Here is a 55,890-nt window from a genome sequence, read left to right as displayed (position 1 = left end):
CTCCAGATAGCGCAGGCGATGATCGAAAGGCGGCGCGACGGCGGCAGGCAGGGCGAGGAAATCGTGCTTCTCGAAGAAAGCCGTGAGGCGATTGTAGATCGCGCCGCGCAGCTGCTGCGCCCTGGCGATCTCCTCGCCGGTCAGTTTCAGGCCTTTTTCCGCGTTCCAGATCACTTCCGGCTTGATCAGGTCGGTCTTGCCGGCGATGCGCGGCCAGACCGAGGCGGCGAAATTGGCGGCGCGCAGCACCTGGAAGCATTCCTCGGCACCGTTGAAATTGGGCGCATCGTCGCCGATATGGGCGCCGAGCTGCACCAGCCTCTTCACCGCGGCGGCGCAGATTTCCACCACTTCCGCATCCACCGGACACAGACCGAGATCGGGCGAGAAGGCGAGGCGGCAGCCGCCGGCGAAACGCGACGGCAGCCGGCCGACCGCCAGGGCATGGTCGACGACATCGACATAAGCCTTTTCCGGCCTGGGCAGGCTGAGCGGATCGCGGGCATCGCTGCCGACCTGGGCGTCGAGCAGCAAGGCGCAATCGCCGACATTGCGGGCCATCGGCCCATGCACCGACATGGTGTCGAACGGCATGGCGCGCGGCCCGAAGGGAACCCGGCCGGGCGAGGGCCTGAGGCCGACGATGCCGGTGAAACTGGCGGGGGTGCGCAGGGAGCCGCCGAGGTCGGAGCCATCGGCGAGCCAGACTTCGCCGGTCGCCACCGCCACCGCCGAGCCGCCGGACGAGCCGGCCGGCGTAAGCGCGGTATTCCAGGGATTCGTGGTGGTGCCGAAGACCGCGTTGAAGGTCTGGGCACCGGCGCCGAATTCCGGCGTATTCGCCTTGGCGATCACGATGGCGCCATTGGCTTCCAGCCGCTCGACGGAATAGTCGGAGCGCGTCGAGATATGCGTCTCGTAAGCGCGGCTGCCCCAGGTGGTGCGCACGCCCTCGACCTCGCTTAGGTCCTTGATGGCGATCGGCAGGCCGTAGAGATAGCCGGGCGGCGCCGGATCGGGCGGCGTGAGAGCGCCACCAGCGGCACGGGCGCGGTCGAGGCAGAGCGTCGGCAGGGCATTCACCTGCGGCTCGACGGCGGCGATGCGCTTGGCGGCGGCGTCAATCAGATCTGCCGGGCTCACCTCGCGGCTTTTCAGCGCCGCCACCGCCTGCCGCGCCGTCATCCGGATCACATCGTCCATATTTGCCTTCCTCCTGGCGAACCGCTACAGAAGTGGAGATTACCGGCAATCAACCGCATCGGGGAAGCTTCCATATGGCCGATAAACCGTTCCAGCTGCTTGCGCTTGGCAATGCCATCGTCGACGTGCTCGCCCGGGTCGACAACGATTTCCTGGACGAAAACGGCATGACCAAGGGCAGCATGGCGCTGATCGATGGCGGCCGCGCCGAGCAGCTTTACGGCAGCATGGGCGAAACGGTGGAATGCTCCGGCGGCTCGGCCGCCAATACCGCGGCGGGCTTCGCGGCGCTGGGCGGCAAGGTGCAGTTCATCGGCAGAGTCCGCAACGACCCGCTGGGCGAGGTTTTCATCCGCGACATTCGCGGCCTGGGCGTGCATTACGACACCCCGCCGGCCACCGACGGGCCGTCGACCGCGCGCTGCCTCATCATGGTCACGCCGGACGCGCAGCGCACCATGAACACCTATCTCGGCGCCTCGATCGACCTGTCGCCCGACGATGTCGAGCCCGCCGCCGTCGCGCAGGCCGAGATCACCTATCTGGAAGGCTATCTGTGGGATCAGCCGCAGGCCAAGGATGCGATGCGCAAGGCGATGCGGCTCGCCCATGACGCCGGCGGCAAGGTGGCGATGACCTTATCGGACAGCTTCTGCGTCGATCGCCACCGCGCCGAATTCCGCCACCTGGTCGAGCATCACATCGATATCCTGTTCGCCAACGAGGCGGAGATCAAATCGCTGTTCGAGACGCAGGATTTCGACGAAGCGCTGCAGCATGTGCATCACCATGTCGACATCGCCGTCCTGACCCGTTCCGAGAAAGGCTCGGTGATCCTCGCCGACGGCGCGGTGCATATCATCGACGCCATAGCCGATGTGAACGTGATCGATACCACCGGCGCCGGCGACCTCTATGCGGCCGGCTTTCTTTATGGCTTCGCGCATGGCTTCGACCCGCATGCCTGCGGCCGGCTCGGCAGCCATTGCGCCGCGGAAGTGATCAGCCATATCGGCCCGCGGCCGCAGAAGCCGCTGAAACCCTTTATCGATTTGGCGCTGCAGGGATAGGCGGATGGCATTCCGGCGCGCGCGGCGCCGGATGACCACAGTCTGTCCGATTCAATTTGATTATGCCTCACACCACGGCGACGGCGGCGTTGAGCACATGGCGCTCGTCCAGCCGGAGCGAGACGCCGTGGGCCGAGACGATGGCGTGATCGAGCGAGGGCAAGGGCGCGCGGCTGTGCACCAGATTGACCCGCATCGGCAATTCCTCATGGGCAAAGAGATTGAGCACGGTGCAGGGGCCGCTCAAAAGGGCGCAATGCGCGATGCTGCCGCCGGGAAACTGCTCCAGCTTGCAGGTCTCGCCCAGCGTAAGCTTGCCGCGCTCGGCAAAGGATAGGGTGAGGCCGGCGCCGTCCAGCAGGACGATCCAGCGCGTCATTCCGGGAAAGGCGGAAAGGGGGCCGTCCTGGCGGATTTCGGCGCGGCTGACCCGCCAGAGCAGATCCTTGGGATTGACCGGCGCGCCCGGCCGCAGCGGCGGATCGGCGGCGATCTCGTAGGTGACGCCGCCGCCATTCTGCCAGGGCTGCGGCTGCAGATCCGAAAGCCGGATCAGCCGGCTGCCGCCTTTCTGCCCGCCCCCTGCCGCTGCGTCGCCTGCTGGCCTTCGCTTCATCCCACCTTGGTCAGAGCCCATTTGAAAACCAGATCTTCCCCGCCCGCCGAACCGGCCATGACGATCTGCTGCGTGCGGCGCGCCTCTGCGCCCAGTCCGCCGCCCTGCTGGGCCTCGCCCTGGCCGAAATAGATACTGTCCTCCAGCCTTAGCACGCCGCCGCCGCTACGGAAACGCCAGCCTTGGCCGCTGGCGGTCTTCAGGATGATGGTATCGCCGCTGCCCAGCAGGGAGGCCTGCATGCCGGGATGCAGATGCAGCCGCAGCACCGCCTCGACCGGCACGGCATTGGCCGCCCCCGCGGTCACGGTTTCCTCCCCGCGCAGATCCTCGCCGGAGGCGGCGAGGAACAGCCGGCGGCGATACAGGCGCCCGCCATAGGCTGCCGCCCAGCCGTCATGTTCCAGCTCGAACCAGATATTGCCGTCCTGTTCATGGCGCACGGCGCTGATCCGTGCCGCCGGCTCGGGCTCGACGCGGCCCAGCACCAGGGTCGAATGCGCCGCCACGCCGCTCAGCGCATTCGCCCAATCGGCGGTACGGCCGCTGCCGACCCGGCGCGGCGCGCCGCAATTGACGATCAGGCGATCCTTGCCCTGACTGAATTCGAAGGCGAGCAGACCGCGATGCGGCTGCGCGCCGATGATGGCCGGCGGCGGGTTGCCGGTATCGAGCAGCAGCAGGCTGCGCCGGGCGACGGCGCGCTCGAACCGGCTCAGGCTGGCCGAACTGAGCGGCTTGCCCTTCGCCTCCGAGGCGTCCAGCACGCGCTCGATCTCGGCCGCACGCCCCTCGTCGCTGCCGTGGAACAGCGCCAGGCCGCCATCGCCGTGGCGGAAGAAGCGCAGCATCGGCGCCATGCGGTCGAGATAAGGCTGCAGCAGGCCGGCCCGCTCGGGATCGATCGCTCGCAAAAAGCGCCATAGCGGCACCAGGTCGCGCAGCAGCGCCAGCACATGCGCGGGATTGCGGCTGACATGGCCGCCATCGGCCAGCACCTGCGCATCCAGCGCCACGCAAAGATCGCGGATCGCAGCCTGCTTGTGCTGCGCGCTGTCCTGCCTGGCATCGGGCGGCAGGCATTCGGCGGCATAGGCCAGGCCAAGCAGGGCGGAAAAGCGCGGCAATCCCGGCGGGGCCAGCCGGGCGGCGCGGCCCAGATGCGCGGCATGGCGCGCGATGGCGAGCAGGAAATCATGCGCGAAACGCTCGTCGGCATCCTGCAGCAGAAAATGCGCATAGCTGAGCCAGTTCACCAGCCGCCGTCCGGCCAGGTCGGCGCGCCAGGGCAGGCCCTGGATGCGGCGATGGCGCTCCAGCCAGGAAACCAGCAGCGAACAGCTCATGCGGCGCGCCATCTCGCCGCCCTGGGCGGCGAAGTCGGCCAGCCAGCCGAAGCCATGCAGTTCGGCCGCCCAGGCGGCGAAGCTGGCTTCGTCGACCTTGAGCTGCTCGGCGCTGACGCTCCAGGGCGCCGTATGCGGCGAGCGCACTTCCAGGCCGGCGAAAATGAAACGGCCCTGGAAGAGGCGGTCGGCCTTGGCGGGCTGGCCGGGCCAGGATTCCTCCGGCAACACCGGCAATTCGACCGGCGCCTTGCCGGGCAGCAGCCAGTCATAGGCGCGCCGGCTGTAGAGGGCGGCGGCGAGGCGCCGCAGCAGCTTCAGCCAGATGCTATCCTGCAATGGCGCGGCGACCACGCCAACGGTCACGCAGCTTTGGGCGCGGCGCGGACCCGCGCGATGTTGCGCGCATAGGCGGCCGGCCCGCCCTGGAAGCTGGCGGTGCCGGCGACCAGCACGTCGGCGCCGGCATCGACGGCAAGCTGCGCCGTCTCGGCATTGATGCCGCCATCGATCTCCAGGTCGATGGCGCGGCCCGAGGCATCGATGGCGCGGCGCAGGATGCGCATCTTCTCGAGCTGGCTGGCGATGAATTTCTGACCGCCGAAGCCAGGATTGACGCTCATCACCAGTACCAGATCGACCATGTCCAGCACGCTCAGCGCCACCTCCACCGGCGTACCCGGATTGAGCGAAATGCCGGGCTTCTTACCCAGGCTGCGGATGAGCTGCAGCGTGCGATGCACATGCGGGCCGGCTTCCGGGTGCACGGTGATGATATCGGCGCCGCTTTCCGCGAATTGCGGAACAAAAGCATCGACCGGAGAGATCATGAGATGCACGTCGAAGGGCTTCTTGGTATGCGGCCGCAGGGCGGCGACGACAGCCGGGCCGATGGTCAGGTTCGGAACGAAATGGCCATCCATCACGTCGATATGGATGTAGTCGGCGCCGGCACTGTCGATGGCGGCGACTTCCTCGCCCAGCTTGGCGAAATCGGCGGACAGGATGGACGGAGCGATTCGGATAGGCTGCTGCGGCATGGGCTGAGGCTTAGCAGTTTCTCGCCCCTGCGCCAAGCGAAGCCACTGCCTTCCTTTGGCCACGAATCCCTTGCATGTCGCCTTGGCCGGCTGCCCTGGCGCCTCGACGGAGCAGAAATCCGGGTCTAGAACAAAAACATGTCCGTTTCGCCAAATCCCAGGATGGTCGCCGCCGGCCTGTTCGGCATGGTGCTGGAACGCGGCCGCGCCCTGGACGACGCCCTGGCCGATCCGAAAAGCGGCTTCGCCGGGCTGGCCGAACGCGACCGCGCCTTCGTGCGCCGGCTGGTCGCCACCGGGCTGCGCCGGCGTGGCCAGATCGACGCCGCCTTGCGCAATTTCCTCAGCCAGTGGCCCAAGGGACTGCCCGGCGAGGCGCTGCGCATGGGCGCGGCGGAACTGCTGTTCCTGAGCGCGCCTCCCCATGCCGCCGTGCACGGTGCCGTCGACATTCTGCCGGCGGCCCAGAGCAAGGCGCGCGGACTGGTCAACGCGGTGCTGCGCCGGATCGCCAACGAGGGCGGCGCGCTGCTTGCCGGTCAGGATGCTGCCCGGCTGAACACGCCGGACTGGCTGTGGCGAAGCTGGACGGCGGCTTACGGCGAGGCCGGCGCGCGCGCCATTGCGCAGGCGCATCTGCAGGAGGCGCCGCTCGACATCAGCGTGCAGAGCAACCGGCCGGGCCGCGATCTGCATGACTGGGCGGCGACGCTGGATGCCGAGGTGCTGCCGAGCGGATCGCTGCGCCGCATGAAACCCGGTCCGGTGGAAATGCTGCCCGGCTATGACGAGGGCGGCTGGTGGGTGCAGGATGCCGCAGCCGCGCTGCCGGTCGCGGTGCTGGCGCGGCTGCCCGGCGGCGCGCTGCAGGGCCGCACGGTCGCCGATCTGTGCGCCGCCCCGGGCGGCAAGACGGCGCAGCTCGCTTCGCTCGGTGCGGCGGTGACCGCCATCGACCGCTCGGAATCGCGGCTGCAGAGACTGAAGGCCAATCTCGACCGCCTGCGGCTGATGGCCTCGGTGGTCTGCGCCGATGTCGAAGCCTGGTTGCCGGCGGAGACCTTCGATGCCGTGCTGCTCGATGCGCCCTGCTCGGCCACCGGCACGATCCGCCGCCATCCCGACCTGCCGCATCTGAAAAGCGAAGCCGATATCGCCAAGCTCAGCCAGTTGCAGCGGCGCCTGATCGCGCATGCCTGGACGATCCTCGAGCCCGGCGGCTATCTGATCTACTGCGTCTGCTCGCTGCAGCCGGAGGAAGGCGAAGCGCAGCTCGAGACGCTGCGCGCCCTGCCCCGGGCCCGGCTGCAGCCGCTGTCGGCGGCCGATTTCGGCCTGCCGGATCAGGCGACGACGCAGGACGGCTGCCTGCGCACGCTGCCCAGCTTCTGGCCCGAGCGCGGCGGCATGGACGGCTTCTTCATCGCCGCGGTGCGGAAGGAGACCTAGGAAGCGGAATGCCGGCCAATCAGTCCAGCAGGCTCTGCATCACCTTGTAGAGTTCGGCCTTGGCTTCGAAGCCAACGCCGGGCACCTGCGGCAATCCCACATAGGAATCTTCCACCCGGATACCATCGGCGAAACCGCCGAAGGGCTTGAACACGTCGGGATAGCTTTCATTGCCGCCCAGATGCAGGCCGGCGGCGATGTTGAGCGACATCTGGTGGCCGCCATGCGGAACGACGCGCCGGCTCGACCAGCCATGCTCCTGCAGCATCGCGAGGGTGCGCAGGTATTCGACCAGGCCGTAGCTGAGCGCGCAGTCGAATTGCAGCCAGTCGCGGTCCGGCCGCATGCCGCCATAGCGGACGAGATTGCGGGCATCCTGCATCGAGAAGAGATTCTCGCCGGTCGCCATCGGCTTTTCGTAATGCTGCGACAATTCCGCCTGCAGCGCATAGTCGAGCGGATCGCCGACCTCCTCGTACCAGAAGAGATTGTAGGGCTTGATCGCGTTGCCGAAGGCGATGGCGGTCTCGATGTCGAAACGGCCGTTGACGTCGACGCACAGATTCTGCCCGTCGCCGACGATCTTCAGCACCGCCTCGATGCGCTTCAGATCCTCGGCCAGGGGCGCGCCGCCGACCTTCATCTTCACGACGCGATAGCCGCGGTCGCGATAGCTCTTCATCTCGTCCTGCAGCGCGGAGAGATCCTTGCCGGGGTAATAATAGCCGCCGGCGGCATAGACCCAGACCCTGCCGTCGGCGACGCCGTTGCGGTAGCGGTCGGCCAGCAGGCGCCAGAGCGGCTTGCCCTCGATCTTCGCCACGGCATCCCACACCGCCATGTCCAGCGTGCCGACCGCGACCGAACGCTCGCCATGGCCGCCGGGCTTTTCGTTGGTCATCACCGTCGCCCAGATCTTGAACGGATCGAGATTGGCGTGCTCGGCATCGATCAGGCTGTCGGGCTTGGCCTCCATCAGGCGCGGCAGGAAGCGCTCGCGCAGCAGCGCGCCCTGGCCGTAGCGGCCGTTGGAATTGAAGCCGTAGCCGACGACGGGCTTGCCGTCCCGCACCTGGTCGGTGATCACGGCGACCACCGAGCAGGTCATCTTGGAGAAGTCGATATAGGCGTTGGCGATGGGGGAAGCGATCGAGACGGTCTTTTCACGGACTTCGACAATACGCATGGCATCCTCGGCAGAAAGGCGAGACGGGAAATCGCGCGCTCGGCCGCAGCATAAACATGGACAGCGCGGCTCGGCCAATGCCAGATTCGGATGGTCTTATTCCGATCCCGTATCGCAGCAACCATGGAATTGAACTGGCTCGAGGACTTTCTGGCACTGGCGGAGAGCGGCAACTTCTCCCGGGCCGCCGAACGCCGGCATATGACGCAGCCGGCCTTCAGCCGCCGCATCCGCGCCCTCGAAGACTGGATCGGCGCCGCCCTGTTCGACCGCGGCAGCCAGCCGGTGGCATTGACCGAAGCCGGCCGGCGCTTTCAGCCCGAGGCGCGCGAGACGCTGCGGCGCCTGAACCAGGCGCGCGACGAGGCGCGCCAGGCCGGCCGCGAGGCCGATGCCCGCCTCGCCTTCGCCGCCACCCATGCCCTGTCGCTGACCTTCTTTCCCGACTGGCTGCGCAAGCTGGAAAAGCGCCAGCGCTTCGGCGCCATCCGCCTGCTGTCGGACAGCATGCGCGCCTGCGAGGATGCGCTGCTGCAGGGGCAGGCCGAATTCCTGCTCTGCCACGGCCATGCCATTGTGGCGAACCGCCTGCCGGCGGAGCGCTTCCATTATCAGGTGCTGGCGGAAGACCGGCTGGTGCCGGTCAGCGCTCCGGCCGCCGATGGCCGGCCGCGCTTTGCCATCGACAGCGGCGCCGAGGCGCTGCCGCAGCTGACCTATAGCGACGAATCCGGCATGGGCCGCATCGTCGCCGGCGTTCTGGCGGCCCGCGAGGCCGGCACGCCGAAGCTGCGCGCCGTCTTCATCTCGCCGCTTGCCACCATGCTGCAGGCGATGGCGCGCGACGGCAGAGGCCTGGCTTGGCTGCCGATGAGCCTGCTGGACGAGGATCTTGCCCATGGCGCCCTGGTGGCGGCCGGCGACGCGGACTGGAGCATCCCGGTCGAAATCCGTCTCTATCGGCCGCGCGAACGGCTTTCGGCGGCGGCGGAAGGCTTCTGGTCCCTGCTGGAAACGGCGAATTAGACGCCGCGCCGGCGCCACGCGGCGCTGGCTCAGGCCTCGCGCAGATCGAGCGTCACCGAGGCGATCTGTTTGGCGAGGTAATGCGCAAGCTTGGCACGGCTCTGCGCATTGCGCAGGATGCGCTCGTCCTGCGGATTGCTCAAAAAGCCGGTCTCGATCAGCACGGAGGGCACGGCGGGCGAGCGCAGCACGGCGAAATTGGCCGAGCGCATCGGATTCTCGAGCAGCCGCACCTCATGACCCATGCCTTTGACGATGCGGCGTTGCGCCAGCAGCGACGCATTGCGGCTATGGCGCCGGGCCAGGTCGATCAGGATCGCGGTGGTCTGCTTGTCGGTATGCGAGGTATCGAAGCCGAATATGGTATCGACGCTGTTCTCGCGGTCGGCCAGCTGCCGCGCCAAGGTATCGGAAGCCCGCTCCGAGCGCGAATAGGCCGACAGGCCGCGCGCGGCATGATTGGGCGCCGCATCGGCATGGATCGAGATGAACAGATCGGCCTCATGCTCATGGGCGAAAGCGACGCGGCCGGGCAGGGTGACATAGACATCGCGATCGCGCGTCAGCAGCACCTTGATGTCCTTGCGCGGCGCCAGTTGCTGCTGGATGTGCTTGCAGATCGAAAGCGTGACGTCCTTTTCCTCGGTGCCGGTGACGCCGATGGCGCCGGGATCGCGGCCGCCATGGCCGGGGTCGAGAACCAGCACGGCCGGACGGCGGGCGATTTTCGCAGCGGGCGGTTGCGGCTTGCTCTCGGGCAGCGGCGCGCGCGCGCGGCGCGCCGCCGCGGCGGGCGTTCCGGCAGCCGCCGTCCCCAGCAGGCCGAGCAAAGAGGTGATGACGAGCCGCCGCGTATACATGTGTCCTACCAACCGATCGAATCCCCACGCGAATCGGTATGTGCGGGACCAACCATAGTTGCCCGCCGGACTCCGCCGCAAGCCTGTAATGCGAACGTTGTCCGCCACTTAAGCTGCAGCGGAATGGTGAAGACTTCGTTAATCCGAATTCGGCGGCAGGCCCGGGCCGGGTCAGCCTTCGACCGTATACTTGGCGCGGACGTCGTATTTGTTGGTCTTCACCCAGCCCTCGATGAATTTCTCGAGCGCCGAGTTCGGCTTGTCCGGCAGGACGATCTTCAGCTTTACATATTGATTGCCGCGCTGGCCCTGGGCGCCGCCCTTGATCTGCAAGCCGCGGCCCTTGAGGCGCAAAGTCGTACCCGAGCTCGCGCCTTTCGGCACCGTGACGGCCACCATGCCGTCGATGGTGGGCACCGGAATCTTGGCGCCCAGCACGGCCTCGTCGAGGGTGATCGGCAGTTCGAGATGGATGTCGTCGCCCTCGCGGGTGAAGAAGGGATGCGGCTCGACCGTGACCTCGATCAGCGCATCGCCGGCCTCGCCGCCATTGCGGCCCGGCTCGCCCTGATGCCGCAGGCGGATCTGCTGGCCATCGGCCAGCCCGGCCGGGATGGTGACGTCGATCTGCTTGCCCTCGGGCAGGGTCAGGCGCCGCTTGGTGCCGCGGGCGGCATCGAGAAAGCCGATCTTCAGGTTGAAATGACGGTCGGCCCCGCGCAGCGGCATCGTGGTGCGCCGCCCGCCGGCATTGAAGCCGCCGGGGCCGCGCGGCCGGCGCATCTGGCCGAAGATTTCATCGAAGATGTCTTCCGCGCCCTCGGCGCCGAAGCCGAAATCGAAGCCGGCTCCCGGACCTTGCCGGCCGCCGGCACCCGGCCGCCCGCCCGGGCCGCCGCGATAGAAGCCCTGCGCCCGCGGCTGGCCGGCGGCATCGATCTCGCCGCGGTCGAATTTGCCGCGCTTGTCGGCATCGCCGAGGATGTCGTAGGCGGCGGAAATCTCCTTGAACCGTTCGGCCGCCTTGGGATTGCCCGGATTGCGGTCGGGGTGGAACTCCTTGGCCAGCTTGCGATAGGCCTTGCGAAGGTCGTCCTGGCTGGCCCCGCGTGCCACCCCAAGCACCTCATAGGGGTCACGCATGGTGGAATCTCCGCGTCATGGCTGCCGCCGCTCCGCATCCTCGGCCGGCGGCGCGTTGCCGCCGAACAGATCGGGCAGCGAAACGCCGCCGCCCGAACTGATCGCCGAATAGATGCTGCCAAGCAGACTGCGTCGTTCCTTCGCGGCCGCCGGCTGCGGTTCGGCGGGCGGCTGCGCCGGCAACTCTTTCGTTGCGGCCGCAACGCCCGATTCGACAGGCGCCGGCGCGGTCTCGACGGATACCGGCTGCGGCGGCGGGGATTGCGCGGGCATCGGCTGCGCCGCTGCTGGCTGCGCCGCCGTTGCCTGGGACGCTGTCGATTGCGCCGCTGTCGGTTGCGCCGGCGAGGCTTCGCCGGTGCTGTTTTCGGGCTTGTCCTCCGGCGGCCGGTCCGACGGCGCCATCTTGTTGTTCATCACCAGCAGCGACAGCCGTTCCAGCGCATCCGGCTGGCCCGCCTTGGCGGCATTGTTGTACCAGCCCAGCGCAATCGCCTCGTTCTTCTCCACTCCAAGCCCGAGCTCGTACATCAGGCCCAGGTTATACTGTGCGACCGCATGGCCCTGGCGCGCCGCCGCCTCGAACCATTTCAGCGCCTCGGCATAATCGACCGGCACGCCTTCGCCCTGCAGATAGATGTCGGCGAGATTCGCCTGCGCCCGCGCAAAGCCCATTTCCGCGGCGCGGCGATACCAGGTGATCGCCTGGCCGATATCCTTCGGCACGCCACGGCCCCAGCGATAGAGATGGCCGATATTGCGCATCGCCGCGACGTCGCCATGCTCGGCGAGCGGCAGCCAGGCCTGGTAGGCCGTCTGATAGTCGCCCGCCTCGAAGGCCTTCACGCCGCGGCTGAACGGATCCGTCGGGGCCGCGTCGCGGGCTTCGGTCCTGGCGTTTTCGATCCTGGCATCCTGAGCCCACGCGGGCGGTGCCCCGGCCGGCGCGGCGAGCAACATCCCGACGGCCGCGGCAGCCATCGCTATGGCTGCCGGGGGGCGGGTTGCGCGGCGGGGCTGCATCGGACGGTCAGCTATTGACGATCTTCCAACTGCCATCCGGCTGGCGGCAGGCGGTGCCATAGGCCTTCTCGGTCTTTCCGTCGATCGTCACGGTCTGCTGGAACTCGCGGCAATAATCGCCATTGCTGGCGGTGCCCTCGCGGGTCGGCGTCACCGTGCCGGAATGGCCGGTATCGGGATTGCGCCAGGAAATCGTCTGCCCGACCGGGGCGGTGGTCGCCTGCTGGCTGGCGCGCTCCATCGCCGCCCGGTCGGCCTTGTCCAGCGACTGCCCGATCTGGTTGCCCAGATAGGCGCCCGCCAGGGCGCCGGCGGCGACGCCGACCAGCTGGCCGGTCCCCTTGCCGAAGGCCGAGCCGATGACCGCACCGCCGATACCGCCCAGCACCGTGCCGATATTCTCCTTGTTCATCTCCGGCCCCTGGCCGTTTTCACAGCCGGCCAGACCGAAGGCGGCAACGACCATGGCAGCAAGCACCGCACGGGGTGCAGCGATCGAACCGAATGTCATACTGAGATTACCTCTTTAGCCTTGCCCTATACCGTTACTGCCGAGCGCGCGGCAGCAGGAGCGGCGCGATTCGCGCCGGCAATCCCGCGCATAAAGTATATTGGCCAGACTCCATGCGCCGCAAGGTGGCGCGACAAACTGAAATCGGCGGACAAGCCCCACTCCCTCGCCGCGAGGGTTCGCCGGCGCGATTCGCCGCCGCAGCGCGCGCGGCTAGCTTGCGCCGGCGCTAGGATTTCTCGGAAAAGCCGATGGTACTCAGGATCGAGGCCGGCTGGGACGCCAGCCTGGCGCCGTCGAACATATCGAGGCTGTTCGAGCGCATGATCGAGCGGAGCGTGCGGATGTAATCCTCGCCGCGCACCGAGTAGCGGCGCAGATGGCTGGCCAGGCTGTAGCTGTCGAGATCGGCGCCGGCATCGCGCATCTTCGCGCGCGCCTCGCGGAACTCGCGATAGCTGGAGCGCGTATTGAGATTGCGCATATAGGCGGCGACCGAGTTCTCCAGGCTGCTGAAGCGCTGGACCTCGTAGGTTTCGCCGTCCGGCCGGTTCTCCGGCACGATGCCCGAGCCGGTATTCCAGGTCCATTGGCCGTAAACCGCGTTGCCGAGCTGCGCGAAACGCGAGGTGCCCCAGCCGGACTCCTCCACGGCCTGCGCCAGCGCCAGTCCCGGCGGAATCACATCGACGCGGTTGAGCAGTTCGTCGATATCGACCTCGTCGAGGCCATAGCGGTTCGCGAGCTGCTGCAGCCAGGCCTGATCGCGCTGGCTCAGGCTGCCGCCGAATTGCAGGCGCTCATGCAGGCCTTCCAGCCGCTGGCGGTCGGCCGTGATGCGCTCGTTTTCCCGCAGGATATGCGGCAGCATGACGTTGATGAAGGCGCGCTTGCGCTTTTCGGTGATGCTGACATCGGCGATGTCGAGCGGCAGCGAAGTCAGGAAGATGCGCGGCACTTCAAGCTGGCCGCTGCTGCTGGCCTCGCTGAGATCGAAGCCCTGCTGGTCGAAGCGGCGCAGCATGGCATCGACCGTGCGCGCGGGATTGGCGCGCAAGGCCGTGCGGCGCGGCGACAGATGCCGGCCCTCGGCGACGCGACGGGCGGCTTCCTCCGGCGAGACGACCGGCACGGCGGCGGTATTGGCGCTCTCGGTCGGCTCGGGAACGGCGGTGCGCTCGGCCAATTGGCGTGCCGGCTCGACCACGGCGCGCCAGTCCATCTGCGCGATCTGGCGCAGGCGGTCCCAGGCGTCATGCACGCTGGCGCTGAGCGAGGCGTTTGCGTCTGCCGGCTCGATGGCGACCTGCGGGGCGCGGGTCAGCTGACGGCTGGACAGGAGGCCGACGCCGATACCGGAGGCCAGGCCGACGGCAAGCAACGTGCCGAAGCCGACCAGAACCAGCCGTACATCAGAGCCTATAGCAAGCAAACGCCGGTCGCGACTTGCCGACATGGGTCAAACCTCCACAGTTCTCAACGCCGTAACGACGCGCAATCCCGACAACAACATCGTCGAGACCACGAGGGCGTTGCCCTTGTGCGATCCCCCACCAGGAAACGCGTGAAACCAGCCGGCTCTAGACCCGAGCCGGCCGGGGTACTACTGAACGGCCCGGACTTCGGACACCTCCGGCACGTAATGCTTCAGCATGTTTTCGATGCCATAGCGCAACGTGGCGGTGGAACTCGGGCACCCGGCGCAAGACCCCTGCATGTGCAGGAAGACGACACCCCGCTCGAAGCCGCGGAAGATGATGTCGCCGCCATCCTGTGCCACTGCGGGACGGACCCGCGTGTCTATCAATTCCTTGATCTGCAGCACGATCTCGCGATCGGCCGGATCGTATTGCTCGTCTTCCGCCGCAGCCTGCGGCGCGGCGTCGTTCATCACCGGCCGGCCGGCGATGAAATGCTCCATGATCGCGCCGAGCAGGACCGGCTTGAGTTCGGTCCAGTCCTGCGCCGCGGACTTGGTGACGGTAATGAAATCGCTGCCCAGATAGACGCCCTCCACGCCCGGCACCGCGAACAGCCGCGTCGCCAGCGGCGAAACCTTGGCGGCCTCGGCGCTGGTGAAGTTGGCGCTAGCGCCCGCCTGCCCGGCAGCATGATCCGCCGGCAGCACGTCGCGGCCGGGCAGGAATTTCAGGGTCGCCGGATTGGGCGTGGTTTCGGTCTGAATGAACATCAATGGGTCCGCAAAAAGGTGACTGGAAATTGGTCGGGGGGTCCGCAAATATCAAGGGAGATAAGTTGGGCAATACTGGGGCAGAGCAACAAACTTGCGCTGCCGAGACGCCTGTAGAAAGATTTTTAACCAATGTGGATAAAATCGAGGGTTTTCCCCAGGGCTGTGAATCCATGAGCCAGGAGCCGATGGGGGTTCTGCGGGTGCCGAGCTGGCCCGATTCGCGCCTTCCGCTGTCGCCGGCGGCGCGCTGGCTGATCGATCATGCCGGCATCGTGCTGCCGATGAGCGAGCTGATCGACGGATTTTGCCGCCGCCTGCTCGATGAAGGCCTGCCGTTGCTGCGGGTCAATACCGGTCTGCCGTCGATGCACCCCCTGACGCTGACCCGCGGCTTCTCCTGGACGCGCGGCCAGGGCGTCGCGACGAGCGAACGCGGCCACGAGGTGCGCCAGTCCGGCGAATATCTGAATTCGCCGATCTACGTGATCCACCAGGGCGCCGCCGCCGTGCGCCGCCGGCTGGACGATCCCGGCGCGCCGCTCGATTTCGGCGTGCTGCACGACCTGAAGGCGCTGGGGGCAACCGACTATATCGCGCTGCCGATGCGCTTCACCCAGGGTCCAGGCATGAGCGCCGACGGCCGCGCCAACATTTCCTTCATGAGCTTCACCACCGACCGGCCCGGCGGCTTCCGCGCCGAGGAGTTGAGCTATCTGATGGAGCTGATGCCGCTGATCTCGATCCGGCTGGAGATCGAGGCGGCGCGGCGCATGACCCGCGACCTGCTCGAGACCTATCTGGGCCACGGCCCGGCCAAGCGCGTGCTGAACGGCAATTTCCGCCGCGGCCAGGGCTACGAGGTGGAGGCGGCGATCTGGCTGTCCGACCTGCGCGGCTTCACCGCCTATTCCGACCGCCATACCGCGCAGGACGTGGTGGCGACGCTGGACAGCTATTTCGACGCCATGGCCGAGCCGATCCAGGCCGAGGATGGCGAGGTGCTGAAATTCATCGGCGACGGCCTGCTCGCCATCTTCCGCGTCGAGGACGGCAAGACGCGCGGCGATGCCTGCCGCCGCGCGCTCATCGCCGCCGAAAATGCCTTTGCCGGCCTGCACGAGCTGAACCAGGGCCGCGGCATCGAGGGCGCGCCGCCCTTGCGCATCGGCATCGGCCTGCATGTCGGCAAGGTGGTGTTCGGCAATATCGGCGCCAAGGACCGGCTCGATTTCACCGTGATCGGCCGCGCCGTCAACGAGGTGGCGCGGGTGGAGACCCAGACCAAGGTGCTGGACCGGCCGCTGCTGGCGTCGGCCGCCTTCGCCGAGGAAGTGCGCGACCGCGCCATCCTCTCGCTCGGCTTCCATGTGCTGCGCGGCGTGCAGGAGCCGCAGGAGCTGTTCACGCTGCCGCCCGAAAGCTTCGCGGGCTACGAGTGAGGCGATCGCCCATTCATGGCTTGTTGCCCTGATGCCCACAAGCACCACCTGCGCTATATGCAAATGGCAGGCATACAACAGAAACACCCCTTGGGGGATAGGCAATGTGGTATGGACGGTACAATGCTATCTTATTTTGATTTTGCTTGCCGGCGGTGCCGCCGCCTATGCATTCAGCCGCATCGAAATTTTTTTCACGGTATTTAGGTCTAGTCATCCTTGTTAGAGTCGGCACTACACTACTTAACCTTCTTAGCAGCGCATTTCGTGGAAAGCCGCCCAGCTATGATGTGAAGATTGAACGCCAGGGCGATCGATCCGAGATGAGCTAAGCACCCCACCCTCTTTTTTCGTCATGCCCGTTTTTCGTCATGCCCGCGAAAGCGGGCATCCAGAGACTGGGCTCCCGCTTTCGCGGGAGCGACGACTATTCACAATTCCACTTCCTACGTCAGCCGGTCGATCTGCTCGTCCGAGAGATGGCCGGGGATCAGCGTGATCGGAAATTTCAGCGTGCCGGCCATCTGCGCGAAGGCAGTGACCAGCGGGCCGGGCGCCTCGGCATTCGGCGCCGCCGCCAGCACCAGCATGCGGATGTCGGGCTCTTCCTCGATCAGCTTGAGGATTTCCTCGCGCGCCATGCCTTCGCGGATCATCAGTTCGGGCATGATGCCCGATTCCTGGTTCACCTGCTCGGCCAGTTTCTGCAGCAGCGCCTCGGCGGCGTCATGCGCCTCTTCGCGCATGATCTCGGCGACGCCGGCCCATTGCTGGAAATCGACCGGCTCGATGACGCGCAGCATCACCACGCCGCAGCGCAGGTTGCGGGCGCGCCGCGTCGCATAGCGCACGGCGACGCGCACCTCCTCGGTATCGTCGACGATGACGAGGAATTTGCTGCGCCGCTTGGCTTCGGATTTTCTGGCTGCCGCCGTTTCGCTCATGCGCCTAGGCTGCCATTGCTCTCCGGGCTGAAGCAATCCCCAATGTCATGCAAAAACGCTCCCGCAACGGAGTTATTTCTGCAGAATATTGACGATCTCGTAGATCTGCGTGCGCGCCCGTTCGACGTAGAATCCCATCGAGGCGAGATGATTGGGCAAAATCACCGCATCCGCCTTGGCATTCGAGACCACCAGCGGGCTGAGCGAGGCGCCTTCGGCGAACGAGGCCATCATCTGATCCCAGGTGGCGCCCAATTCGCGGTCGCGGATCACATTGGAGAAATCCTGCTTCATCTCGCGCATCAGCAGGTAATAGGCATAAAGCTGGCCCTTGACGCTGTAGAAGACGTCGTCGCCCTGCATGTCGATCCACAGATGGCTGCCCTCGCGGATGCGGCGGTCGATCGCCGCGGATGACGAGCCGATATCGAGCGCGATGCGCTCCAGCGTCGCCTGCAGATTGTCGCCGCGGCGTTCGAACACCGCCTTCTCCTGCGCCAGCCGCGTATTGTAGCTGAGCAGCGCGCGGCGCGCCTTGCGGTACTGGTCCTCCGATTTCGCCGTCGGCAGCAGGGACGTGGAGAAATCGAAGATCCATTTGGTGCCGGAATATTGCAGCAGGCCGGCGGCCTCCTGCAGGTCGCTGTCGGTCTGGCTCGAGCCGCGCGTGCGGCCGATCTGATCCACCAGCTGGAAGGCGAAGCGGCCGAGCGCATGGATCATGCCGAGCTGGAAATTCGGCATGTTGTCCAGCACCGAGCCCGGCAGGAAGAACGGATCGTTGGCGACCCAGCCGTTGCGGTTGACCTCGCGGTCGATCAGGGCCGCCGCCATCGCCACGCTGTAGCTGCCGCCCTGGGTCATGTCGGCGGCCGGAACCTGGTAGTCGAGCCGGTCGTCGATCTTGTGGGTCAGCAGCATGCCGACCGGGTAATACAGTCCGAAGATCAGCACGAGCGCGACCGCGGCGAGAAGCGGCCAGCGGCGCCGCAGACCGGCGGAGAAGGAAGCGGAAGGATCGGTCATGTCAACAGGCCGGTTGCGGGGCGGGTCTGACGAATCTGGGGGCGGAAAGCGGCGGATTCAAGGCCGGTATTCCTCCAGGCCAAGACACGGGCCAAGACACGCGGATGCCCCTGCCGGTCATCCCCGCGCCTGTCACGCATCAGATGCCCGCCCGCCGCCTCACGGGCGCAGGAAACCGACCGTGTCGTAGACTTCCCTGATGATCGGCGCCGATATGGCGCGGGCGCGTTCGGCGCCCTCGCGCAGGATGCCGTCGACATAGGCCGTATCCTCCATCAGGCGGCGCATCTCCGCCGTGATCGGACTGAGCACCGCGACGGCAACATCGGTCAGCATCTTCTTGAACTCGGCGAAGCCCTTGCCGGCGCATGCGGCGACCGCCTGTTCCAGCGACCGGTTGGACAGCGCCGCATAGATGCCGAGCAGGTTCTCCGCCTCCGGCCGGCCCTCCAGTTCCTTGACGTCGCCGGGCAGCGGGTTGGGGTCGGTCTTGGCGCGCTTGATCTTGTCGGCGATGGCGTCGGCCGTGTCGGTCAGGTTGATGCGCGACTGATCGGAGGCATCGGACTTCGACATCTTCTTGCTGCCGTCGCGCAGGCTCATCACCCGCGTCGCCGGGCCGTAGATCTGCGGCTCGGTGAGCGGAAACAGCTCGACGCCGTAATCGTGATTGAACTTCTGCGCGATGTCGCGGGTCAGTTCCAGATGCTGCTTCTGATCCTCGCCGACCGGCACATGGGTCGCCTTGTAGGCCAGGATGTCGGCCGCCATCAGCGCCGGATAGGCGAACAGGCCCAGCGAGACATTCTCGCGATCCTTGCCGGCCTTCTCCTTGAACTGCGTCATGCGGTTCATCCAGCCCATGCGGGCGACGCAGTTGAAGATCCAGGCCAGCGTCGCATGGTCCGGGTTCTGCGACTGGTTGAACAGGATGTTCTTCTTCGGATCGATGCCGGAGGCAATCATCGCCGCCGCCAGTTCGCGGGTCGAACGCTTCAAATCGGCCGGGTCCTGCCACACCGTGATGGCATGCATGTCGACCATGCAGAAGATGCAGTCGAACTCGTTCTGCAGCGCGACCCAGTTGCGTATCGCGCCGAGATAATTGCCGAGATGAAGATTGCCGGAGGGCTGGATGCCCGAAAAGATGCGCCGTTGGAAGGCCATGTGAAGTCCCTGTGGTTTGGGGCGGTGGAAGGCCCCGGTCGTGGGAATCCCGGAAATCGGGATGTGCGGCGCGGTTATCGCCGAGCCGGGCCTAGCCGTCAACGGCCGGCGGCAGGGCTTGCGGCCCGGCCTCGGATTTCGGCGGCTTGCGCAGCATCGCCTTCCATTCGGCCGGCCGGGTCGCGCCGAAAGCCAGCGCGGCGGCGAGGAAGACCGCGATGCCGCCGGCCACCAGCGCGGCGAGGGCGGCAAGGCGCTCGGCCTGGCCGCCGGCATACCAGCCCGGCAGCAGATGGCGGTCGAGCGCCCACAGCACCGCGGCCATGACCAGCGCGGCGGCAAGGATGCGCAGCGCCCGGCTTTTCAGCCGCGCATCGGCCTGCCAGTGGCCGCGGCGATGCAGTATCCAGCCCAGCAGCAGGGTATTGGCGATGCCGGCCATCGCCGTGGCCAGGGCGAGGCCGACATGGGCGAACGCCTGCATCAGGAGCGCGCCGCCGCCGAGATTGATCGCGATGGTCACGAAGGCGACGCGCACCGGCGTCCTGGTATCCTGCCGCGCATAGAAGCTGGGCGTGAAGCTGCGCGAGAGCACATAGCCGGGCAGGCCGATGGAATAGGCCAGCAGCGCATCGGCGGTGGCATGCGCCGATGCCAGGTCGAACTCGCCGCGCTGGAACAGGATGGCGATGATCGGCAACGGCACGGTGATCAGGGCCGCCGCCGCCGGCAGGCTGAGCAGCAGACCGAATTCGATGGCGCGGTTCTGGTTGGCGATGGCGGCGGCATGGTCGCCGCGCGCCAGCTGCACGGAAATGGTCGGCAGCAAGGCCGTGGCGATGGCGACGCCGACCACGCCGACGGTGAGCTGGTTGATGCGGTCGGCATAGAAAAGATACGACACCGCGCCGGTCGGCAGCAGCGAGGCCAGCATCAGGCCGACGACGAGGTTGACCTGGGTGGCGCCGGCGCCGATCGCCACCGGCAGGATCAGGCGGAACAGCTCGCGCACCTTGCCGCTCCAGCGCGGCCGGCGCAGCGGCAGGTCCAGCTTCGCGCGCCGCGCCTCCCAGGCGAGCCAGAGGAACTGGAAGATGCCGCCGAGCAGCACCGAGGCGGCCAGGGCATAGCCCGGCCCGCCGACATGCGCCTGCATCAGCGGCAGGCCGGCGATCATGGTCAGATTGAGCAGGATCGGCGTCGCCGCCATGGCCGCGAACCGCCCGACGCTGTTCAGCATGGCGCCGTAGAGCGAGGCGAGGCTGATGAAGATCAGATACGGGAAGGTGATCGTGGTCAGCGCCACGGCGAGCGCGAAACGGCCGTCGGACGCATCCGGCGCATGGCTGAAGCCCGGCGCCAGCACGAAGATGACCGCCGGCATGGCCAGCTGCGCCAGGATGCTGAAGATCAGCGTCGCCGGCAGAAGAATGCCGAGCGCCTGTTCGGCAAAGCGCTTGGCCGCCGCGCGGCCCTCGGTGGCCTCGGTCCTGGCGAAGATCGGCAAAAAGCCGGCGGTGAAGGCGCCCTCGGCAAACAGCGAACGGAAGAAATTGGGCAGCCGCAGGCTGACGAAGAAGGCATCCGCCACCGGCCCGGTGCCGAGATAGCGGGCGATCAGCAGATCGCGCACGAAGCCGGCGATGCGGCTGAGCATCGTCAGGCTGCCGACGGTGGCGATGGCGCGGAAGAGGGACATCGGGACGATTCGTTAAACGACACTGCCCCCTCATGCCATGGCCGGGCCGTGGCATCCATGGGTTTTTTACCTCGCAGCCGAAAAAGCAATGCGCCAATGCCCGGACAGGCCGCCGCGTCCTTATATGCCGGAGCCGCTACTATGCCCGAGCCGCTAGGCCGCCTTGGCCTTGCTCGGCGCGGGCTTGTCCTCCGCCGGCATGATCTTCTTCATCAGATGCTTTTCGATCTGCGCCAGGCGGCGCTTGTCGGTCAGCTTCATGCCGGTCAGGTCCTGCACGTAGAAGACATCGACCGCGCGCTCGCCATAGGTGGCGATGCGCGCCGTGCCGATGGTGAGGTTGAGTTCGTACAGCCCGCGGGTGACGTCGTAAAGAAAACCCGGCCGGTCGCGGCCGTTCACTTCGATCACCGTCCAGCGGTTCGAGGCGTTGTTGTCGATCAGCACGCGCGGCTCGACCTTGAAGACCCGCGCCCGGCTGGGCAGGCCGGGCTTTTCGGCGGCGATCGCCTGGCGCAGCTTGAGATCGCCCGACAGGGCGCGCTCGATGGCCGAATAGAGCCGGGCCAGCCGCTCGGGCCGGTCGAACGGATTGCCCTCGAAATCCTGGATCACGAAAGTGTCGATCGCCATGCCGTCATTGGTGGTGAAGATCTTGGCGTCGACGATATTGGCGCCGCTGGCCGCGATGGCGCCGGCGACGCGGGCGAACAGGCCGGGATGGTCGCTGGCATACAGCGTAAGTTCGGTCACGGCGCGGAAGCGGTCGGATTTCGTCTCGATGGTCAGCGGGCGGCGCTCGGCATCGGCCTCGCGCATCATGCGGGCATGGCGGGCAATCGTCTCCGCGTCGTTCGAATACCAGTAATTCTCGTAATGGCGCTTGAGCAGGCGTTCGACCTCGGCCTTCGGCCAGTCGGCAAGCGCCCGGCGCAACGCTTCCTTGGCATCGGCGATGCGTTGATCGCGGCCGCGGCCGGTGAAGCCGCCGGAGAGATATTCCTCGGCGCGGTAGTAAAGCTCGCGCAGCAACTGGCCCTTCCAGCCGTTCCACACGCTCGGCCCGACGGCGCGGATATCGGCGACCGTCAGGCAGAGCAGCAGCCGCAGGCGTTCCGGGCTTTGCACGAGCTGCGAGAAGTCGATCACCGTCTTCGGATCGGCGATGTCGCGCTTGAATGCGGTGGCCGACATGGCGAGATGCCAGCGCACCAGCCAGGCGACGGTTTCGGTTTCGGCGGCGCTGAGGCCGAAGCGCGGCCCCAGTTTCATCGCCACCTTCTCGCCCAGCACGGAATGATCGCCGCCGCGGCCCTTGGCGATGTCATGCAGCAGCACGGCGACATAGAGCACGCGGCGCGACAGGACCTCCTCGATCACATGCACGCAGAGCGGATGATCCTCCTTCAGCGCGCCGCTTTCGATCTGCGACAGGATTCCGATGGCACGGATGGTATGCTCGTCGACCGTATAGGTGTGGTACATGTCGTGCTGGGTCTGCGCCACCACGCGGCCGAAATCCGGCACGAAGCGGCCGAACACGCCGGCCTCGTTCAGCCGCCGCAGCGTCGTCTCGGGATCGTTCCTGGAGCAGAGCATCTCCATGAACAGGCGGTTGGCTTCCGCATCGTTGCGCAGGCGGGCATCGATCAGCTTCAGGCTGCGCCGCACCAGACGCAGGGCTTCGGGATGGATGTCCAGCCCCTGTTCCTGCGCCAGATGGAACAGCCGCAGCATCTTGACCGGCTGCTTTTCGAACAGCGTCTCGTCGCGCAGCGTCACCCGGCCGCCTTCGATCTCGAAGCCGTCCATCTTCTTCGCCCGCTTGATCTTGGCGCGGAAGGCGGCGAGCGGCTTCTTCTTCTTGTGCCGCTCCTCCAGGGCGGCGGCGAAGATGCGCGTCAGATCGCCGACTTCCTTGGCGATCAGGTAATACTTTTTCATGAAGCGCTCGACATCGCGGCGGCCGGGCCGGTCGGCGTAATGCATCGCCTTGGCGATCTCGGTCTGCATGTCGAAGGTCAGCCGCTCCTCGGGCCGGCCGGCGAGGTAATGCAGATGGATGCGCACCGTCCAGAGATATTCCGTCGCCTGCGAGAAGCGGCGGTATTCCTCGGCGGTCAGCAGGCCGCGGCCGACCAGTTCGCCGACATCCTCCACGCCATAGACGTATTTCGCGATCCACACCAGCGTATGCAGATCGCGCAGGCCGCCCTTGCCTTCCTTGATATTGGGCTCGACCACATAGCGGGAATCGCCCAGGCGATGATGCCGCTCGTCGCGCTCGGCCAGCTTCTTTTCGATGAATTCCGGGCCGGTCTTGGCGCAGACCTCGGCCTGGAACCGCGCCTTCAGCTGCTCGGCCAGATCCTGATCGCCCCAGATCCAGCGCTGCTCCAGAATCGCCGTGCGGATGGTCACATCGCTCATCGAGAGACGAAGGCATTCATCGACCGAGCGGGTCGCATGGCCGACCTTCAGGCCGAGATCCCACAGCAGATACAGCATGTATTCGACCACCTGCTCGCCCCAGGGCGTCTGCTTGTAGGGAAACAGGAAGAGCAGGTCGACATCGGAAAACGGCGCCATCTCGCCGCGCCCGTAGCCGCCCACGGCAACGACCGACAGCCGCTCGGCCGCCGTCGGATTGGGCAGCCGGTAGATGCGGTTGACGGTGAAGTCGTAGGTCAGGCGGATGATCTGATCGGTCAGGTAGGCCAGCGACTGACGGGTGGGCAAAGCCGGAGTGCCGGCTTCGAATTTGCGGCGGATCACCTCGCGGCCTTTGCCGAGCGCCGCCTTGAGCAGCGCCAGCACCTGGGCGCGCTGCCCGGCCGCGTTCGGCACGCCCTCGGCGCCCAGGGCCTCGAGCTGCAGGGTCAGCGCCTTGCGGTCGATGATATCGCGCGGGTTCTCGATGATCGGGCGGACGAACATGCCCGTAATATAGGGTGGAATGCCGGCCGCGTCGTCAGCCTTGCGGCGGCCCTGACCAATAAAACCGCAACAGCCAAAGCCGGGCGGCAAGACGGGATAGCCCGGGCGGGCGCCATCGGCCCCGGCGCCGGCCCGGGATGGCCCTTTTCTTAGACACTCTGGTCTTAGACGCTCTGGAAATTCACCATGCCGCCGCCATCGATCACCATGGTCTGGCCGGTCATGAAGCTGCCGGCCCGGCTGGCGAGGAAGATCGCCGCGCCGGCGATCTCGTCCGGCTCGCCGACGCGCTTGAGCGCATAGCCATGCGTCGCCTTCTTGGCGATGTCCGGATTCTCCCATAGCGCGCGGGCGAAATCGGTCTTGATCAGGCCCGGCGCGATGCAGTTGGCGCGGATATTGTCCGGGCCCCATTCGACCGCGAGATTGCGCGCGAGCTGCATGTCGGCCGCTTTCGAGATCGCATAGGCGCCGAGCAGGTTGGAGCCGATCAGGCCGCCGACCGAGGAGATGATGATGATGGCGCCGTCCTTCCGCTTGGCCATGTCGGGCGCCACCATGTTGCACAGCCAGTGGTTCGACTTGATGTTGACATCCATGATCTTGTCGAAGGCATCGTCGGGGATGTCCTTGGCGGAACCGAAGAAGGGATTGACCGCGGCGTTGCAGACCAGGATGTCGATCCTGCCCCATTGCTTGATCGTCGCATCGACCAGCGCCTGAAGCTGCGCCTTGTCCGAGACATTGCAGGGCACCACGATGGCCTCGCCGCCCGCCTGCTTGATCTCGGCCGCGACCTTCTCGCAGGCCTCGGCCTTGCGGCTGGAGACCACCACCTTGGCGCCATGCTGCGCCATGCGCAGCGCGATGGCGCGGCCGATGCCGCGGCTGGAGCCGGTGATGACCGCGACCTTGCCGCCGAGATCGAAAAGATTGTCCTTGCCCGTCATGCGTTTCCCTATCCGTGTCGCCGGTGCCGCTTGCGGAAAGATTAGCCCGCCCCCGCCGCTGTGAACAACCGAAGGGCCGACTATATACTCACGGCCATGATCGCCCGCTTCGCTTCTGCCCGCCAGGTTGCCGCAACGGCAGCGCTCGCCATTGCCCTGACCGGCGCCCTCGCGGCCTGCAGCCATGAACCGCCGCCGCCGCCGCGCGTCGCCGCCTGGATCGGCGAGCAGACCGGACGATTGTTCATCAGCGTGCTGTCCGTCGAACCTTTGCGCGCCATGGCGCTGACCGGCCCGGATGGCCGCAGCTTCCAGCCGCGGCAATTGATCGGCCGCGGCGGCGCGGCCCCGTCCGATTACGGCAGCCGCCCCGGCATCGGCGTTTTCGGCGGCGGCGGCTCCAGCAGCGGCTATGGCGGCGGATTGAGCATCGACCTGCCGGTGCGCAATCCCTTCGGCGGCTCGGGCAATGCCTACCGGTCGAGCCAGGGCGAGTTCCAGCTGCCGGCCGAGGCGCTCGACAGCTACCGCCGGCGGCCGCAGGACTGGCGGCTGGAGCTGAGTTTCGACAGCGCTTCGGCCAGCCTGCCGGCGCCGCCGCTCCAACGCTAGCGGCCCAGTCCTGGGAACCCGGCCCCAGGAACCCGGCAAAAGCTGCCGCCAGGCTCCCTGCCTGCGGCATGAAAATAGCGGAAAACCGCGCCTGTCCCGCTGGCATGTGGCTTGCTGCTGCCTCCCTGTCGGATTTGCAGGGAGTGCTGTCATGGGAATCGCGTTGCTGTCGTTGCGTCAGGCCGAACGGGTGGAGCCGCAATTGAAGGCGGCCCTCAGCGGGCAATCGGCAAGCCGCCAGGCCACCGCCGCCGCTCCGAAAAAGGCGGATCTGAAAGTGGCCGGCGCGCCCCAGCTGACCGCCCGCGAACGTCTGGCGCTGCGCGAGGCGGGTCCGGCCGCCGCCGCCGCGGCCCTGAGCGCGCGGCAATACGTGCAGCAGCTGACCATCATGGAGCAGGAAACCACGCGGGCGCAGATGGTCTGGGCGCTGGGCCGCATCGAGCCGGCGGAGCTTGAGACCATGGTGAAGTCCCTGGCCAAGATGCGCGGCCGCTATGCCAGCCTGATGCTGGAATACGCGCAGAGCGAGCGGCCGATCGGCAACATCGCCTTCGAGGAACTGCGCGGCCTGCGCGAGCGGATCGAGGAATTCGAGCGCGGCCTGGACACCATCAAGGCGGCCATCCTCGACGGCACCGCCGAAGTGGCCGGGGTGAAGACCGCCAGCCTCTGAGGGCAGCAAGCGGCGCCGGCAACGCCCCCGTTGCCGGAAAATTACTATCGCGCGCCGCCAGGCTTCCTATCATCGGATCATGCCCAGCCGCTTTCCCTCGATGCGAAAGCTCGCGGCGCCAATCGCCGCCATTGCCGCGGCATGGCTGGCGCTCTGCCCCGGCGCGCAAGGCCCGCGGGCCGCGCAACTGCCCGAAGTCAGTTTCGTCGCCGCGAAATTCCCGCCTTATACGCTCGAGACCGCCGATGGCGGCGCCGGACCGACGGCGGCTCTGCTCGCCGCCCTGGCGCAGCGCGTCGGCCAGCGGCAGGCGGCGCTTGAGGTGCTGCCGCTGCCGCGCGCGCTGCTGCAGGCGCGCAACGAACCGAACACGATGATCGCCCTCGTCGCGCGCACCATGCGGCGCGAGGATCAGTTCTACTGGGTCTGTCCGGTCCTCGATTACGATGTCGCGATGTTCCGCCGCCGCGACCGTCCCGAGGTCGCCGCCGGCGATGTCGCCGGGCTGGCGCGCTGGAAGATCGCCGGCGCCAATCGCGACGTGAAGACCAATTACCTGCTGCGGCAGGACGTGCCGGTGATCACCACCGCCGACGAGGATACCGCCGTGCGCCTGCTGCTATACGGCCGCGTCGATGCGACGCCGGCGCATCCGGCCAGCATCCGCGCGCGGCTGCGCGACATGGGCGAGCCGGCCGATGTGATCGAGCCGTTTCTTGCCTTGCCCGACCTCACCAGCACGCTGTATCTCGCCTTCGGGCGCTCGACCCCCGGCGCGGTGGTCAAAACCTACAGCGATGCCTGCCAGGCGATGATCGCGGCCGGCGCGGTCAGGCGGCTGCTGTCTCCCGCCGCGAACTGAGGCACGGCGAACCGAGACATGGCCAACCGGCCTATCGCCTCACGTCGAAGGCAAGCCGCAGGGCGAGCGCCGCGAAGACGCCGCCCAGCAGCCGGTTCTGCCAGCGCACGAAGCGCGGCCGCCGGCTGAGCCATTCGCCGAGCCGGCCGGCGATCAGCGCGATGCCGCCATTGACCAGCCCGCCGGCGAAGCTGAGCACGAAGGCCAGGATCAGCGCCTGCCAGATGGCGGTGTCCGGATCGGGCTGCATGAATTGCGGAAACAGCGCCAGGAAGAACAGCGCCACCTTGGGATTGAGCAGATTGGTCAGCAGGCCCTGGCGGAACAGCGACCAGAGCGGCAGGCGCGGCAGATCCGGGCGCGGCGGCTGGAATCCGCCGGCGCCGCGAAACGCCTGGATGCCGAGATAAAGCAGATAGCCGGCGCCGGCCCAGCGGATGGCCTCGAAGACGACCGGCGCGATCAGCAGCACGCCGCTCAGCGAGAAGCCGGCGATCAGGGCATGGCCATAGCAGCCCACCGTGATGCCGGCCAGCGTGGTCAGCCCGGCGATGCGGCCCTGCGCGACGCTGCGGGTCATCACCAGCAGCATGTCCGGGCCGGGCGTCAGCGCCAGCGCGAAGGCGGCGGCGGCGAAGGTGAGCAGGGTGGCAAGGTCCATCATGATGTTTCGATCTTCGGCTATCCGATCATGGGCAGCGGCGAATGAAATCCAATCCAATCGGCTCGGTATCGTTGCGAGTGATCCTATACCGTCGGCAGCCATTGTCTTCCACGACCTGCAAAGTAGCAAACCCGTACATGCTGCCAGTGTGCCAGGGTACGCTTTTATCGAGCTCGATAGCATACGAGAAGGCAACTTCAACGGCCGGGATTGCGCCAGCCGGAATAAATGTCGGCCAGCTACCGAGTTTTCCTGGTTCGTCATCCGCGTGCGACAAACGGGAGCGATCTGCCCCACTTCGCTCCGAATTCTGAATCGTTTTCTGTTTCTGCTCGCTGTTTTGCCGGCTTGCCTGTTGCCGCTCCGGATGCCGTTGTTTCGGCTGTGGCGGTATCGTTGGTTGCGTAGGCAGCAGATACCAGAGTGCCAGGGACAGCAGAAATGCTGTGATCGCCACGCGAGTCCATCTGCGATAGCCCCTCCCGGACGACCATCGCGCGGCACGAAGCCTCGATTCTACGACAGCAGGAGATATAGCTGCGGGTAAACTGCGGTCGGGGTGAGTGAGGTGCTGCTGATCCAGCCGCGGGCCGCCGACTTTGACGGCCATCGATCCAAGACTTGCGATGATCGCCTCGATCCGTTTTTGCGGAACGAATCTGCCTGTTTCCGATGCGACGATTTCCTGGAGTTTCTCCGGCAGGCGCGGCATATCTTCCGCAAAAGCATAGTGCACGTTCCGGCGCTCAAGGTTTTGTCCCTTGGTGACGGCGCGGGACGTGTGGGGGAAAATGTAAAATTCATGTTCCAGATAGCCGAGTTCCGCTGGAGACGCCCCGGCAATCTGCGCAATGGTGCGGCAGACTCCTTTCTTGGCGCTCCATAGCTGCGTTGGATCGACTGGCTTGAGTTTGGCGCCCGCACGCGTCGTGCGCGGCCACAGAACGCCGGCTCCCGCCGGCTGTGTCACCTCGACGAAACCTCCTTTAACCTCAATGTAGAAGATGCGGTTGTACCGGATCAGAACGTAGTCGATTTCACGATTGAAGCCGCTCGCATTGCTTTCCCGCACGGAATAGAAGACATGCCAAGTGGCATCCATCTGCTCCAGGATGTCCCACACCTGCCGCTCTGCATCGCGGCTGCGTTCGCGGAAAAAATCCGGCCGAACCGGCGGATAGAAGCTCGCCATTTTGCTCCTGCCACTTTGCCCCTTTCGGATCTATAGCAGGAGTTGTGTGAACTTCAATCACCACATTCTCTGGTCGAGGTTACGCCATATCCAGCACGAAATCGTAGCGGCCGATCTGGCCGGCCTCGTTCGCGGCGACGGCGAGCAGCAGATGCTTGTTGAACAGGGCGTCCTGCGCGTTGCGCGGCTCGTCGGGAAAATAGAGCTGCGTCGTCAGCACGGCGCGCTGCGGCGCCTGCAGCTTGAAATGGATATGCCGGGTCCGCCCGGTATAGAGGCCGGGCACGAGGGTTTCGAACTGCCAGCGGCCCTGGGCATCGGTGAATTGATGGCCGCGCAGCCGATAGCCCTCGGCATCGTATCGGCCGGCATCGTCCGCCTGCCAGAGATCGACCAGCACGCGCTCGACGGGGCGGCAACGCCGCGTCAGCACATAGCCGCCGATCCTGAGCGGCGTGCCGGCCATGCCAGGTTCGAGCAGGCGGGAGCGTTCCGGCGAGCCGGTTTTGAAATACGGTCCCTCTTCCGCCGCCTCGGTCGGCGGATTGTCGCCGTCATGGCAGCTCGGGGTCGGCGTCATCTCCCGGGCGGCAACCGGCAGCCTGCCGCCATTCTGCGGCCAGGCGGAGCGCGGCATGGCCGCCAGAAGGAGGGCCGGCATGAACATGGCGCGGCGCGTCAACATGATGGGTCAGCCCCCTCGGCAGGATCGCCCATAGCCTACACGGTTCGCGCCGGCATTCCCTGCGACAAAATCGAGATTCCGCTTGACTTACAGAACGACCGTTCGTATTTTGACCGTATGAGCAAAGGCCAGCAGACCCGAGCCACCATCGTCTCCGAAGCCATGCGCGCCGCCAGCGTGGAGGGCTTCCAGGGGATTTCGATCGGCATGCTGGCCGAACGGCTGAAAATGTCGAAATCCGGCCTGTTCGCGCATTTCGGCTCCAAGGAGGAGCTGGAGAAGGCGGTCCTCGACGAGGCGGCCGACCGCTTCGCCGCAATGGTCTGGCAGCCGGCGCTGCAGGCGCCGCGCGGCCGGCCGCGCATCGAGGCGCTGTTCCACAACATGCTCGACTGGATGCTGCATAACCGCGATCTGCCGGGCGGCTGCATCTTCATGGCATTGTCGGTGGAAATGGACGATAAGCCCGGCCCGGTGCGCGACGACCTGGCCGAGATGCAGACGCGCTGGCAGGCGACGGTGGCGCGCAGCGCGCAGATCGCCGTGCAGGAGGGGCATTTCCGCGCCGATCTCGATCCGCGGCAATTCGCCTTCGACATGCAGGGCATCATGATGGCGATGAGCTATTACCGCCGGCTGCTGAAGGATCCATCCGCGGTGCAGCGCGCCGAAGCGGCCTTTGCCGATTTGCTGGCCCGCTCGGCCGCGGCGCCGGCGGCCATCGAAACCGCGCCATTGCGCAGCCTGTAACGGCGCCGTGGCGCGAACGGCACTCTGCTCTCCGGCAGAGCCTTGCGTACCGCGTAGATGAGTCTTGTGCAGATGAGCACCGTAAAGATGAGTACCGCGTAGATGCGTATCGCCCCGCCAACATGGGGCCGGCGGCCTTCACCCGAACCGGGCCGCCGGGCGTCTGCCGCGTTGCTTTAGTCGCGTTGTCCCTATTGTTGTCTCTGCTGCGCGCCGCGACGGGATGAATCCAGCCGGCCGCATCGTTCCGGCAGCAATCCGCCCGGGACGAACCTCGGAAAAAGAAAGGCCTCCCCAATGACCTATCATGTCTCTCTCGACCTTCCGCTGATCCATGTAAGGCACGACCGTTCGTTCTCAGTCCGGATACCGGACCGGATGCAGGACCGGATGCAGGACCGGCCTGCCGCGCCGGCCGCCACGCCAGCAGCGGAGATGCCCTGGCTGTCCGGGCTGGATGACGCCAAGGCCTTCGACGGCCTGCATCGCCCCTGGTGGCGCTGGCTGCTGCCGGAGCCGGCGCCGCTGATGCGGACCTGGCGGCAGCGGGCGAAGATGCGGCGCGCGCTGGCGCAGATCGACGCCCATACCTTGCGCGATGCCGGCATCGATCCCGGCGCGGCGCATTTCGAGGCGTCGCTGCCCTTCTGGCGCGCGCCGATCCGTCTGCGCGATAGCAGCGCCGATTGACCGGTCCGGACGCTTACGGGCCGAGGATGTCGCGCTTCTTCTGCAGGTATTCGTCGCGCTGGATTTCGCCCCTGGCGTAACGCTCCTCGAGCAGACTCAGGCCGGCCGAAAGGGGCGGCCGGCGCGACGCCTCGCGGCCAGACAACGAGCGGATCAGCACGACGATGCCGAGGATCACCAGCGCCAGCAGCAGCAGCGCCGCGATGCCGTGCCACGGCATCCACCATCCGCCCCAGCCCATGGCATGATAAGGCCCGTTCCAGTACATGGCGTTTACTCGACCGGCCGGTAGAAGCCGGTATGCCGATCGATCGCGTAGCGCTGCACCAGGGCATCCTTGTCCGCGGTGACGATCTCCGCCGTGATCATATCGGCATCCTTCTCGGCGACGGCGCCAAGCTTCAGATGCGGATTGCCGATGATCGCCAGCCAGCGCTGCAAGCGCGCCTGCACATCCTTGACGGAGAGATCGAGATCCGGCCGGCCCATCATACCAGGGCCCATCATCATGGCCGGATACATGCCCGGATACATAGCCTGGTACATGCCCTGGCCGCCGTAACCGGGACAGCCGCCCGGCTCCATCATCCCCGGACTCATCATTCCGGCAGTCATCATTCCGGCAGTCATCATTCCGGGCGTCATCGTCCCGGGCGTCATCGTCCAAGGTGCCATCATCGCACCGAGGTTCATCATCGTCCCGGGATTCATCATCGTCCCGGGATTCATCATCCCCGGCATCGCCTGGCCCGTCATGCCGGGCGGATGCGCCGATGCCGGCACGGCAACGGCGAGCGCGGCCGCCAGGGCCACTGCGGCAGGGCAGAGCAATCGAGCATTGTTCCCGCGCATCGTCAGTTCCTCTTTGCTGCGAGGCCGCCTTCCGCGGCGCGCAACCGAACCGCCGCTTCGCGAGGCGCCTTTCAGCATAAGCGCGGCCCGGCCGGCGGCATTGATGTAGCGCAACGGCATGCCTGAATCACAAAAAGGCGATCAGCAGGGCGGTTCCATTTGCCTGCCGCGCCGCGACTGCCTAATGTTCCCTGGTCCGACAATCGGGCGAAGGGGAGGAATAGATGCAAGACGCCGGCATTGCGGGCACCGCCACGCCCGCGCCGTCCGACCAGATGGTCGAGGAACTGGCCCATCGCCGGCTGCCGCCGCTGCTGCGCGGCATATTCGCGCTGCTGACGCTGACCACCATCGGCATCGTGCTCAACCAGCAATTCAACCTGCATCTGTTCGGCGTCACCGTGGTGGAGAACCGGTATCTCTTCATCCTGGTCGCCGCCACCCTGCCAATGGTTTTCCTTGCCTTCCCCTGGCGCCAGAGCCGGTCCCAGAGCGGCGGCGTGCCGCTCATCGACATCGCCACCGCGATCGTCACCGTCCTCGCCATCGGCTGGTTCGCCTGGCAGGCGGAAAACATCCTCGCCGAAGGCTGGGAATTCTCGCCGCCGCTGATGGCGAAGATACTCGGCACGGTGCTGTGGATCGTCATCCTCGAGGCGCTGCGGCGCACCGGCGGCACGGCGATCTTCGTCATCGTCACGCTGGTGTCGCTGTATCCGGTGGTGGCCGATGTCATGCCCGGCCCGATCCGCGGCATCGGCCAGACGCTGGAGGATACGCTGGCCTATCACATCGTCTCCTCCGAAAGCGCCTTCGGCATTCCGATGCGCGCCTTCGGCGAGATCGTCATCGGCTTCATCGTCTTCGGCGTGGCGCTGAACCATACCGGCGGCGGCAAGTTCTTCAACGACGTCGCCTTCGCGCTGGTCGGCGGCGTGCGCGGCGGCGCCGCGCAGGTCGGCGTGATCTCCTCGGCGCTGCAGGGCTCGATTTCCGGCAGCGTGATCTCCAACGTCATCTCCTCGGGCGTCGTCACCATTCCGGCGATGAAACGCACCGGCTTCCGGTCCGATTACGCCGGCGGCGTCGAGGCGGTGGCCAGCACCGGCGCAGTGCTGATGCCGCCGGTGATGGGCTCGACCGCCTTCGTGATGGCGAGCTTCCTCGGCATCCCCTATGGCGATATCGCGCTGGCGGCCGCCGTGCCGGCCCTGCTGTTCTATTTCGGCCTGGCCGTGCAGATCGACGCCTATTCGGCGCGGCTCGGGCTGAAAGGCATGAAGCGCAGCGAACTGCCCAGCCTCGGCGCCACCATGAAGGCCGGCTGGCTCTACATCCTTGTCTTCGCCGTGCTGATCTTCCTGATGGTCTACGAGCAGCGCGAGGCCGTCGCGCCCTTCGCCGCCACCGCGCTGCTGCTGGTGATCAACCAAGTGCTGCCCTCGCACCGCCTGTCCTGGGCCAAGCTGCTCGACCTGATCGCCGCCGTCGGCCGCGCCCTCGCCGAACTGGTGGCGATCCTCGCCGGCGTCGGCTTCATCATCGGCGCCTTCTCGGTGACCGGCCTCGCCGGCACGCTGGCCAATGACCTGGTCTATCTCGCCGGCAGCAATCCGCTGATCCTGCTGATCATGGGCGCGATCACCAGCTTCTTCTTCGGCATGGGGATGACGGTCACGGCCTGCTACATCTTCCTCGCCATCGTGCTGGCGCCGCCGCTGGTCAAGGCCGGGCTCGATCCCCTGGCGGTGCATCTCTTCATCATGTATTGGGGCATGATCTCCTTCATCACGCCGCCGGTCGCGCTGGCAACCTTCGCCGCGGCGCCGCTCGCCCGCACCTCGCCGTTCAAGATCGGCTTCACGGCGATGCGGCTCGGCGCCGTGATCTATATCGTGCCGTTCTTCTTCGCGCTCAACCCGGCGCTGATCCTCAAGGGCAATGCGTTTGAGGTCATCCAGGTGATCGTCACCGCCTTCATCGGCGTGGCGCTGATCGCGGCCGCGATCCAGGGCTATATGGTCGGCATCGGCCGCCTCGATCAGGGACCGCTGCGCATGCTCGCCCGGCTTCTGCTTTTCATCGCCGGCTTTGCCTTCGCCGCCCCCGGCGGCAACCTGATTCCGGTCAGCAACGGCACGCTCGCCGGCGCCGGCGTCCTTCTCTTCGCCGCCGCTTTTGTCTTGCTGCGCCTGGCCGGACGCGACACACTTGTTTCCGCAACCAAGTGAATAAAAGGGAACGCAGGAGGGAGCTCTCATGAAGCATGCAATCAAGCCGTTGCGCATCGCGCTCGGCGCCGCCGCGATGGCGGCGCTGACGATCACGGGCGGCACTGCCCTGGCGCAGAAGCTGCCGTCGCAGCTGACCTGGACCGCCTATGATGTCGGCTCGGGCGGCTACAACCAGGCGGTTGCGATCGGCAATGCGCTGAAGAACAAGATGGGCGTCACGCTGCGCGTGCTGCCGGGCAAGAACGACGTCTCCCGCACCGTGCCGCTGCGCGAGGGCAAGGTGCCCTTCTCCGCCAACGGCGTCGGCGGCACCTACATGGCGCAGGAAGGCATGTACGAGTTCGGCGGCAAGGGCTGGGGCCCGCAGCCGGTCCGCTCGCTGCTGCTGAACAATTCCGACGCGCTGCTGACCATCGTCGCCGCCGGCGATCTCGGCGTGAAGACGATCGCCGACCTGAAAGGCAAGCGCATCGCCTGGGTGATCGGCGCGCCGTCGCTGAACCAGAACATCACCGCGCTGCTCGCCTATGCCAACCTGACCTGGAACGACGTGACGAAGGTCGAGTTCGGCGGCTTCGGCCAGGCGATGGACGGCATCATCAACAATCAGGTGGACGCCGCCTTCACCTCGACCATTTCCGGCAAGGCCTTCCAGATCGAATCCTCGCCGCGCGGCATCGCCTGGCCGACGGTTCCGCATGGCGACAAGGAGGGCTGGAAGCGCCTGAAGGCGCATGCGCCGTTCTACGTGCCCTTCATGGGCACCGAGGGTGCCGGCCTGTCGAAGGAGAAGCCGGTCGAAGGCGCCACCTATCCCTATCCGGTGCTGATGACCTATGAAAACGTCGATGCCGGCCTGGTCTATGCCATGACCAAGGCGATGGTCGAACTGTTCAACGACTACAAGGACGCGGCGCCCGGCAATATCGGCTGGGACCTCAAGCGCCAGGTCTTCGACTGGGTCGTGCCGGTGCATGAGGGCGCCGTCAAATACTTCAAGGAGATCGGCGTCTGGAAGCCCGAATACGACAAGAGCAATGCCGAGCTGATCAAGCGCCAGAAGGTGCTGGCGGATGCCTGGGCGGCGCATGGGAAGGGCTCGTACGCGGACGATGCGGCGGCGATGAAAGCCTGGCAGAAGATGCGCGCCGATGCGCTCGTCAAGGCCGGCATGGAGCCGGTGCTGACCGAGTGGTGATCCCCGTCGCCGGTTGAATTCGGCGCAATTGCAGCGGGACAATTCTGCGCTTCATTCCCGCTGCGCGGCGACCGTATAGTGAGGCGGCCAATGAAAGGGCCGCCTCATGTCCGCCGACCTTCTGCTCGAGCATATCCGCCGTTCCGCCCGCTACAACCAATGGGCCAACCGCCGGCTCTATGATGCCTGCGCCGCGCTGGCGCCGGCAGGATACTACGCGGCGCGGCCGAGCTTCTTCGGCAGCATTCACGCGACGCTCAATCACATCCTGGTCGGCGACAGCATCTGGCTGGGCCGCTTCAAGAATGCCGTCCCCGCGCATATCACGGCGCTCAATCAGATCCTGCATCAGGATTTCGCACAGCTGCGCGCCGCGCGCGCGGCGAAGGACGACGAGATCATCGCCTATTGCGATGGCATCGACGCGGCGCAGCTGGGCCGGACCTTCACCTACACCAACTCGCGCGGCGAGACCTTCACCGATCCGCTGCTGCCGCCGCTGATGCATTTCTTCAATCACCAGACCCATCATCGCGGCCAGGTGCATGGCCTGCTGAGCCATGCCGGCGCTGCGCCGCCGCCGCTCGACCTGATTCACTATCTGCGCGAGACGGCCTAGTCGGCGGCCGAGGCCTCCGCCGGCTGCGGCTGCCGGCGCAGCAGCGCCGGCTGCCAATCCTCGCGGCAAAGCTCCTCCCGGCTCCAGACGATCTCGCCGGCATAATTCTCCAGGCTGTCGAGCGGCATCGGCGCGCCATCGGTCCAGTTGACGCAATGCGGCCGGAAGCCCCAGCCGATGAGCAGGTCGGCCATTTCCGTCGGCTGGCCATAACGGGACAGATGCTGCGGCTCGTATTCCGTCTGGATCAGGATCGACGGATTGGCGGCGATCATCGCGCGCGCGCCGCGCAGGACATTCGCCTCGAAGCCTTCCACGTCGATCTTGATGTAGTCGATGCGGGCGATGCCGCGCCGGGCGCAGTAATCGTCGAGCGCGACCACCGGGACGGTTTCGCCCTGCTCGGTCCGGGTCGCGATATGGCTCTCGCCCGGATTGCGGCCGTTGAAGGCGATCCGGGTTTCACCGCTTTCGCTGCCGACGGCGAGATTCTCCACCGTGATGTTGCCGTCGCAATTGCGCGCCACGTTGGACAGCAGATAGCCGTAGATGGCGGGATGCGCCTCGAAGCTGACGACGCAGCCCGCGCCGCCGACCTGCTGGCTGGCCGGCACGGCATAGAGGCCGATATTGCCGCCGATATCGAAGAAGACCGAGCCGGGCGGCAGCGCGCGGCGCCAGAAGCGCGTGATGTTGAGATCGCGCTGGCCGAAAATCGCGGCGATGAAGGATGAGATGTTGTTGCGCGGCGAGCGGAACAGACAGCCGCCGCAGGCCTCGAATTCGAGATCGCCGCCGGCCAGCTGCTCGCGCCAGGTGAACAGCAGCGTGCGCAACGCAAACCGCGTCGGATCCTCGTAATAGGGCGGATAATCCCTGATCCAGCGCAACCGACCGATAAAAGGACGCAGCCCCAGGCGCATTGACGTCTCTCCAATTCGCTTTGCTCGTTGGCTGGAACGATTCCTCGGCAGACTGCGGAGATGCGCGCCGGCAATCAAGCCCGCAGGCTATGCGACACCGTGACCTTTTCGTGCCGCGGTCACCTCGTGGTCACGCAGACTTGGTTGTCACGCGCGGGATGCTACGTAATCTTGAATGGTGGTCGGAACAGCAAGAATGGTGGAGCGATGCGCATCCCGTGTGACCGGGTCTGCCGCGGTGGCCATGTATGCCTCGCCGGGATGACCTGCGCATGAGAATCCTGCATCTGAGCACGTTCGACACCGACGGCGGCGCGGCGCGCGGCTCCCTGTGGCTGCACGAGGCGCTGCGCCGGCGCAATGTCGATTCCGCGCTGATGGTCGGCAGCAAGCGCGGCGACGATCCCTCGGTGCTGCGCCTGCCGCTGCTCAAGCGCGTCGCGGCGAAGCTGCGCATGCGCCTCGACGACCTGCCGCTGCGCCGCTACGAGAAGACCGACGAATCCTTCTGGAGCGTCGGCTGGCTGCCCGGCCGGCTCGACCAGGCGGTCAAGGCGCTGGCGCCGGACATCATCCATCTGCACTGGGTCGGCGCCGGCTTTCTGCCGATCGCCGCGCTCAAGCATTTCCACCGCCCGGTGGTCTGGACCCTGCGCGACATGTGGAGCTTCACCGGCGGCTGCCATTACACCGGCGGCTGCGATCAGTATCTCGAGGGCTGCGGCGCCTGCCCGCAGCTCAATTCCGACGATCCGGAGGATCTGTCGCGCCGCATCTGGCGCCAGAAGCAGAAGCATTGGCGCGACGCCGATCTCTGGCTGGTGCCGATCAGCCACTGGCTCGGCGACTGCGCGCGGCAAAGCCCGCTGCTCGGCCATCTGCCGATCGAGGTGCTGCCCAACGGCCTCGACACCGCCGTCTTCCGTCCCTTCCCGAAGGCGACGGCGCGCCAGCAATTCGGCCTGCCGAACAACCGCTGGATCGTCACCTACGGCGCCATCAACGCGATGCGCGACGCCCGCAAGGGCTTTCGCGAATTGCTCGGCGCGCTGGAACTGCTCGGCCGCCATCCCGGCGCCGAGAAGATCCTGCTGGTCGTCTTCGGCGACCTGCAGCCCGGCGACATCCCCGAGACCGGCATCGAGATCCGCCATGTCGGCTACATCAACGACGACGAGCGGCTGACCCGGCTGTATGCCAGCTCCGACGTCGCGGTGATGCCGTCGCTGCAGGAGGCGTTCGGCAAGACGCTGATCGAGGCGATGGCCTGCGGCACGCCGGTGGTCGCCTTCGATCATGGCGGGCCGCGCGACATCATCAGCCATTGCGTCGACGGCTATCTCGCCAGGCCCTTCCGCCCCGACGACCTGGCGCAGGGCATCCTGTGGTGCCTCGAACAGATCGCCTCGGGCAACGATCTCGGCGCGGCGGCGCGGGCCAAGGTGGAAGCCGAATTCGACATCGAGGTGGTGGCCGCGCGCTATCACGAGCTCTACACCCGCATCCTCAGCCCGGCCCGCCGGACCGCCAACGACCAGCCGGCCGCCGGGCCGCATCAGACGCATGAATACATGCCGTCCTTCGACCTCGGCAATATCGGCATCTGCTCGATCATCGGCCAGGGTCTTGCCTTCGGCCTGGGCCTGCTGCCGCTGATCGCCTAGCCGGCTTTGCGCCGGCTTACGATTTCCGTCTGCTCACATTCCGTCTGCTCACATTCCGTCTGCTCACAGGGCCGCGTAGTCGATCTGCGCGAAGCGGTCGAGCGACTTGCCGCCCTGCGGCATCGGGTATTTCAGCCCCGAGGCGCAGTTGAACAGCACCACGCGCTCGTTCTTCTTGATGCGCCCGTCGGCCAGCGTCTGCTTGTAGGCGGCATAGGTCGCGGCGCCCTCGGGGCAGAGCAGCAGGCCCTCGCCTTTCGCCACCTCGTCCAGCCCGGCCGCGATGGCCGCATCCTCGACGGCGATGGCGAAGCCGTTGCTTTCGCGCACGGCGTCCAGGATGAGGAAATCGCCGATCGCCGCCGGCACGCGGATGCCGGAGGCGATGGTATGCGCATTCTCCCACAGCCTGGCATGGCGCTCGCCCTGTTCGAAGGCGCGCACGATCGGCGCGCAGCCCGCCGCCTGCACGGCGATCATCTTCGGGCGCTTCTTGCCGATGAAGCCGATCGCCTCCAGTTCGGCGAAGGCCTTCCACATGCCGATCAGGCCGGTGCCGCCGCCGGTGGGATAGAAGATCGCATCGGGCAGTTCCCAGCCGAGCTGTTCGGCCAGTTCCAGCCCCATCGTCTTCTTGCCCTCGATGCGGTAGGGCTCCTTCAGGGTGGAAGTGTCGAACCAGCCCGCCGCCGCCTTGCCCTCGTTGACCAGCTTGCCGCAATCGTTGATCAGGCCGTTGACCTTGTAGAGCCGCGCGCCCTGCAGGGCGATCTCGTCCATGTTCACCTGCGGCGTATCGTCGGGGCAGAACACCACCGTCTCGATGCCGACATGCGCCGCATAGGCGGCCAGCGCTGCGCCGGCATTGCCGTTGGTCGGCATCGCCATCTTGGTCACGCCCAGTTCCTTGGCCATGCAGACGGCGAGCGCCAGACCGCGCGCCTTGAAACTGCCGGTCGGCAGCCGGCCTTCGTCCTTGACGATCACCGCGCCGCTGGCGCCCAGCGCCCGGGCGAGGCGCGGCAGCGGGATCAGCGGCGTCATCACCTCGCCGAGGCTGACGACGTTTTCGGTGCGCCGCACCGGCAGCAATTCGCGATAGCGCCACCAGTTCGGCGCGCGCGCGGCGATCTTCTCCTTCGTCATCGCCGCCTTCACGCCGGCGAGATCGTAGCGCACCAGGATGGGATAGCCCTTGGGCGAGAGATTGTGCAGCGTATCGGCGGGCAGCCGCTCGCCGGTCATGCCGCATTCGAGATGGGTAACGAAGGTGGGCGTCTCGGGGATGGAAGCGGGTGCGCTCATGGGGCTGGCCTTGCTGGGTTCTACATCGCGGCGGGAGGAAATGATGGCAGTGCAATCAATGCTTCATATCAGTCCGTTTCGCCGCGCTTGTGAACCGTTTCGGTACGGCTTTGGGGCGGATTCGAATCACGTTCCGGCGAATGCGAGTCGCATTCGGTCCGGTTCGGGTCGGATTCAGGCCGGTTCGGGTCGGATTCGGGTCGATTTGCGACGGATGTTCGCCTGGCGGCGCTTATCCGCGCTTAAACCGCGCGGCGGCGCCTTATCTGGCCTGTCTTTCTCTTCTCCCTGTCTCCCTCTTCTCCCTGTCTCCCTCTTCTCTCTGTCTCTTCTTCTCTATTAATCCCGCTTCGCGCCGCCGGCGACGGCAGGCAACCGCTGCGGACCATTCGTGACCGTTCGTGACCGCTGGCGACCGTTTTCGGCCATTCCGGACCGCTCTCCTTTCACCCCTTTCCCATTCTTTTCGTCATGCCCGGCTTGCCGTCATGCCCGGCTTGACCGGGGCATCTCATATCCAGTGGCGGCCACCGGTCCTGGCCGGCGACATGACGCCAACTACAGGAGTATGCCGGAAACCGCAGAAAACCGGTTGCACATTTGGAACATATGGTGTATATAAAACAGGAATAAAATCAAGGCCGGTTTTATCGCCATGCCGCGCCGCGGGCGCAGCCTGGATTTGCGGCGCGCGCAGGAGCGTATATCAGTGGCGAACCGATAGAACCGGTACAACCGGTAAACGGAGCGATGCATGCCCCAGACTCAGACTCAACAACCTCGCCCCCAAACCTGCAAGGGCAGTTGCCATTGCGGCGCGGTGCGATACGAGGTAAGCGGCGCGCTAAAGACGCCGGTGCTGTCCTGCAACTGCTCGATCTGCCGGCGCAAGGGCACGCTGTTCAGCTTCGTGCCGGCCGACGCCTTCAGGCTGCTGGCCGGCAAGGACGCGGTCACCGACTATCAGTTCAACACGAAGAACATCCACCATCTCTTCTGCAGGACCTGCGGCGTGACGTCGTTCGCCACCGGCACGGCACCGAACGGCGCACGCATGGTGGCGGTCAATGTGCGCTGCCTGGAGGATGTCGATCTCGACGCGCTGACCATCACGCGATATGACGGCAAAAGCGCCTGACGCGGCGGCATCGCCCGCAATGCCAAATGCCGGCCGCGACATCATCCCCGACCTGATCGGCCCGGGGCTGAAGCTGGTTTTCTGCGGCTCGGCCGTGGGCGCGGCCTCGACGCGGGCGAAGGCGCCCTATGCCAAGCCGGGCAACAAATTCTGGCCGACGCTGTTCGCCGTCGGCCTGACGCCGCGCCTGTTCAGGCCGCAGGACTGGCATGAGCTGCTGGCGCTCGGCATCGGCCTGACCGACATCAACAAGACCGAATTCGGCAACGACACCGACCTGTCGCCCGCGCATGACGATCCGGCCGGCCTGGCCGCCAAGATCGCGCGCCATCGCCCGGCCATCCTCGCCTTCACCGCCAAGCGGCCGGCGCAGGTTTTCCTGCGGCATGTCTTCGCCGTCAAAACGCCGCCGGCCTATGGCCTGCAGCCGCAGAGATTCGAGGCGACCAGGCTGTTCGTGCTGCCCTCGCCCTCGGGCCGCGCCGGCAGCTTCTGGACCATCGCGCCCTGGCAGGATCTGAAGCGGCTGTACGGCGGGCTGCCGCAAAGCCTGGCGTGACCGCGGCCGCGCGCGGCAGCGGCACGGCTTTATGTCTCGTTTATTTCCTGCGGCTTTTGCGCGCCGCATAGCGGGCGTCGCGGGCTGCCTTCTGCGCCAGCAGCAAGGCGGCAGCTTCGGCGGCCTGACGTTCGGCCAGGGCGGCGGCTTCGGCGGCCCGCGCCTTTGCCGCTGCGGCGGCATGAAGGGCTTCGGCCTCGCGGGCCAGCTTGCGCTCGGCCTGGCGGCGCTCGCGTTCGGCATTCACGGCGGCACGGGCGGCCTGGCGCGCCAGCACGGCCGGATCATCGGCGGCGGGCCTGGCGCGGAATTTCTCCAGCGCGGCCTTGCGCGCGGCGGCGGCGCCGGCCAGCCGGTCGCCGAAGTTTTCGTTCTTATATCCGTTCATTCATCCTGCTTTCTGTATCGCTCTCGAAACCGAAATGACGCCGCGCCATCAGGCAGGCATCGTCGCCGGGTGAACAGGCGCGGCAGACATCGGGGCGCATCGCATAGACGGCGCAAGAGGTCGCTTCGCCGACCCGGCCGTTCAGGGCCGAGCAGCGATCGCCGTCGCACCGCATCCGGCCACGCTCGTCATCGACGAACGCGGCCGGAATGCGGGCCAGCGCGGCATCGTCTTCCAGGGAGAAACGCGGCCAATCGCGCGAAACCGCGCAACAGGCACCGCAGCTTTGGCAGTCGAACGCCGCGCCAGGCTTTTTCGCCACCCGATCAGGCGGCCGAGATGCTGCGGACGGCGATCTTGCCCGAGCGGCTGTCCTGTTCGGTGTCGAACGAAACCTTCTGGCCCTCGGCCAGCGATCTCAGGCCGGCGCGCTCGAGCGCCGAGGCATGCACAAAGACATCCTTGCCGCCGCCTTCGGGCTGAATGAAGCCGAAGCCTTTGGAGCCGTTGTAGAACTTGACGATACCCGTTTGCATGGGGATTTCCTTTGTCAGTGAAGATGGACGGGCGCGGGCGCAACCGATGGCGCCCGGATGCCCGGGTTTCGATATTTGGAGAGAAAGTCGGAAAGCGCGCCCGGCAAAGCCGCAATCAGCAAGTCCAGGGCGAAACAGCCAGATCGTCCGGCCAAAATGTCGATGCCGGAACCCTACGCCCTATCGGCGGCGGAAGCAAGACAATAGCGACGCATGAAAGGAGCGATGCGTAAAAGGGCTCACTCCTTCAGCAGCCCCTTGAGCTGATAGAGCAGATCGAGTGCCTGTTTCGGCGAGAGCGCGTCGATATCGGCGCTGCGCAGGGCGCTTTCGACGGCGGAGGGCGCGGCCGCAGCCGGCGCCGGGGCGGCCAGCGAGAAAAGCGGCAGATCGTCGACCAGCTTGGCCGAGCTTGCCGTCTGGCCGCTTTTCTCCAGGGTGTGCAACACGTCGGCGGCGCGGCGCAGCACCGCCTCGGGCAGGCCGGCCAGCCTGGCGACCTGAATGCCGTAGGAGCGGTCGGCGGCGCCGGGGCCGACCTCATGCAGGAAGATCAGCTCGCCCTGCCATTCCTTCACCTTCAGCGTATGGTTGCTGAGCTGTGGCAGCTTTTCGGCCAACGCCGTCAGCTCGTGGTAATGCGTCGCGAACAGCCCGCGGCAGCGGCTTTTCTCATGCAGGTATTCCACCACCGCCCAGGCGATCGACAGGCCGTCGAAGGTGGCCGTGCCGCGGCCGATCTCGTCCAGGATCACCAGGGCGCGCTCGCCCGCCTGATGCAGGATGGCGGCGGTCTCCACCATCTCGACCATGAAGGTCGAGCGGCCGCGCGCCAGATCGTCGGCGGCGCCGACGCGGGAGAACAGGCGGTCGACGACGCCCAGATGCGCCCGCGCGGCCGGCACGAAGCTGCCCATCTGCGCCAGGATGGCGATCAGCGCATTCTGGCGCAGGAAGGTGGATTTGCCGGCCATGTTCGGGCCGGTCAGCAGCCATAGCCGCTGGCCGTCGCCGAGATCGCAGTCATTGGCGACGAATTGTTCGCCCTGGCCCGCCCGGCCGAGCGCCGCCTCCACCACCGGATGGCGGCCGGCTTCGACATGGAAGGCGAGGCTGTCGTCGATGGCGGGCCGCACCCAGCGGCGCTGCACGGCGAGTTCGGCCAGGGCGGCGGTCACGTCCAGCGCGGCCAGGGCATTCGCCGCCTCGGTGATCGGCTGCGCGGCATCGAGCACCTGGCGCAGCAGGCCGTCGAAAATCTCCAGCTCCAGCGCGATCGCGCGCTCGGCCGCCTGGGCGATCCTGGCTTCCAGTTCGGACAATTCCGGGGTGGAATAGCGCATCGCATTCGCCATGGTCTGGCGGTGGATGAATTCGGCGCCCATCTGCGGCGCGAATTTCGGCGCGATCTCGATGTAATAGCCGAGCTGGTTGTTATGGCGCACCTTCAGCGCGGCGATGCCGGTCCGGCCGGCATATTTCTCCTGCAGGGCGGCGATATGGCGCCGGCTTTCGTCGCGCAGCAGGCGCAGTTCGTCCAGCGCCGCGCTGTGGCCGGCCTTGACGAAGCCGCCATCGCGCTGCAGCAGCGGCAGGTCCTCGGCCAGGGCCGCATCGAGCGCGTCCACCAGGGCGGCATGATCGCCGAGGCCGTCGCGCAGGGCGGCAAGCTCGGGCGGCAAAGCGGCCTCCACCGCCAGCCGGGCGCGCAGCGCGCCGGCCTGGGCGAGGCCGTCGCGCAGACTGGCCAGATCGCGCGGGCCGCCGCGGCCCAGGCTGAGCCGCGACAGCGCGCGCGACAGATCCGGCACGCGGCGCAGCGCGTCGCGGATATCCTCGCGCAGCCGCACCCCGTCGGCGAGATAGGCCACGGCATCGTGGCGCGCGGCGATGCGCTGCGGATCGGTCAGCGGCGCCTGCAGCCGCTGCGCCAGCAGGCGCGCGCCGGCGCCGGTCAGCGTCTCGTCGATGGTGGCCAGCAGCGCGCCGTCGCGCTGGCCGCTCAGGGTTTCGGTCAGTTCGAGATTGCGCCGCGTGGCCGGGTCGATCGCCATCACGCTGCGCGGCGTCTGCTTCACCGGCGGATCGAGCCGCGGCAGCCGGCCGCATTGGGTCAGTTCGACATAGTCGAGCAGCGCGCCGGCGGCGCAAAGCTCGGCGCGGCTGAACGCGCCGAAGGCATCCAGGGTGGCGACGCCCAGGACCGCCCGCAGGCGGCGCTCGCCGGCGATGGAATCGAAACGCGCCGCGGGCAGCGGCGACAGGGCGATTCCCTCGGCCAGGCCCTGGACAATTCCCTGGGCGGTTCCCGGGGCGGCGCCGGCCTGCGCGAGCAGAAGGCGCAACTCGGCCCGCGCCAGCAGGCTTTCGGGCAGCACCAGTTCGCGCGGGCCGATGCGGGCGAGATCGGCGGCGAGCGCAGTCTCGCCGGTCTCGGTCAGGCCGAATTCGCCGGTCGAGATGTCGAGCCAGGCCAGCGCCAGCGCGCCGCCGTCGCTGCCGCCCGCCTGTGCAAGTGCAGCAAGATAATTGTTGCGCCGCGCATCGAGCAGGCTGTCCTCGGTGATGGTGCCGGGCGTGACCACGCGCACCACCTCGCGCCGCACCACGGATTTGCTGCCGCGCTTCTTCGCCTCGGCCGGGTCCTCGGTCTGCTCGCAGACCGCGACCTTGAAGCCCTGGCGGATCAGACGGGAGAGATAGGCGTCGGCGGCATGCACCGGCACGCCGCACATCGGGATCGGCCGGCCGTCATGCTCGCCGCGCCGGGTCAGGGCGATGTCGAGCGCCCGGGCCGCCGTGGCGGCATCGTCGAAGAACAGTTCGTAGAAATCCCCCATCCGGTAGAACAGCAGGCAATCGGGATGCGCCGCCTTGATGGTCAGATACTGGGCCATCAGCGGGGAGGTGCCGGCGGGCAGGTCCGGCGGCCGGACGGGATGTTCTGGCTTGTTCATGGCATGGAGTCGCTGCGGCCGATGCATAGCACAGGAGACAGCCCTTTTAACCCCTCGCGCCTTGGTCTTATGATGAATGCCGGGAAGAGACCCCGAGTTGACTTCGACAAGCAGAGACATATGAGCGAGACAAAAAGCCCGAGCCTGTACGACGACGCCCTCGAATTCCACAAAATGGGCCAGCCCGGCAAGCTGGAAGTCGTCCCGACCAAGCCGATGGCGACCACCCGGGACCTCAGCCTGGCATACAGCCCGGGCGTCGCGGCCCCCTGCCTGGCGATCCAGAAGAACCCGGACACCGCCTACGACTATACCTCGCGCGGCAACATGGTGGCGGTGATCTCGAACGGCACGGCGGTGCTGGGCCTGGGCAATCTCGGCGCCCTGGCCGGAAAACCGGTGATGGAAGGGAAGGCGGTGCTGTTCAAGCGCTTCGCCGACGTCGATTCCATCGACCTGGAAGTCTCGACCGAGGATGTCGACGAGTTCGTCAACTGCGTGCGCTTCCTCAGCCCCAGCTTCGGCGGCATCAACCTGGAAGACATCAAGGCGCCGGAATGCTTCGTCATCGAGCAGCGCCTGCGCGAGCTGATGGACATTCCGGTCTTCCATGACGACCAGCACGGCACGGCGATCATCTCGGCCGCCGGCCTGATCAACGCGCTGCACCTGAGCGGGCGCGACATCAAGGACGTCAAGATGGTGGTCAACGGCGCCGGCTCGGCGGGCATCGCCTGCACCGAACTGGTCAAGGCCATGGGCATGCGCCACGAGAACGTGATTCTCTGCGACACCAAGGGCGTGGTCTATCAGGGCCGCAGCGAAGGCATGAACCAGTGGAAATCGGCGCATGCGGTCAAGACCAGCGCGCGCACCCTGGCCGACGCGCTCAAGGGCGCCGACGTCTTCTTCGGCCTGTCGGTGAAGGGCGCGCTGACGCCGGAGATGCTGAAGTCGATGGCGCCGAATCCGATCGTCTTCGCCATGGCCAATCCCGATCCCGAAATCACGCCGGAAGAGGCCCTGGCCTGCCGCAGCGACGTGATCATGGCGACCGGCCGCTCGGACTATCCGAACCAGGTCAACAACGTGCTCGGCTTTCCGTACATCTTCCGCGGCGCGCTCGATGTGCGGGCGACGACGATCAACGACGAAATGAAGATCGCCGCCGCAGAGGCCATCGCCATGCTGGCGCGCGAGGACGTGCCCGACGAGGTCGCCGCCGCCTACAAGGGCGACAGGCCGAAATACGGCCCCGGCTACATCATTCCCTCGCCCTTCGATCCGCGGCTGATCGTCGAGGTGCCGCTGGCGGTCGCCAAGGCGGCGGTGAAGTCCGGCGTGGCGCGCAAGCCGATCGAGAACTGGAGCGGCTATGCCGCCGAGCTGCGCGCGCGGCTCAATCCCACCGTCGGCTCGCTGCAGATCTTCTTCGACCAGGTGGTGGCCAATCCCAAGCGCGTCGTCTTCGCCGAGGGCGAGGAGGAAACGGTGATCCGCGCCGCGCTGGCCTTCCGCGATGCCGGCTACGGCACGCCGGTCCTGATCGGCCGCTCCGAGCGCATCGAAGCCACCATGAAGGCGATCGGGCTGAAGAATCTCGACGGCTGCGAAATCCACAATGCGCGGCTGTCCGAGCATAACGCGCTCTATACCGACTATCTCTACAAGCGGCACCGCCGCCGCGGCATGCTGCACCGCGACTGCCAGCGGCTGGTCAATCTCGACCGCAACGTGTTCGGCGCCTGCATGGTGGCGCACGGCCATGCCGATGCGATGGTGACCGGCGTGACGCGCACCTATTCCGTCTCCTACGACGGCGTGCGGCTGGCGATCGACGGCGCGCGCGGCCAGCGCGTGATGGGCCTGAGCATCATCGTCGCCAAGGGCCGCACGGTGTTCATGGCCGATACCACGATCACCGAACTGCCCGAGCCGGCGGATCTGTGCCAGATCGCCATGCAGGCCGCCGCCGTGGCGCGCCAGATGGGCCAGGAGCCGCGTGTCGCCCTGCTGTCGCATTCCAATTTCGGCAACGCGCCCGGCGGCGTGGTCGAGAAGGTGCGCCAGGCCGTGCTCGAACTGGATGCGCGGGTGACCGGCGGGCATCCGCTCGATTTCGAATACGACGGCGAGATGTCGGCCGCCGTGGCGCTGAATCCGGACCTGATGAAGCTCTATCCGTTCAGCCGCCTGTCCGGCCCGGCCAACGTGCTGATCATGCCCGGCCTGCATTCGGCGCTGATTTCCTCGCAGCTCCTGCAGGAACTGGGCGGCGGCACGGTGATCGGGCCGCTGCTGATCGGCCTGGAGAAGCCGGTGCAGATCGTGCAGATGGGCGCCAGCGTCTCCGAGCTGGTCAACATCGCCGCGCTCGCCGCCTATAGCGCGATCAGCCAGTAGAGACGGCGACGAATGCGGACGCTCGTTCCGCCCGGGCTGCGCCCGGGCGGGGCAAAGTCATCGGCATACATGCATTTTTGTGGCCGGGCCGTATTTTTGTGACCGCGCCGCGGCTTGCATGGCGGCGCGAATCTCCTAAACCTCCGGCAGCCCTTCCATGCCGGAGCGATCATGCGCATTCTCGCCTTCCTCGCTGTTGTTTTCGCCGCCTGCGCCGCCCAGGCGCAGACGCTCGTCCGCATCGCCTTCATCGATCCGCTGTCGGGTCCGGCCGCCGCGGTGACGCAGAACGGCCTCAATCACTTCAGGTTCATGGCCGAGCGGCTGTCGAACGAGCGGGTCAGGTTCGAGGTCACCGGCTTCGACAACAAGCTCAATCCGCAGGAAACCATCGTGCAGGCGCAGAAGGCGATCGATGCCGGCATCCGCATCATCGCGCAGGGCAACGGCTCGGCGGCGGCCGGCGCGCTGATCGACTTCATCGACAAGCATAACGCGCGCGATCCGGAACATGCCGCGATCTATCTGAACTACGCGGCCGGCGATCCGGTGCTGACCAACGAAAAATGCTCGCCCTATCACTTCCGCTTCGACGCCCATAGCGACATGAAGATGCAGGCGCTGACCCGCTTCATCGCGCAGCGGCCCGAGATCAGGCGCGTCTACCTGATCAACCAGGATTATTCCTTCGGCCGGGCGGCGCGCGATGCGGCGAGGGCGATGCTGGCCGAGCGGCGGCCGGATATCGAGATCGTCGGCGACGAGCTGCACCCGCTGGCCAAGATCACGGATTTTTCGCCTTACGTGGCGAAGATCGCCGCCAGCGGCGCCGACAGCGTGATCACGGCGAACTGGGGCACCGACCTGGCCCTGCTGCTCAAGGCGGCGGCCGACGCCCATCTGCAGGCCGGCTGGTACACCTATTACGCCAGCGCCATCGGCAGCCCGACGGCGATCCGCCAGAGCGGGCTGGCGCATCGCGTCTTCGCCGTGATCGAGGGCCATGCCAATCTCAGGCAGATCGATCGCATGGAAGACGAATACCGCGCCCGCTACGGCGGCAGCGTCAACGTGCCGCGCATCCGCCTCCTGATGGAGATGCTGGCCGATGCGGTGGCGAAGGCCGGCGGCAGCGATCCGCTGCGCATCGCCCGGGCGCTGAGCGGCGCGACGCACCGGACCATGTATGGCGGGCTGGCGACGATGCGCGCGGCGGACCATCAGGTTTTACAGGATTTCTACATCGCCTCGTTCGGACCGCTGGATGCGACGATGCATTACGATGAGGAGAAGACCGGCTGGGGCTGGAAGACCGCCGGCATGATCCCGGCGGCGGCAACCGCCCTGCCGACGACCTGCCGGATGGCGCCGCTGTGAAGGGCGTCGATGCGCCGTCAGCGCTCGCGCATGGCGTGGCGCATGGTGACGAGGTCGATCGGCTGATCGAGTTCCTTGCCGGCGCGCTCGAATCCCTTGCGCCAGTCGTTGAGGTGGCGCCGCGTCCATAGCCGCGCCATCTCCTTGTCGCGCTGGCGCAGCGCCTCGACCAGCATCTTATGCGCCTTGACCAGACGCTGCGCGCCTTCCGGCACGCCGCGGATGACCAGCTCGGTGGTCGGATAGATCAGCATGTTCGAAGGCTCGCGCGCCAGTTCCAGCACGCGGTTGTTGCCGGCCTTTTCCAGGATGATGTGGAATTCGGTATCCAGTTCGGCCACCGCCGCCGCATCCTCCTGCACCTCTTCGGTGGCGGCGATATTGGCTTCCAGCGCCTCGATCACGTCGAGCGTCGCGCGGTCGACGGCGAATTCGATGGTCGCCAGGCTGAGCGCCATCGTCGCTTCCCACAATTCGCGGAAGGTGACCTCGTGCAGGATCAGCGCGCGGGTGACGCGCGTCGTCAGCCGGTTGTAATGCGGCAGGCCGACCGAGAGCCGCCGGCTGGAATCGCGCTGCACCAGGCCGCCATGCTCGAGCAGGCGGATGCCTTCGCGCACGGTGGAGCGGTTCACGCCGAATTGCTTGACCAGCTCGGCCTCGGTGCCGATCGGATCGCCCGGCCGCAAGCGGCCGGTCAGGATCTCGCGCTCGATCGCATCGGCCACCATCTGATAGGCCGGCGTCGGTGTGATGCGAGAGAATTTCTCCGCCGACTCAGACATTTAGCCCTCTTCATCCGGGATTTTCGATTCGGGTGTCGCGATATCATCGGCGTTTCCGACCCGAAGGTCCAGATAAGCGCAACGCCATCGTTGACTTGCGTCGGATTGTCCGACAATCATTAGATCAAGACAACGATAATAATGCGGTGCCGCCGTCATTGCGCGCAAGGCCATGGCGCAGCGGTGCCGCTCGGGAGGCAACGTGACGAGGGCGTTCTCCGCAACGCACAGGCAGATGCTTGGCCTTTACGCAAAGGCCCAGACTGATTCTGTTGCGGCCGATTCCGCTGCCGCGACGGCAGCGGCGCCCTTCCGCTTCATCCGCGCCAAACAGGCAGCCCTGCCGGCTGCGCCGATCCGCCGGCCGCCGCCGTTGCGGATCGCCGCGGATTTTGTCCAACGTCAATTGCCGCTGCGGCACCCGCGCGGCGCGGAGCATGACGAACGGTTTCGGCATCGAACGGAACGGCAGGCGGGCAACGTCATCGCGCGACATATGGCGCCTCGCGCCGCTGCGGCCGCAGCCATTGGTGCAGGGGCGGATTAACTTGACAGCTTTTTCGCGCCTGATGCACGCTTCGCACACATCAAGGAATTCGCTGCATTTGCAGCGGATCGGCGGACCGGAGACCGCCGCAACGAAACAGGATGGAGGAGAGTATGCCGACTAGGTTCGGGAAGGGCATGGCGATCGCCGGTCTGGCGATGGGCATGATGGCGGCGCCGGCATTCGCTGCAGACACGATCAGGATCGCCTATATCGATCCGCTGTCGGGCATGATGGCGCCGATCGGCGAGCAGGGCCTGGCGGATTTCCGCTTCATGGCGGACCGCATCAATGCGGCCGGCGGGGTGGCCGGCAAGAAGCTCGAGATCGTGCCGATGGACAACAAGCTGTCGGCGCAGGAAGCCGTGGTGCAGGCCCAGAAGGCCGTCGACCAGGGCATCCATATCATCGCGCAGGGCAACAGCTCGGGCATCGCCGCGGCGCTGATCGACTTCGCCAACAAGAACAACGAGCGCAATCCGGGCAAGGAAGTGCTCTACATCAACTACGCCGCGGTCGATCCGCCGCTGACGAACGAGAAGTGCAGCTACTGGCATTTCCGCTGGGACGCCAACAGCGACATCAAGATGCAGGCGCTGACCAGCTACATGAAGACCAACAAGAACATCAAGAAGGTCTACCTGATCAATCAGGACTATTCCTTCGGCCACAGCGTGCGCAAGGCGGCGATCGAGATGCTCAAGGCCAAGCGGCCCGACGTCCAGATCGTCGGCGACGAACTGCATCCGATCGCCAAGATCACCGACTTCTCGCCCTATGTCGCCAAGATCAAGGCTTCGGGCGCGGATAGCGTGATCACCGGCAACTGGGGCTCCGACATCGCGCTGCTGCTGAAGGCGGCCGGCGATGCCGGTCTGGAAGCCAACTTCTACACCTACTATGCCGGCGGCGCCGGCGGTCCGACCGCGGTCAAGCAGTCCGGCCTGAACGGCAAGGTCTTCGGCATCGTCGAGGGTCTGGCCAATGCCGGCGGCGGCGACGCCGCGGCCTTCGAAGAGGCCTTCCGCAAGACGCACGACTATGGCTGGACCTATCCGCGCGTGCGCAACGCCGTGGAGATGGTGGCCGAGGCGATCAACAAGGTCGGCTCGGACGATCCGAAGAAGCTGGTTCCCGTGCTGGCGGGCATGAAGCACAAGACCATGTATGGTGGCGAGGCCTTCATGCGCGAGACCGATCACCAGTTCTTCCAGGACATGTACATCGCCAACCTCGTTCCCGTCGGCGGCGATGTGAAGTTCGACGAGGAGAAGACCGGCTGGGGCTGGCACGTGGTCGCCAAGGTTCCGGCGCAGGCCACCATCGTCAACACCACCTGCAAGATGCAGAAGCCGAGCTGATCGGCCGATCCGGACTTGCGGCCCCGGTTTTCCGGGGCCGCTTGCCATCGGCCGCCATTCCCGCGCAAGCCGGCCAGAGAAAGACGTAAGACTGGCTCCTGCTTGCGCCGGCATGGCGGCAGACACAGTTCCGACGGGGAGTGCGCGTGCTCGAGATCATTACCTTCTCAACCTTGAACGGCCTGCTGTACGGGATGCTGCTTTTCCTGCTCGCCAGCGGCCTGACCGTCATTTTCTCGATGATGGGCGTGCTGAATTTCGCGCATGCCAGCTTCTACATGCTGGGCGCCTATTTCGGATTCCAGATCAGCCAGTTCTTCGGTTTCTGGGTCGGCCTGATCGTGGCTCCGGTGCTGGTCGGCGTAATCGGCGCCGTGGTCGAGCGCTACGGCCTGCGCACCGTGCATAAATGGGGCCATGTGCCCGAACTGCTGTTCACCTTCGGGCTGGCCTTCGTCATCGAGGAGCTGGTCAAGATGATCTGGGGCAAGCTGCCGGTCGATTACCAGCCGCCGCCGCTGCTCGACTTCTCCGCCTTCGAGCTGTTCGGCACCACCTATCCGGCCTACCGGATGTTCATGCTGCTGATCTCGATCGCCATCTTCATCCTGCTGCTGCTGATCATGACGCGCAGCCGCGTCGGCCTGATCATCCAGGCGGCGCTGACCCATCCCAGCATGGTGGCGATGCTCGGCCACAACGTGCCGAGGGTGTTCATGATGGTGTTCGGCTTCGGCTGCGGCCTGGCCGCGATCGCCGGCGTGATCGCCGGGCCGGCCCTGGTGACCGATCCGGCGATGGCGCTGACGCTGGGGCCGATCCTGTTCGTCGTCGTCGTCTTCGGCGGCCTGGGTTCGCTGCCCGGCGCCTTCATCTCCGCCATGCTGATCGGCCTGATCCAGACCTTCGCCGTGGCGATCAATTATTCCTTCGGCGATGCGCTCAGCCTGCTCGGCATCGGGCCGCAGACCACCGGCCTGCTGGGCGACCTGTGGCATGTCACCGTGGCCCAGATCGGGCCCCTGCTGCCGTATCTGATGCTGGTGCTGATCCTGATTTTCCGGCCGACCGGCCTTCTCGGCACGCGGGAGAACTGAGCCATGCGCGCAAGCACCACCACCATGAGCACGCCGGCCGGCTTCTTCTCGCTCGACACCCTGCGCCGCTACGGCATCTGGATTCTCACCGCGCTCGTCTTCCTGCTGCTGCCCAAGGTGTTCAGCTCGGGCGCCGCGATCACGACCATGTGCCTGATGGGCATTACCATCGTCTTCGCGCTCAGCTACAACATGCTGCTCGGCCAGACCGGGCTGCTCAGCTTCGGCCACGCCGTCTATTACGGCCTTGGCGGCTTCCTCGCCGTGCACGGCATGAACGTGATCGCCGACGGCCGGCTGCCCGTGCCGCTGCCGCTGGTGCCGCTGATCGGCGGCTTCATGGGGCTTGTCTCCGGCATCGTCTTCGGCGCCGTCTCGACCAAGCGCGGCGGCACCGTATTCGCCATGATCACGCTGGGGCTGGGCGAGCTGATCGCCTCGATGTCGCTGGTGCTGCGCGGCTTCTTCGGCGGCGAAGAAGGCATCTCCACCAACCGCACCAAGATGCTGGCCATGTTCGGCCACAAATTCGGCCCGCAGATCGAGGTCTATTACCTGATCGCCGCCTGGTGCTTCCTCTGCATGGTGCTGATGTTCGCCTTCACCCGCACGCCCCTGGGCCGCATGTGCAATGCCGTGCGCGACAACCCGGAACGCGCCGAATTCGTCGGCTATTCGGCGCAGCGCGTGCGCTTCCTCGCCTTTTCGATTTCCGGCCTGTTCGCCGGCATCGCCGGCGGCCTGACGGCGATCAATTTCGAACTGATAACCTCGCTCAACATTTCCGGCGCGCAATCGGGCGTCGTGCTGCTGATGGCCTATATCGGCGGCATCGGCCATTTCTTCGGCCCGATCCTCGGCGCCGTGCTGGTCACCCTGCTGCAGAGCATGCTGTCGGATTACACCGGCGCCTGGCAGCTCTATTTCGGCCTGCTCTTCATCGCCATGGTGATGTTCGCGCCCGGCGGCCTGGCCGGCCTGGTGATGCTGCATGCGCCGCTCTGGCGCAACGGCACGCTGCTGCGCGTGCTGCCCTATTACGCGCTGATGGCGATCCCGGCCCTGCTGGGCTTCGCCGGCGTGGTGACGCTGATCGAGACGGCGCATCATCAGCTCGTCGCGGCCAATTCCGAAGGCCCGGCGATGCGGACCTTCTACATCGCCTACAATTCCAACAACCCGCTGGCCTGGATCATCGCGCTGGCGCTGATCGCGGCGGGGATTCTGCTCGGCCGGCGCTGGGCCCCGCTGCTGCGCGACGCCTTCGACGCGGCCGCCCGGCCGCAGGCCAAGGCCGCGCAGCACGAGACGACCGGAGGCCGGCCATGAACGTGCAGGCCGCCGCGATGGAACAGACCTCGGCGCAGACGGCATCGCTGGCGCAGCCGCTCGCCCTCGCCCTGGACGACGTGCATAAGAGCTTCGGCGCCACGCCGATCATCCGCGGCGTGACGCTTGCGGTGCGCCAGGGCGAACGCCACGCCATCATCGGCCCGAACGGCGCCGGCAAGTCGACCCTGTTCCACCTGATTTCGGGCCGCTTCCCGCTCTCCTCCGGCCGCATCAGCCTGAACGGCGAGGACATCACCGGCCTGAAGCCGTATGAGATCAACCGCCGCGGCCTGTCGCGCTCGTTCCAGGTCACCAACATCTTCCCGCGCATGACGGTGTTCGAGAATCTGCGCTGCGGCGTGCTGTGGCATCTCGGCTACCGCTATTCCTTCTGGCAGAACGTGCGCAAGCTCAACGACGCCAACGAGCGCGCCGCGCATATCCTGCACGAGATCGGCCTTGCCGAACGCGCCGACATGCCGGCGGGGCTGCTCACCTATGCCGAGCAGCGCGCCCTGGAGATCGGCATCACCATCGCCGGCGGCGCCGCCGTGGTGATGCTGGACGAGCCGACCGCCGGCATGAGCCGTTCGGAGACGACGCATTTCGTCGATCTGATCCGCAAGGTGACCGCCGGACGCACGCTGATCATGGTCGAGCACGACATGAGCGTGGTCTTCGACCTGGCCGACCGCATCTCGGTGCTGGTCTACGGCCAGGTGATCGCCACCGACACGCCCGAGCGCATCCGCAACAACAAGGCGGTGCAGGAGGCCTATCTCGGCCAGGCCCTGGACGGCGAGCACTGACGATGAGTGAAGCGATGCTGCAAGTGCGCGATCTGCACGCCTATTACGGCAAGAGCCATATCCTGCATGGCGTCTCCTTCGAGGTGAAGCCGGGCGAGATCGTCTCGCTGCTGGGCCGCAACGGCGTCGGCCGCTCGACCACGATCAAGGCGATCATGGGCGATGTGCCGCCGCAGGGTTCGATCCTGTTCAAGGGCGAGGAGATCGCCGGCAAGAAGCCGCATGAGATCGCCCGCAAGGGCCTCGGCTATGTGCCGGAGAACCGCGACATCTTCCCCGGCCTCACGGTGCGCGAGAATCTCTATCTCGGGCAGAAATCCGCCAAGCAGGGCGGCCGCTGGTCGATGCAGGACATGTTCGAGATCTTCCCGCGCCTGGAAGAGCGCGCCGATACGCCGGCCGGCGTGCTCTCAGGCGGCGAGCAGCAGATGCTGACCATGTGCCGCACCCTGATGGGCGATCCCGACCTGATCATGGTCGACGAGCCGACCGAGGGCCTGTCGCCGATGATGGTCGAGCATGTCGGCAAGCTGCTCGAACGCATCGCCGAGCGCGGCATCTCGATCCTGCTGGTCGAGCAGAAGCTGACCATCGCGCTCAAGATCTGCCAGCGGCTCTATGTGATGGGCCACGGCCATATGGTGTTCGAAGGCAGCCCCAAGCAGCTCATGGAGAACGCCGCCATCCGCAAGGAATGGCTGGAGGTCTAGAGCGTAGTTCGATGTCTCTGAATCGTGTCTTGGGACCTGTTTGAGACGGTGGTGAGTCCTTTGTGAGTCGGCGCCGGTTTTGGGTTTCGGGTTTTCGACGAATCAGATTCACCATCCCTGCTGGTAGGAGGTCAGC

Annotated in this window: 52 protein-coding genes (1 of these 52 only partly in view); 22 read left to right on the top strand and 30 right to left on the bottom strand. The window is 66.5% G+C overall.

Annotation, left to right across the window (positions count from 1 at the left end):
* Nucleotides 1-1,203, bottom strand: the 5' portion of a protein-coding gene (locus VF194_RS09065; protein ID WP_330890193.1) for an amidase. 246 nt of this gene lie to the left of the window's left edge; the window shows 1,203 of its 1,449 coding nt (coding positions 1-1,203); the start codon lies at nt 1,201-1,203; its stop codon lies beyond the left edge, outside the window.
* Nucleotides 1,204-1,277: 74 nt separating this feature from the next.
* On the opposite strand from VF194_RS09065, the gene VF194_RS09060 reads away from it, so the two are divergent.
* Complete coding sequence (locus VF194_RS09060; RefSeq protein ID WP_330890191.1) at nt 1,278-2,273, top strand: adenosine kinase; 996 nt, start codon at nt 1,278-1,280, stop codon at nt 2,271-2,273.
* A gap of 67 nt (nt 2,274-2,340) precedes the next feature.
* Here the strand turns inward: VF194_RS09060 and VF194_RS09055 are convergent, their stop codons facing one another.
* The 3 genes from VF194_RS09055 to rpe are packed head-to-tail and all read right to left on the bottom strand — an operon-like array spanning nt 2,341 to nt 5,275.
* Complete coding sequence (locus tag VF194_RS09055) at nt 2,341-2,889, bottom strand: HutD family protein (protein WP_330890189.1); 549 nt, start codon at nt 2,887-2,889, stop codon at nt 2,341-2,343.
* The gene (locus VF194_RS09050) at nt 2,886-4,601 is read right to left on the bottom strand and encodes a heparinase II/III family protein (protein ID WP_330890187.1); all 1,716 of its coding nucleotides are present in this window, start codon (nt 4,599-4,601) and stop codon (nt 2,886-2,888) included. The genes VF194_RS09055 and VF194_RS09050 overlap by 4 nt, the downstream gene beginning before the upstream one ends.
* The gene (rpe, locus tag VF194_RS09045) at nt 4,598-5,275 is read right to left on the bottom strand and encodes a ribulose-phosphate 3-epimerase (RefSeq protein ID WP_330890185.1); all 678 of its coding nucleotides are present in this window, start codon (nt 5,273-5,275) and stop codon (nt 4,598-4,600) included. The genes VF194_RS09050 and rpe overlap by 4 nt, the downstream gene beginning before the upstream one ends.
* A gap of 138 nt (nt 5,276-5,413) precedes the next feature.
* Between rpe and VF194_RS09040 the strand changes: the two genes are divergently transcribed.
* Nucleotides 5,414-6,724, top strand: coding sequence for an RsmB/NOP family class I SAM-dependent RNA methyltransferase (locus VF194_RS09040; protein ID WP_330890184.1), 1,311 nt, complete (start codon nt 5,414-5,416; stop codon nt 6,722-6,724).
* Nucleotides 6,725-6,743: 19 nt separating this feature from the next.
* Here VF194_RS09040 and VF194_RS09035 read toward each other — a convergent pair whose 3' ends face one another.
* On the bottom strand, nt 6,744-7,910 hold the full coding sequence (locus VF194_RS09035; protein ID WP_330890182.1) for a mandelate racemase/muconate lactonizing enzyme family protein: 1,167 nt from the start codon (nt 7,908-7,910) through the stop codon (nt 6,744-6,746).
* 123 nt (nt 7,911-8,033) lie between these two features.
* Between VF194_RS09035 and VF194_RS09030 the strand changes: the two genes are divergently transcribed.
* Nucleotides 8,034-8,936, top strand: a complete 903-nt coding sequence (locus VF194_RS09030; RefSeq protein WP_330890180.1) for a LysR family transcriptional regulator — start codon at nt 8,034-8,036, stop codon at nt 8,934-8,936.
* A gap of 29 nt (nt 8,937-8,965) precedes the next feature.
* On the opposite strand, the gene VF194_RS09025 is transcribed toward VF194_RS09030, so the two are convergent.
* From VF194_RS09025 to VF194_RS09000, 6 genes are all read right to left on the bottom strand, one after another.
* On the bottom strand, nt 8,966-9,796 hold the full coding sequence (locus tag VF194_RS09025) for an N-acetylmuramoyl-L-alanine amidase family protein (protein ID WP_330890177.1): 831 nt from the start codon (nt 9,794-9,796) through the stop codon (nt 8,966-8,968).
* Between the two features lie 171 nt (nt 9,797-9,967).
* Nucleotides 9,968-10,939, bottom strand: coding sequence for a J domain-containing protein (locus VF194_RS09020; protein ID WP_330890175.1), 972 nt, complete (start codon nt 10,937-10,939; stop codon nt 9,968-9,970).
* 15 nt (nt 10,940-10,954) lie between these two features.
* Entirely contained in the window at nt 10,955-11,920 is a 966-nt protein-coding gene (locus tag VF194_RS09015; protein ID WP_330890173.1) for a tetratricopeptide repeat protein, read from the bottom strand.
* Nucleotides 11,921-11,969: 49 nt separating this feature from the next.
* Nucleotides 11,970-12,473, bottom strand: a complete 504-nt coding sequence (locus VF194_RS09010) for an RT0821/Lpp0805 family surface protein (protein WP_330890171.1) — start codon at nt 12,471-12,473, stop codon at nt 11,970-11,972.
* A gap of 229 nt (nt 12,474-12,702) precedes the next feature.
* Nucleotides 12,703-13,929 (bottom strand): glucosaminidase domain-containing protein, encoded by a 1,227-nt coding sequence (locus VF194_RS09005; protein WP_330890169.1) that lies wholly within the window; start codon nt 13,927-13,929, stop codon nt 12,703-12,705.
* 147 nt (nt 13,930-14,076) lie between these two features.
* Entirely contained in the window at nt 14,077-14,664 is a 588-nt protein-coding gene (locus VF194_RS09000) for a NifU family protein (RefSeq protein ID WP_330890167.1), read from the bottom strand.
* A gap of 173 nt (nt 14,665-14,837) precedes the next feature.
* On the opposite strand from VF194_RS09000, the gene VF194_RS08995 reads away from it, so the two are divergent.
* The gene (locus VF194_RS08995) at nt 14,838-16,106 is read left to right on the top strand and encodes an adenylate/guanylate cyclase domain-containing protein (protein ID WP_330890165.1); all 1,269 of its coding nucleotides are present in this window, start codon (nt 14,838-14,840) and stop codon (nt 16,104-16,106) included.
* Between the two features lie 446 nt (nt 16,107-16,552).
* Here the strand turns inward: VF194_RS08995 and VF194_RS08990 are convergent, their stop codons facing one another.
* The 6 genes from VF194_RS08990 to VF194_RS08965 all read right to left on the bottom strand — a co-directional run bounded on the left by VF194_RS08990 (nt 16,553) and on the right by VF194_RS08965 (nt 24,829).
* Nucleotides 16,553-17,050, bottom strand: a complete 498-nt coding sequence (locus tag VF194_RS08990) for a universal stress protein (RefSeq protein WP_330890163.1) — start codon at nt 17,048-17,050, stop codon at nt 16,553-16,555.
* A gap of 72 nt (nt 17,051-17,122) precedes the next feature.
* Complete coding sequence (locus VF194_RS08985; protein WP_330890161.1) at nt 17,123-18,076, bottom strand: DUF2333 family protein; 954 nt, start codon at nt 18,074-18,076, stop codon at nt 17,123-17,125.
* 159 nt (nt 18,077-18,235) lie between these two features.
* The gene (gene trpS, locus VF194_RS08980; protein ID WP_330890159.1) at nt 18,236-19,243 is read right to left on the bottom strand and encodes a tryptophan--tRNA ligase; all 1,008 of its coding nucleotides are present in this window, start codon (nt 19,241-19,243) and stop codon (nt 18,236-18,238) included.
* Nucleotides 19,244-19,334: 91 nt separating this feature from the next.
* Nucleotides 19,335-20,942 (bottom strand): murein biosynthesis integral membrane protein MurJ, encoded by a 1,608-nt coding sequence (gene murJ, locus VF194_RS08975; protein WP_330890157.1) that lies wholly within the window; start codon nt 20,940-20,942, stop codon nt 19,335-19,337.
* Between the two features lie 153 nt (nt 20,943-21,095).
* Nucleotides 21,096-23,879 (bottom strand): [protein-PII] uridylyltransferase, encoded by a 2,784-nt coding sequence (locus VF194_RS08970; protein ID WP_330890155.1) that lies wholly within the window; start codon nt 23,877-23,879, stop codon nt 21,096-21,098.
* 164 nt (nt 23,880-24,043) lie between these two features.
* Nucleotides 24,044-24,829 (bottom strand): SDR family oxidoreductase, encoded by a 786-nt coding sequence (locus tag VF194_RS08965; RefSeq protein WP_330890153.1) that lies wholly within the window; start codon nt 24,827-24,829, stop codon nt 24,044-24,046.
* Nucleotides 24,830-24,925: 96 nt separating this feature from the next.
* Between VF194_RS08965 and VF194_RS08960 the strand changes: the two genes are divergently transcribed.
* From VF194_RS08960 to VF194_RS08950, 3 genes are all read left to right on the top strand, one after another.
* Nucleotides 24,926-25,441, top strand: a complete 516-nt coding sequence (locus VF194_RS08960) for a hypothetical protein (RefSeq protein ID WP_330890151.1) — start codon at nt 24,926-24,928, stop codon at nt 25,439-25,441.
* A gap of 151 nt (nt 25,442-25,592) precedes the next feature.
* Nucleotides 25,593-26,117, top strand: coding sequence for a hypothetical protein (locus tag VF194_RS08955; protein WP_330890149.1), 525 nt, complete (start codon nt 25,593-25,595; stop codon nt 26,115-26,117).
* A gap of 79 nt (nt 26,118-26,196) precedes the next feature.
* The gene (locus VF194_RS08950; protein ID WP_330890148.1) at nt 26,197-26,979 is read left to right on the top strand and encodes a hypothetical protein; all 783 of its coding nucleotides are present in this window, start codon (nt 26,197-26,199) and stop codon (nt 26,977-26,979) included.
* A gap of 31 nt (nt 26,980-27,010) precedes the next feature.
* Here the strand turns inward: VF194_RS08950 and VF194_RS08945 are convergent, their stop codons facing one another.
* The 3 genes from VF194_RS08945 to VF194_RS08935 all read right to left on the bottom strand — a co-directional run bounded on the left by VF194_RS08945 (nt 27,011) and on the right by VF194_RS08935 (nt 29,520).
* The gene (locus VF194_RS08945) at nt 27,011-27,643 is read right to left on the bottom strand and encodes a LysE family translocator (protein WP_330890146.1); all 633 of its coding nucleotides are present in this window, start codon (nt 27,641-27,643) and stop codon (nt 27,011-27,013) included.
* 25 nt (nt 27,644-27,668) lie between these two features.
* Nucleotides 27,669-28,835 (bottom strand): nuclease-related domain-containing protein, encoded by a 1,167-nt coding sequence (locus tag VF194_RS08940; RefSeq protein ID WP_330890144.1) that lies wholly within the window; start codon nt 28,833-28,835, stop codon nt 27,669-27,671.
* A gap of 79 nt (nt 28,836-28,914) precedes the next feature.
* Nucleotides 28,915-29,520 carry an intradiol ring-cleavage dioxygenase gene (locus tag VF194_RS08935; protein WP_330890142.1) on the bottom strand — a complete coding sequence of 202 codons (606 nt, stop codon included), beginning with the start codon at nt 29,518-29,520 and terminating at the stop codon, nt 28,915-28,917.
* A 117-nt stretch (nt 29,521-29,637) separates the two neighbouring features.
* On the opposite strand from VF194_RS08935, the gene VF194_RS08930 reads away from it, so the two are divergent.
* Both VF194_RS08930 and VF194_RS08925 read left to right on the top strand, forming a co-directional pair.
* Nucleotides 29,638-30,270 (top strand): TetR/AcrR family transcriptional regulator, encoded by a 633-nt coding sequence (locus VF194_RS08930; RefSeq protein WP_330890140.1) that lies wholly within the window; start codon nt 29,638-29,640, stop codon nt 30,268-30,270.
* 378 nt (nt 30,271-30,648) lie between these two features.
* Nucleotides 30,649-30,960, top strand: a complete 312-nt coding sequence (locus VF194_RS08925; protein WP_330890138.1) for a DUF1127 domain-containing protein — start codon at nt 30,649-30,651, stop codon at nt 30,958-30,960.
* Nucleotides 30,961-30,973: 13 nt separating this feature from the next.
* Here the strand turns inward: VF194_RS08925 and VF194_RS08920 are convergent, their stop codons facing one another.
* Together VF194_RS08920 and VF194_RS08915 are read right to left on the bottom strand one after the other, a co-directional pair.
* Nucleotides 30,974-31,228 carry an SHOCT domain-containing protein gene (locus VF194_RS08920; protein WP_330890136.1) on the bottom strand — a complete coding sequence of 85 codons (255 nt, stop codon included), beginning with the start codon at nt 31,226-31,228 and terminating at the stop codon, nt 30,974-30,976.
* 5 nt (nt 31,229-31,233) lie between these two features.
* A complete protein-coding gene (locus VF194_RS08915) occupies nt 31,234-31,812 on the bottom strand; it encodes a hypothetical protein (protein ID WP_330890134.1) in 579 nt (192 codons plus the stop codon).
* A 224-nt stretch (nt 31,813-32,036) separates the two neighbouring features.
* Here VF194_RS08915 and VF194_RS08910 point away from each other — a divergent pair, with 224 nt between their 5' ends.
* The 3 genes from VF194_RS08910 (at nt 32,037) to VF194_RS08900 (ending at nt 35,863) form a co-directional block, all read left to right on the top strand.
* Nucleotides 32,037-34,043: a TRAP transporter fused permease subunit gene (locus VF194_RS08910; RefSeq protein ID WP_330890132.1), complete on the top strand. Its 2,007-nt coding sequence runs from the start codon at nt 32,037-32,039 to the stop codon at nt 34,041-34,043.
* A gap of 28 nt (nt 34,044-34,071) precedes the next feature.
* Nucleotides 34,072-35,244, top strand: coding sequence for a TAXI family TRAP transporter solute-binding subunit (locus VF194_RS08905; RefSeq protein WP_330890130.1), 1,173 nt, complete (start codon nt 34,072-34,074; stop codon nt 35,242-35,244).
* A gap of 106 nt (nt 35,245-35,350) precedes the next feature.
* On the top strand, nt 35,351-35,863 hold the full coding sequence (locus VF194_RS08900; RefSeq protein ID WP_330890128.1) for a DinB family protein: 513 nt from the start codon (nt 35,351-35,353) through the stop codon (nt 35,861-35,863).
* Here the strand turns inward: VF194_RS08900 and VF194_RS08895 are convergent.
* A complete protein-coding gene (locus tag VF194_RS08895; RefSeq protein WP_330890126.1) occupies nt 35,860-36,786 on the bottom strand; it encodes an FkbM family methyltransferase in 927 nt (308 codons plus the stop codon). The two genes, VF194_RS08900 and VF194_RS08895, sit on opposite strands and share 4 nt — an antisense overlap.
* Before the next feature lie 272 nt (nt 36,787-37,058).
* On the opposite strand from VF194_RS08895, the gene VF194_RS08890 reads away from it, so the two are divergent.
* On the top strand, nt 37,059-38,450 hold the full coding sequence (locus tag VF194_RS08890; RefSeq protein ID WP_330890125.1) for a glycosyltransferase family 4 protein: 1,392 nt from the start codon (nt 37,059-37,061) through the stop codon (nt 38,448-38,450).
* 63 nt (nt 38,451-38,513) lie between these two features.
* Here VF194_RS08890 and VF194_RS08885 read toward each other — a convergent pair whose 3' ends face one another.
* On the bottom strand, nt 38,514-39,755 hold the full coding sequence (locus tag VF194_RS08885; RefSeq protein WP_330890123.1) for a threonine synthase: 1,242 nt from the start codon (nt 39,753-39,755) through the stop codon (nt 38,514-38,516).
* A gap of 754 nt (nt 39,756-40,509) precedes the next feature.
* Between VF194_RS08885 and VF194_RS08880 the strand changes: the two genes are divergently transcribed.
* Nucleotides 40,510-40,893: a GFA family protein gene (locus tag VF194_RS08880; protein WP_330890120.1), complete on the top strand. Its 384-nt coding sequence runs from the start codon at nt 40,510-40,512 to the stop codon at nt 40,891-40,893.
* 19 nt (nt 40,894-40,912) lie between these two features.
* Nucleotides 40,913-41,452, top strand: coding sequence for a mismatch-specific DNA-glycosylase (locus VF194_RS08875; protein ID WP_330890119.1), 540 nt, complete (start codon nt 40,913-40,915; stop codon nt 41,450-41,452).
* A 40-nt stretch (nt 41,453-41,492) separates the two neighbouring features.
* Here the strand turns inward: VF194_RS08875 and VF194_RS08870 are convergent, their stop codons facing one another.
* From VF194_RS08870 to mutS, 4 genes are all read right to left on the bottom strand, one after another.
* Nucleotides 41,493-41,840 (bottom strand): DUF6481 family protein, encoded by a 348-nt coding sequence (locus tag VF194_RS08870; protein WP_330890116.1) that lies wholly within the window; start codon nt 41,838-41,840, stop codon nt 41,493-41,495.
* Nucleotides 41,827-42,162: a YkgJ family cysteine cluster protein gene (locus VF194_RS08865; RefSeq protein WP_330890114.1), complete on the bottom strand. Its 336-nt coding sequence runs from the start codon at nt 42,160-42,162 to the stop codon at nt 41,827-41,829. Before VF194_RS08865 ends, VF194_RS08870 begins: the two co-directional genes overlap by 14 nt.
* A 4-nt stretch (nt 42,163-42,166) precedes the next feature.
* Nucleotides 42,167-42,376, bottom strand: coding sequence for a cold-shock protein (locus VF194_RS08860; RefSeq protein WP_330890112.1), 210 nt, complete (start codon nt 42,374-42,376; stop codon nt 42,167-42,169).
* A gap of 239 nt (nt 42,377-42,615) precedes the next feature.
* Nucleotides 42,616-45,333, bottom strand: a complete 2,718-nt coding sequence (gene mutS, locus VF194_RS08855; protein WP_330890110.1) for a DNA mismatch repair protein MutS — start codon at nt 45,331-45,333, stop codon at nt 42,616-42,618.
* 120 nt (nt 45,334-45,453) lie between these two features.
* On the opposite strand from mutS, the gene VF194_RS08850 reads away from it, so the two are divergent.
* Both VF194_RS08850 and VF194_RS08845 read left to right on the top strand, forming a co-directional pair.
* On the top strand, nt 45,454-47,736 hold the full coding sequence (locus tag VF194_RS08850) for an NADP-dependent malic enzyme (RefSeq protein WP_330890109.1): 2,283 nt from the start codon (nt 45,454-45,456) through the stop codon (nt 47,734-47,736).
* Nucleotides 47,737-47,907: 171 nt separating this feature from the next.
* Nucleotides 47,908-49,113 carry a branched-chain amino acid ABC transporter substrate-binding protein gene (locus tag VF194_RS08845; protein WP_330890107.1) on the top strand — a complete coding sequence of 402 codons (1,206 nt, stop codon included), beginning with the start codon at nt 47,908-47,910 and terminating at the stop codon, nt 49,111-49,113.
* A gap of 17 nt (nt 49,114-49,130) precedes the next feature.
* On the opposite strand, the gene VF194_RS08840 is transcribed toward VF194_RS08845, so the two are convergent.
* Both VF194_RS08840 and VF194_RS08835 read right to left on the bottom strand, forming a co-directional pair.
* On the bottom strand, nt 49,131-49,898 hold the full coding sequence (locus tag VF194_RS08840) for a FadR/GntR family transcriptional regulator (protein WP_330890105.1): 768 nt from the start codon (nt 49,896-49,898) through the stop codon (nt 49,131-49,133).
* 124 nt (nt 49,899-50,022) lie between these two features.
* Nucleotides 50,023-50,394: a hypothetical protein gene (locus VF194_RS08835; protein WP_330890103.1), complete on the bottom strand. Its 372-nt coding sequence runs from the start codon at nt 50,392-50,394 to the stop codon at nt 50,023-50,025.
* Nucleotides 50,395-50,558: 164 nt separating this feature from the next.
* Between VF194_RS08835 and VF194_RS08830 the strand changes: the two genes are divergently transcribed.
* The 5 genes from VF194_RS08830 (at nt 50,559) to VF194_RS08810 (ending at nt 55,754) form a co-directional block, all read left to right on the top strand.
* Nucleotides 50,559-51,806 (top strand): branched-chain amino acid ABC transporter substrate-binding protein, encoded by a 1,248-nt coding sequence (locus VF194_RS08830; protein WP_330890102.1) that lies wholly within the window; start codon nt 50,559-50,561, stop codon nt 51,804-51,806.
* 146 nt (nt 51,807-51,952) lie between these two features.
* On the top strand, nt 51,953-52,903 hold the full coding sequence (locus VF194_RS08825) for a branched-chain amino acid ABC transporter permease (RefSeq protein ID WP_330890100.1): 951 nt from the start codon (nt 51,953-51,955) through the stop codon (nt 52,901-52,903).
* 3 nt (nt 52,904-52,906) lie between these two features.
* Nucleotides 52,907-54,232 carry a branched-chain amino acid ABC transporter permease gene (locus VF194_RS08820; RefSeq protein WP_330890098.1) on the top strand — a complete coding sequence of 442 codons (1,326 nt, stop codon included), beginning with the start codon at nt 52,907-52,909 and terminating at the stop codon, nt 54,230-54,232.
* On the top strand, nt 54,229-55,044 hold the full coding sequence (locus VF194_RS08815) for an ABC transporter ATP-binding protein (RefSeq protein WP_330890096.1): 816 nt from the start codon (nt 54,229-54,231) through the stop codon (nt 55,042-55,044). The genes VF194_RS08820 and VF194_RS08815 overlap by 4 nt, the downstream gene beginning before the upstream one ends.
* Before the next feature lie 2 nt (nt 55,045-55,046).
* On the top strand, nt 55,047-55,754 hold the full coding sequence (locus VF194_RS08810) for an ABC transporter ATP-binding protein (protein ID WP_330890094.1): 708 nt from the start codon (nt 55,047-55,049) through the stop codon (nt 55,752-55,754).
* The last annotated feature ends 136 nt before the right edge of the window (nt 55,755-55,890 follow it).

This window comes from Ferrovibrio sp. (assembly GCF_036381655.1).
In the GTDB taxonomy this organism is placed as follows: domain Bacteria; phylum Pseudomonadota; class Alphaproteobacteria; order Ferrovibrionales; family Ferrovibrionaceae; genus Ferrovibrio.
This window is presented reverse-complemented; position numbering and strand designations above follow the sequence as displayed.

Excerpts from the sequence above, each read along its gene's own strand:
- VF194_RS08830 (WP_330890102.1), top strand. The coding sequence starts at position 50,559 with ATGCCGACTAGGTTCGGGAAGGGCATGGCGATCGCCGGTCTGGCGATG.
- VF194_RS08945 (WP_330890146.1), bottom strand. The coding sequence starts at position 27,643 with ATGATGGACCTTGCCACCCTGCTCACCTTCGCCGCCGCCGCCTTCGCG.
- VF194_RS09030 (WP_330890180.1), top strand. The coding sequence starts at position 8,034 with ATGGAATTGAACTGGCTCGAGGACTTTCTGGCACTGGCGGAGAGCGGC.
- VF194_RS09020 (WP_330890175.1), bottom strand. The coding sequence starts at position 10,939 with ATGCGTGACCCCTATGAGGTGCTTGGGGTGGCACGCGGGGCCAGCCAG.
- VF194_RS08995 (WP_330890165.1), top strand. The coding sequence starts at position 14,838 with ATGAGCCAGGAGCCGATGGGGGTTCTGCGGGTGCCGAGCTGGCCCGAT.
- VF194_RS08835 (WP_330890103.1), bottom strand. The coding sequence starts at position 50,394 with ATGTCGCGCGATGACGTTGCCCGCCTGCCGTTCCGTTCGATGCCGAAA.
- VF194_RS09005 (WP_330890169.1), bottom strand. The coding sequence starts at position 13,929 with ATGTCGGCAAGTCGCGACCGGCGTTTGCTTGCTATAGGCTCTGATGTA.
- VF194_RS08935 (WP_330890142.1), bottom strand. The coding sequence starts at position 29,520 with ATGTTGACGCGCCGCGCCATGTTCATGCCGGCCCTCCTTCTGGCGGCC.
- VF194_RS08960 (WP_330890151.1), top strand. The coding sequence starts at position 24,926 with ATGATCGCCCGCTTCGCTTCTGCCCGCCAGGTTGCCGCAACGGCAGCG.
- VF194_RS08970 (WP_330890155.1), bottom strand. The coding sequence starts at position 23,879 with ATGTTCGTCCGCCCGATCATCGAGAACCCGCGCGATATCATCGACCGC.
- VF194_RS08870 (WP_330890116.1), bottom strand. The coding sequence starts at position 41,840 with ATGAACGGATATAAGAACGAAAACTTCGGCGACCGGCTGGCCGGCGCC.
- VF194_RS08810 (WP_330890094.1), top strand. The coding sequence starts at position 55,047 with ATGAGTGAAGCGATGCTGCAAGTGCGCGATCTGCACGCCTATTACGGC.
- VF194_RS08925 (WP_330890138.1), top strand. The coding sequence starts at position 30,649 with ATGCAGGACCGGATGCAGGACCGGCCTGCCGCGCCGGCCGCCACGCCA.
- mutS (WP_330890110.1), bottom strand. The coding sequence starts at position 45,333 with ATGAACAAGCCAGAACATCCCGTCCGGCCGCCGGACCTGCCCGCCGGC.
- VF194_RS09040 (WP_330890184.1), top strand. The coding sequence starts at position 5,414 with ATGTCCGTTTCGCCAAATCCCAGGATGGTCGCCGCCGGCCTGTTCGGC.
- VF194_RS09015 (WP_330890173.1), bottom strand. The coding sequence starts at position 11,920 with ATGGCTGCCGCGGCCGTCGGGATGTTGCTCGCCGCGCCGGCCGGGGCA.
- VF194_RS08885 (WP_330890123.1), bottom strand. The coding sequence starts at position 39,755 with ATGAGCGCACCCGCTTCCATCCCCGAGACGCCCACCTTCGTTACCCAT.
- VF194_RS08895 (WP_330890126.1), bottom strand. The coding sequence starts at position 36,786 with ATGCGCCTGGGGCTGCGTCCTTTTATCGGTCGGTTGCGCTGGATCAGG.
- VF194_RS08905 (WP_330890130.1), top strand. The coding sequence starts at position 34,072 with ATGAAGCATGCAATCAAGCCGTTGCGCATCGCGCTCGGCGCCGCCGCG.
- VF194_RS08840 (WP_330890105.1), bottom strand. The coding sequence starts at position 49,898 with ATGTCTGAGTCGGCGGAGAAATTCTCTCGCATCACACCGACGCCGGCC.
- VF194_RS08950 (WP_330890148.1), top strand. The coding sequence starts at position 26,197 with ATGCCCAGCCGCTTTCCCTCGATGCGAAAGCTCGCGGCGCCAATCGCC.
- rpe (WP_330890185.1), bottom strand. The coding sequence starts at position 5,275 with ATGCCGCAGCAGCCTATCCGAATCGCTCCGTCCATCCTGTCCGCCGAT.
- VF194_RS08890 (WP_330890125.1), top strand. The coding sequence starts at position 37,059 with ATGAGAATCCTGCATCTGAGCACGTTCGACACCGACGGCGGCGCGGCG.
- VF194_RS08965 (WP_330890153.1), bottom strand. The coding sequence starts at position 24,829 with ATGACGGGCAAGGACAATCTTTTCGATCTCGGCGGCAAGGTCGCGGTC.
- trpS (WP_330890159.1), bottom strand. The coding sequence starts at position 19,243 with ATGGCCTTCCAACGGCGCATCTTTTCGGGCATCCAGCCCTCCGGCAAT.
- VF194_RS09060 (WP_330890191.1), top strand. The coding sequence starts at position 1,278 with ATGGCCGATAAACCGTTCCAGCTGCTTGCGCTTGGCAATGCCATCGTC.
- VF194_RS09010 (WP_330890171.1), bottom strand. The coding sequence starts at position 12,473 with ATGACATTCGGTTCGATCGCTGCACCCCGTGCGGTGCTTGCTGCCATG.
- VF194_RS08860 (WP_330890112.1), bottom strand. The coding sequence starts at position 42,376 with ATGCAAACGGGTATCGTCAAGTTCTACAACGGCTCCAAAGGCTTCGGC.
- VF194_RS09055 (WP_330890189.1), bottom strand. The coding sequence starts at position 2,889 with ATGAAGCGAAGGCCAGCAGGCGACGCAGCGGCAGGGGGCGGGCAGAAA.
- VF194_RS08915 (WP_330890134.1), bottom strand. The coding sequence starts at position 31,812 with ATGCGCGGGAACAATGCTCGATTGCTCTGCCCTGCCGCAGTGGCCCTG.
- VF194_RS08880 (WP_330890120.1), top strand. The coding sequence starts at position 40,510 with ATGCCCCAGACTCAGACTCAACAACCTCGCCCCCAAACCTGCAAGGGC.
- VF194_RS08820 (WP_330890098.1), top strand. The coding sequence starts at position 52,907 with ATGCGCGCAAGCACCACCACCATGAGCACGCCGGCCGGCTTCTTCTCG.
- VF194_RS08850 (WP_330890109.1), top strand. The coding sequence starts at position 45,454 with ATGAGCGAGACAAAAAGCCCGAGCCTGTACGACGACGCCCTCGAATTC.
- VF194_RS08910 (WP_330890132.1), top strand. The coding sequence starts at position 32,037 with ATGCAAGACGCCGGCATTGCGGGCACCGCCACGCCCGCGCCGTCCGAC.
- VF194_RS08845 (WP_330890107.1), top strand. The coding sequence starts at position 47,908 with ATGCGCATTCTCGCCTTCCTCGCTGTTGTTTTCGCCGCCTGCGCCGCC.
- VF194_RS08875 (WP_330890119.1), top strand. The coding sequence starts at position 40,913 with ATGCCAAATGCCGGCCGCGACATCATCCCCGACCTGATCGGCCCGGGG.
- VF194_RS09000 (WP_330890167.1), bottom strand. The coding sequence starts at position 14,664 with ATGTTCATTCAGACCGAAACCACGCCCAATCCGGCGACCCTGAAATTC.
- VF194_RS08990 (WP_330890163.1), bottom strand. The coding sequence starts at position 17,050 with ATGAGCGAAACGGCGGCAGCCAGAAAATCCGAAGCCAAGCGGCGCAGC.
- VF194_RS09035 (WP_330890182.1), bottom strand. The coding sequence starts at position 7,910 with ATGCGTATTGTCGAAGTCCGTGAAAAGACCGTCTCGATCGCTTCCCCC.
- VF194_RS08955 (WP_330890149.1), top strand. The coding sequence starts at position 25,593 with ATGGGAATCGCGTTGCTGTCGTTGCGTCAGGCCGAACGGGTGGAGCCG.
- VF194_RS08815 (WP_330890096.1), top strand. The coding sequence starts at position 54,229 with ATGAACGTGCAGGCCGCCGCGATGGAACAGACCTCGGCGCAGACGGCA.
- VF194_RS09025 (WP_330890177.1), bottom strand. The coding sequence starts at position 9,796 with ATGTATACGCGGCGGCTCGTCATCACCTCTTTGCTCGGCCTGCTGGGG.
- VF194_RS08900 (WP_330890128.1), top strand. The coding sequence starts at position 35,351 with ATGTCCGCCGACCTTCTGCTCGAGCATATCCGCCGTTCCGCCCGCTAC.
- VF194_RS08920 (WP_330890136.1), bottom strand. The coding sequence starts at position 31,228 with ATGTACTGGAACGGGCCTTATCATGCCATGGGCTGGGGCGGATGGTGG.
- VF194_RS08985 (WP_330890161.1), bottom strand. The coding sequence starts at position 18,076 with ATGACCGATCCTTCCGCTTCCTTCTCCGCCGGTCTGCGGCGCCGCTGG.
- VF194_RS08930 (WP_330890140.1), top strand. The coding sequence starts at position 29,638 with ATGAGCAAAGGCCAGCAGACCCGAGCCACCATCGTCTCCGAAGCCATG.
- murJ (WP_330890157.1), bottom strand. The coding sequence starts at position 20,942 with ATGTCCCTCTTCCGCGCCATCGCCACCGTCGGCAGCCTGACGATGCTC.
- VF194_RS08940 (WP_330890144.1), bottom strand. The coding sequence starts at position 28,835 with ATGGCGAGCTTCTATCCGCCGGTTCGGCCGGATTTTTTCCGCGAACGC.